Source organism: Microcoleus sp. D2_18a_B4, from assembly GCF_036702475.1.
Classification (GTDB): Bacteria; Cyanobacteriota; Cyanobacteriia; order Cyanobacteriales; family Microcoleaceae; genus Microcoleus.
The window spans coordinates 1-41,672 of sequence record NZ_JAUBTL010000057.1; the positions used below are offsets into that span (position 1 = coordinate 1).

A 41,672-nucleotide genomic window follows, 5' to 3' on the forward strand; every position below is an offset into this window, starting at 1 on the left:
GAATTTAACAGGCTTTTCAATTCACATATCATTTTCAGTTTGTTTTGTCAACTCCTAATACTGAACCGACGCCCTAGGTAAACTCGGACGCGGTTCTGAGGTAAGCTAAAGTTAGAGCTGTTGAGCAGAAAATAATCGAAGCTGTAACCTCGGCTTTTGATTTCGCCCTTAATAGTTTCGAGGGTTCTGCCGCCGTCGTGGCTGACAAGCCCCCGCACGTTCTCGAAAATAAATGCTTGAGGTTTAAAGGTATCAATTAACCTTGCAATCTCAAAAAATAGCGTGCCTCTGGTGTCTCCAAAGCCCTCTTTTTTGCCAGCATAGGAGAAAGACTGACAAGGAAATCCCGCTAGTAAAATTTCATGTTCAGGCAGTTTGTCAATTAATCGGATGTCGCCTAAAGGTGTGTCGGCAAAGTTTTTCTGGTAAACTAATTGAGCGTCGGAATTGATTTCGCTGCTTAATACGCATTCTGTTTCCAGATTCAAGGAACGAGCGGCGGATTCAAAGGCTAATCTCATGCCGCCTATTCCTGAGAATAAGTCAATAAAACGGATGGTTTTCATAGCCTTATTCTCGCTGGTTAAGATTGATATCTTGCACTATTGTTAACATGAGGCAGAGCGAAAATATCTGCGTTACCAAGTTCTACCTGGTAACGAAGGGAATCGCACAAACTGCTATTTCTTGCTACTAATCCATTCCTTAAGATCGTTAATCGTAAAAACTGTTTCAAAGTCCAATCCAACAGATTGATAAAACTGGGCACCACCTTGCTCCCTGTCAATCAGCGACAACACGCGATCGACTTTATAACCCGCACCGCGCAACCTTTCCACCGCCTGCATCGCCGACTTACCCGTCGTCACAACATCCTCCAAAACCGCCACATTCGTCCCCTCTGGCAACAGCGGCCCCTCAATGTACGCCATTGTCCCGTGTCCCTTCGTCTCCTTTCTGACAATTAGCGCCGGAATCGATCGACCTTCGAGAGCCGAAACCACGCTTACCGCAGTTACAATCGGGTCAGCACCCAAAGTCAAACCGCCCACAGCTTGCACATCCGACGACAGCATCGACAACAGCAAACGTCCCGTTGCCAAAGCACCTTCAGCGTGCAGCGTCACCGGTTTACAGTTAATGTAATAAGAACTTTTCTGCCCCGAAGACAGCACAAAATCGCCTTCGCGATAGGCAAACTCGCACAACAAATCTAGAAGTCGATCGCGCAACACCTTCAAATCCGCAGCATTCATAACTCACACCGTGTAAAAAACACAAATAATCCGCCGATAATCAGTTTATAGTGGAATCGGAATTAATTAAGGAGGCCCAAATATATGAGTCAAAAGTTAAAAAGCCTGAGCGGCGCGTTGATTCTCGCTGTCGCCTCTGCCGCGCTGGCATCCGTCAAACCAGCTCAAGCACAAACAGAGCGATTTCACCCGATTGCCGACGACTTCAACCGACAATACTTTGAAGCTTCAGGAGACTTTTACCACAACGTCAGCTTGCAAGGTTACTTGGGCGACTATTTAGGCATCGGTTCCCCCAGCGGCGTCGTTGCCTTTCCCGAAAAAGAAATTGAGCGGGATGCCAGCCGCGTCAACGGCCTCTACCGCCGAGTAATGCAGCGGCAGGTTTCCAGCGATCCGATTCTGCGCGTCCCAGATGCCGTCAATCCCTTCGATGCCTCAATCATGGCACTGCCTGCTGCTTGCCAGCTAGGATCTCAACCAAGCGGCTGTTTCCCCACTCCCGCCGGGCTCCAAGATCAGTCACTTCCAACACAGCAGCAAAATTTACAGCCAGATCAAGGGCCCGTTAGAGGACTTTATCAAGTAGCGCCCCCTGGCAACAATTAATCGATCGACAGTTGCGAGTTTTGAGCCGAGGCGGATTTACTAAATCTTGGATTTGTATTTTAGGAATGAGAATTAAATAACTTCCACAAGTTTGTGGGATGGGCGGGACGCCCATCCCACAATAACAATTAAAATTGTAAGTTATTTAATTCGCGAGCCTTAGAGAAAACCTCAACCCGCCCCAGAAGCTCATGTTTTGGCAATCGTTGCGGTAAACGCGCAACTAGCTTTTTTTTTAACTATCGCCCTTATTTTACAGGACTAAATATTATCCAATATTTATGGAACAATGCTGCCGTCAGGCATGATTGTTCCTTTCAAAATAGCTTCGCCCAGATTAGCTCCCGCCAAGTTCGCTCCCCGGAGATTTGCCCCGGTCAAATTAGCCCCTCTCAAATCAGCTTTGCCGAGGTTTGCCCACCGGAAATCTGCCGCGCTTAACTGTGCAAAACTGAGATTTGCCCGGAAAAGATATGCTCCAGTGAAGTGAGCTTCCCCGAGGTTAGCTTTAGAGAAATTAGCTGCATAGCAATGTGCGTCAATCAATTCGGCTTGAGTCAGATTGGCTTGACTGAGATTAGCAAAGTTGAGGTTCGCGCCCATTGCATTAACTCGAAACATCACCGCACCGATTAAATTCGCCTCTCCAAAATCGGTTTGTTGGAGATTTGCACCGCTAATATCCGCCCCAATTAAATTAGCACCGCTCAAATCAGATCCTCTGAAGTCAGCCGCTTGGAGGTTGGTTCCAGTTAAATTAGCTTTAATTAAATTAGTTTCGAGCAGTTGCGCTCCCGCAAGATTTGCTAAACTGATGTTGGATTCGGCGAGGTTTGCCGCAATTAATTTAGCCTTAAACAAATCGGTCTTAAAAAGGTTAGACCGCCAAAGATACGCACCTCTGAGATTTGCTTCGGCGAGGTTAGCTTCGCTGAGATCCGGTTCTATATTTGGGTTGAGACTTCTCCATTCAATCCAACTAACTGCACCTTTTTTTAACAGCGCTAAATGCTGTGTATTTGCCATAATTGCATCTCCTTTAACGGCTATTCCTTGCGACCAACAATTGCTGGATTTTCTCGACCCGTCACGTTTTCCACCGCCGCAATTGCTGCCTGGGAACCTGCTATAATATCTCGTTCTGCGCCGCCGAGGTAAAGCCGTCCGAAACTGCCTACAGCCTGAACCTCTAAGATGTTAATAGATGCGCCTTTTTCTGCTTCATTGGCCGCCAGCGCTGCATAGGCCGCCGGTTCTACTTCTAAGACATAAAGCGTTTGTCCCGCCAGCAGCAACTGTCCGCGGCGGGTGCGGTTGATTAATTGTGTTTGGTGGGGGTCAATGTTGCGAATAATTTGACTGGAAATCACTCGCGGTTTGATACCTTCTTCTCTGCGGACTCCCATGAATTCTAGAATTGCTTTGCCTGCGGCCCGCGTTTCCCCCTGCAGGCCCGAGTGTACTTCTAGAAGGCCGTACAAGCGTTCGACTATCTGCACTCCTGGGCGCACGGAGGCAGATTTGAGGGCGACATCGGTAATTCGGTTAATTTCGATACCGGGGGAGATTTCTATCCACAGCGACGCATCCCCCGGCAGCGGCAAGAATCCGGCGGCGATGGTGCCGATGTATGCTGCGTGCTGCGGCTGCAAGTTGTCTAGAAATACGTAGCTGCGTAGCTCTATACCCAAAAGTTTTTATCTCCGTCGATCGAGTTCCAACACTTGTATGTGCAATATCTGAGTTTACCGTTTTTTGTCAACCACACCTTGTCTATTGTCGGGACTGCCGCACTGCCTCACAACTGGGTGAGGTGCCAGACCCGCTATTTCTAGTGTCGGAGTGCCTCCGCGAGCAATCTTTAATTTTGTGCGCCTGCTAAAAATTTGATATCAATCTGTAGTTATACGTGGAACATAACCATCTTTACTGCTAGAGGTGGATTTAACTTTAAAAGCCAGCCGATATAGTTTTGATAGTTAAAGATTTTAGCCAACAGAGAGCATTTGAATTATGAAACGTTCTGATTTATCCAAAGCAATCGGTGCAGGTATTATAGCTGCTGGTTTAGCCTTAGCACCAGCTCATCTCCCTGCTTCAGCTCAGACAGATACAACTGGTGGCACTACTTCCGGTACTAACAGCACAACAACCACCACAACTCCTCGCTCCGATGTCTACAATGCTGAAACCGATCGCGATTTTGATTGGGGATGGTTGGGACTGCTAGGCTTGTCTGGTTTGTTGGGCTTGATTCCCCGCAAACGCGAAGAAAATGTCCGCTATACAACTACAACGAGCGATCGCGAACCCGCTGTGCGTAGTGACTACCGCTAAGAATTGAGTCTTAGTGCTGTCGGTCTAATGCAGGGACAGGATGTTTTAACCTGTCTGCAGATCGATATAGTTTTGATTGTTAAAGATTTTAGCCAACAGAGAGGAGCTCAATTATGAAACGTTCTGATTTATCCAAAGCAATCGGTGCAGGTATTATAGCTGCTGGTTTAGCCCTAGCACCTGCTCATCTCCCTGCTTCCGCTCAGACAGATACAACAGGCGGTACAACTTCCGGTACTAACAGCACAACAACCACCACCACTCCTCGCTCCGATGTCTACAATGCTGAAACCGATCGCGATTTTGATTGGGGATGGTTGGGATTGCTAGGCTTGTCTGGTTTGTTGGGTTTGATTCCCCGCAAACGCGAAGAAAATGTCCGCTATACAACTACAACGAGCGATCGCGAGCCTGCGGCGCGCAGTGACTACCGCTAAGAATTGAGTCTTAGTGTTGTGGGCATTATGCAGGGACAGGATGTTTTAACCTGTCTGACGATCGCCAATAATCATCAAAAAACCTCCATCCGTGAGGTTTTTTTGTTTGAGATGATGCGCGATCGAACCAGGATTAAATTGGTTACATCTGACCTATTGCACCATTTTCATGAACAGGCTTTCCGCCCGCTTCCACAAAGAGTGAATTTTCTTGCGCGCCGTTGCTCCTAGCCACTCAATAAAATCATTATGGAGAAGGGTGCAATATTTCCGATATAACCGGACTTGAAATTATTAACTTTTTCCTTTTTTCTTCCTTTATTCCTTCGCGTTCTTTGCGTCTTCGCGGTTCATTAAATAAAGACTTTTCAGACACAAAAAGACCTTAAAAAATGTTTTCGCCCGATCGATCGACTACCTCCCAAATCGCCTGCACCAACTTGTCGGGGTCTAAAGGCTTAGAAATGTGGCGCTGGAACCCCGCAGCCAGCGCCTGCTGATAGTCAATTTCTCCAGCATAAGCCGTGAGGGCGATCGCCGGAATCCGTCCCCCTTTGTCGGGCGCCAGAGCCCGCACCTGTCGCATCAACATATAACCGTCGGTATCCGGCATTCCAATATCGCTCAACAGCAAATCCGGCACAGACTGGGTTAAAACCGCCAAGGCATCGGCCGCGTTAGAAACTGCTGTCACACTTGCCCCACAATCCTCAAGCAGAAAAACCACTAAATCTAGCGCATCGGCCTCATCATCCACCGCTAACACCTTGATACCGCTCAAATTGAAGGATTGATCCGGCGCCGCAGTTCCCGCAGGACTTGTCTGAGATGGTACGGGCATCAGAGGTATCCTGACGGTCAAGGTTGCACCTTGTCCTTCGCCGGGACTGTCGGATTTCACCGTGCCGCCGTGGAGTTCGACGAGATGGCGGACGATCGCCAATCCTAAACCCAATCCACCAAACTTGCGCGTCATCGTACTGTCAGCTTGCCGGAAGTAGTCGAATACATAGGGCAGAAAATCAGGTTCGATACCTTTTCCCGTATCAGTTACAGTAATTTGGGCCAAGGTGTCCACCCGATCGAGAACGACTTCAATTTTGCCGGAGGGCGGGGTGAACTTGACGGCATTTGACAGCAAATTCCAGACTACCTGCTGAAGTCTGCCCGCATCGCCCAACACCGGGCCGAGATTCGGTGCAAATTGAGTGCTGATTGGAATCGACTTGACTTCCGCCGCCAGACGCACCGTTTCAATAGCAGCGCCGATGACCCCGGCTAAATCCACAGGTGCAATATTCAAGCTGACCTTGCCTTGCAGAATCCCCGACACGTCGAGCAAATCTTCGATAAGCTGGGTTTGCAGTTTGGCGTTGCGCTCGATCGTCTCTAAGGCGTAACGCTGCTTTTCCGGTGTCAGAAGATTCGCTCGCAGCAGCTTCGTCCAGCCCACAATCGGGTTTAAGGGAGTCCGCAATTCGTGGGACAAAACAGCCAAAAATTCGTCTTTGACGCGGTTAGCCTGTTCTGCTTCTTCCCGCGCTGCCTTTTCCCGTGCTAGAAGGCGTTCCCGTTCTGCTTCTGCAAGTTTTCGATCGGTAATATCGGTGTTGGTGCCACACCAGCGCAGCACTTGGCCTCGATCGTCGCGAATCGGCACGGCGCGGGAGAGAAACCAGCGGTACGATCCGTCTTTGCCGCGCAAAGGGAAAGTATCTTCCCAGAGTTCGCCTGTTTCAAGGCTGCGCCTAAATTTTTCGACAACGCGATCGAGGTGTTCCGGGTGGTGCACCCGTTGCCAGCCCCAGCCTTGCATTTCCTCTAGGGTGGTGCCGGTGTAGTCAAACCAGCGCTGATTATACCAGAAAATCCCCCCAGTAGCATCTGTGATCCAGGCCAACTGAGCGATGTTGTCAGCTAGAGCGCGGAACCGATCCTCGCTTTCGTGCAGCTCATGCAGAGCTCGCGCGTGCAGGATCACCGTCCAGAGGCGAGCCACCACTTCTTGCATCAGCCAAACTTCATCGGGTCGCCAGTGCCGAACCACCCTTGATGTCACCAGCAAAAGAGCCACCCAGCGCCCTTCCTCAAGGCAGGGAACATCGACCAAAGCACGAATCGACACGGCACCGTAGTTATCGACCAAATGCGCTGTATGCGGGTGATTAGCGATATCTGAGATGACAAGTGTTTGACCTGCTATAGAGAGAGCTTTCAGTTCTGGGGTCTTAAAGTCTGAGATTTGATAGATGCCGACGGTGCTGGCGAGGTCGGACTGGTGCCAGTCTTGCCGGACAATTGCCCGATCGGCTTCTACATCGATTTCGTGCCACACGCAGCGATCGACCTTTAAATATTCTCCCAGACTGTTCATCGCTTCCGACAACATTTCTGCGGGGTTGAAGCGCTGCCGCAAGCGGACTTCGAGCTCAGAGAGAAACTGCTCGTTGAGTTGGGCTTGTTTGCGATCGTGAATATCAGTATTTGTGCCGATCCACTCGACAATTTCGCCCCCTGCGTCGCGAATTGGCACGGCGCGGGACAAATGCCAGCGTTCCATGTGGTCTGCTGCCCGCCGCAGGCGCAGCTCAAGTTGATAAACTTCTCCGCTGGTTAGACATTCTTGCCAGCGGGCCCAAGATTCTGCCAAATCCGAGGGCGGGACTAGGGATTCCCAATTGTTTCTCGCTGCTTCCTCGTAAGACATTCCCAGATATTCCGACCATTTTTGTTGATTGGTAAAGCGAATTTCCCCGGCGGAGGTTACGTTCCAAATCAGGTGGGGCAGCGACTCAGCCAGGAAGCGGAAGCGGCGGTCGCTTTCTGCTAAACTTTCTTCGGCTCGTTTGCGATCGTCAATATCAATGCCGATACCAGCCCATTGCACCACCTTTCCCCCCCTGTCTTTGACGGGAACAAGTCGCGCTAGATGCCAGCGATAATTACCATCAAACCTGCGTACCCGACACTCGAATTCGTAGGCTTCCCCTGCTTCAATAGCCTTCGTGCGCGTGGCGACAACTGTTGGCAGATCATCAGGATGAAATAATTGCAGCACCGGCGCAGGCAGCGGCAATTGTGCTGGGCTCATGCCCGTATAGGTTTTCCAGTGTTGGTTGGCAAACTCTAACCTGCCGTCGGCGGTGTTGATCCACATTAATTCCGGGACGCCATCGGCGAGGGTGCGGTAGAGATTTTCGCTGTGCCGCAGTGCTTCTTCTATTTGCCGCCGCTCGGTTTTGTCCTGCATGATTTTCAGGAAACCTTGCACCTCGCCTGCTGCGTCGCGCAGGGGCCTCACCAGCCCGCTGCCCCAAAAGCGGCTGCCGTCTTTGCGGAGGTGCCAGCGCTCGTTTTCTGCCCTTCCCTGAGTCAGGGCGATGTGCCTTTCTGCTTCCGGCTTTCTAGCAGCAGAGTCTTCTGGGGTGAAGATGATGCGTCCGTCTTGCCCGACGATTTCAGCTTCGGAATAGCCCAGCAATCTCTGGGCCCCTGCGTTCCAACTGGTAATGTGTCCGTCGGTGTCGATGGTGAAGATGGCGTAATCTTTGGCGCTGTCGAGAATCAACTGCAGGTGGGTTTCACGATCGCGCAGTGCTGCTTCTGTTTTTTTGCGCTTGGTAATGTCGCTGGTGAAGCCGACAACTTTGGTCACTTCACCTTGCTGGTTGCGGATCAAACAGCCGCGTTCCCAAACATCGATCCAGCGCCCGTCTTCGTGCCGGACTCGGTACTCGATTTCATAGCGATCGGGAATATTCAAGATTGATTGCCCCCCGGCTTGGATGCGTGCCAAATCGACGGGATGGATGCGTTCTCTCCACCACTCTGGTGTTGCCGGTGCATCCTCTGGGCAGACACCGACGATCGAGCACAGTCCCTCGGAACGGTAAACTGAGTTTGCTGCCAAATCCCACTCAAACACCAGGCCGTCGATCGCCCTTGTAGCTAACTCAAAGCGGTTGTTGCTTTCTTGCAGCGCGAGTTCGGCTTTTTTGCGATCGGTAGCATCAAATAATACTCCGATAAACCGCACTGCTTCGCCTGCCGCGTCGTAGAGATAGCGCCCGAACGCGCTCAACCAGCGGATTTCTCGTGTGTCGGCCCGGATGATCCGGTATTCGGGGGAGTATAACGATCTGGTTTGCCGAGCTGTTTCTATTTCCTGTAGGACTTGCTTTAAGTCGTCTGGATGCACGCAGTTTTTCCACACAACCGCGCTTACTTCGCCGTCTGGTACTGGTTCGCAGCCCAAAATGCTGAAATGGGTCGCCGACCAAATTAGTCGATTTGTTCGCACGTCTAAATCCCAGGTTGCCATGCCTGAGCCTTCGATGGCGATGCTCAAACGTTCTTCGCTTTGTTTTAAGGCAATTTCAGTTTGTTTGCGATCGCTGATATCTGTGAGGGAACCCACGGCGCGCACGGGATTGCCTGACTCGTCCCAAATTGCTCGCCCTCTGGCTAAAACCCATTTGTAGCGCCCGTCCCCACAACGGATGCGGTACTCGCAGCAGTAATGTGAGGTTTCTCGATGCAAGTGCTGCTGCCAATTGCTTTGCATTATCTCCACATCATCGGGATGAATGTAGCTCAAATATTGGCTGAAGTTTTTGACTTCTTCGGGCCCACGTTCCAAAATCTCTAAAAAGCGATCGCTCACTACAGAGCAATTTGTTTGCAGGTTGTGATCCCAAATGCCGTCGTTGTTGCCGGCACAGGCTAGCTGCCAGCGTTCTTCGCGATCGAACAAAGCTTCTTTGGTTTGATTGGCGCGATCGATTTGTAGGGCGGCAACGGCAAAGTCTGCTAGGGCGATCGCGATCCGCAAGTCTTCGGCATCGAATTGGCGATCGTCCTCGTGAGATACAATCCATATTGCCCCCAGCAATTGATTTTCTGCTTGCAGTGGCACGACTAACGCTTCGGCGATCGGCTTTTCTAGCTGCTGTAAGTCGGTGAAGTATTTTTCTGGAGCGAAGTAAAGCTGGGGAGTTTGGCGATCGAAACCTGCTCCCGACAAACGCAATGTGCGGGGTGTGTTTGTGTGTGCTGCGGCTTCCCACGCGCCCGCCAAGGCCTCCCAGCGAAAGATTTGTTCGGAACTGCCATTTTCTTCTAGCAAGCAGACTCCGACGCTTCCTGCGCCGCACAAATCTTGAGCGATCGTCACCAGTGTTTTGAGCAGCGTGCGGGGGGAGGTTGCCAGTTGTCGGGCCAGCATTTGCAGCGCTCGGTTTTCTGCTTTGCAATCGTGCGATCGTGGGGTGCGGCGTGACAGTTCCTCGGCGATCGGAATGTCGGTTAAATTAGTTTCTGAGGTTTGCCAAGCTTCCATCAATTAGTCGTCTCTACGTCTTGCGGTCTGAGCTGGCGAGCGTATATTATCAGCGCCCTATTAAAGTATCTGCTATATTTCTATATTATCTACCCACATACAGAATATGTGAGCTATCTTGGAAATTACTTTTTAGTTTTCCGGCTAGTTGATTGGGAGCAGTCCAATTTGGTAAAAAGCGTTTTTTAGGAGTGCGAGCATCCCGATCGCTTTATATATTTTTAGCGATCGGGATGCTCGCACGAAGAGTGAAAGCTTGCACGCTTGATGATAGGAGGAGCTCTTGGGAAAGTAAAAAGCGTTGTTTAGGAGTGCTTGCGTGACCGCACAGCACAGTATATACATATAGCGAGCAAGGTGTGAAACCCGCGCCAGAGCTTGGTCTAAAATCTCGCTTTTTCCACAACAGGAATCGCGGGCTCGTATCCGTTTTTGGGCGGGGTCAAGGAATCAATTCGCCCCCACAAAGAGATAAAATAGTATTCAGAAAAGCCTTTAATTCTGGACAGACTGCGGCAGCCTCCATGAGATTTTGTCCCTCTAATATTCTTTTGGCATCCCGTGCTTTATCATAACTGCGACGTTTTCCCTGTTCAAATATTTCTTTAATCCGATAAGAAGGTGGATTATTGTGATTGACCAGTTCAGGAGAACCGCTAGGAACGGCTCTATTGCCTCCTGATATTTGCTGAATTTTTGACCAAAAAGGTAACAGCCAAGCTTCAAAGTCATGGGAAGCTGCATGGGGATAAAATTGAGGATTTTCCCCCACCCATTTTTTCATTTGAGCCTTAGCGTCTCCTGCATCTTTAAAATCTTTAGTTCCTGTATAAACATCTGTTAATGCAATTACAGCATCATAACCATCTTTTCCTAAAAAATTTTCAACTACACGCTTTAGCTTGTCTTCTTTAGGAATGCGACCGTGTTGAGGTTTAGTATCGAGTTTTGGCATTTGCTGCAAACGCGATTCCAAAAATTTTCGCAATATAGGCATAAAAGCTGTTTCTGTTTTTCCTTCTACTATGATGGCAATCTTCACGGTCTGCCTCCAATGATATTCATTGCCCAAAGCTGATCCAAGCTATAATCTTCTAACCAGTGTTCTAAGTCTATAGAGTCAGCCCAAGTTAGAGTTGTTAATCCATCTTCAGTATTGCAGACAAGCACCTCTTTAGGCTCTAAAAATCCGATCAGTCTATCTGAATGAGTTGCTACAATTAGTTGAGTTCTTTGAGAAGCTTCTCTCATAGCATGAGCTAGTTGTTGTAACAACTCTGGATGTAAACTAACTTCCGGCTCATCAATCAGCGTGACAGCGGTCAAATCTCGACTTTGCAGTAAGGTGATTAACCAGAGAAATCGCAGCGTTCCCTCGGATAGTTGGTGCATATAAAAAGGATGAGAAAAATTTCGATCCTTCCAAGTCATTGCTAAAGTTCCGGCTGCTACTGGCGGAAAACTCAACCTTTCAAAATCAGGAAAAGCTGCAGCCAGTGTATCTTGAATAATTTCAAATCGATTTGGATCTGTTTCTCGCAGATAATAAAGGCATGAAACTAAATCTTCTCCCTTGGTACCGGGCAAAGTTGCAGGACGCATAGATTGAGGTAAACGTATAGGACTTTGAGGGGAAAGATTCAACTCCCAAGCCTTATAAAAGCTACATGAAGCTAAGTGCTGCCTCAAGGTTTCTGGTTCCCGATACATCTTAGGAACCTGAGCGAGTGAGCTTTCCAAAGGATTGTACTGCCAGTTTGGACGTAGTAGCTTTTCATCGTCTGGACTGAAATATTTGACATCTAAACCGCGAGATTCAATATACTTAAAAGGTTGAGAAGCATTGGGATCGCGCTGTTGGATTAGAGTTTCTGAACCAATTTCATAGAATTGACCTTTGGTTGCAAGTTTCAGAGAATAGTTAAGGGGTTCCTGATTCTCTATAGGCATTGATAAGGAGATTGACACGCTATCAGCCCGGTCTAATGTTACCATCTGAGTTAGACCGCTCAACTCTGAAATTTTGGACTGTAACTGACCGTTCGCTGATGCTGCTAAAAGTGAGAATATTTCTAAGAAAGAACTTTTCCCAACACCGTTAGCACCAATCATCACTGTCAGATCTCGCATTTCCACCTCTGCCGAAAACAAACGGCGAAACCCCTCGATCTTTAGGCGCTCAAATGTGTTCATAACTTTTGCCCTTGAGCTTGTAGAATCGTAATATGCACAATTTTATTCCAGAATCGCGCTTTTTTCCATATCTGACTTGGACAGAAATTCAGTCTATGCCGGATAAAGAAAATACTGTGATAATTCAGCCGCTAGGTGCGATCGAACAACACGGCCCTCATTTGCCTTTAATTGTAGATGCGGCAATTAGCGCGGCGGTGACAGGCAAAGCGCTGGCAAAGTTAGACGCAAATATTCCCGCGTATGCTTTGCCGCCTTTATACTATGGCAAGTCGAACGAACACTGCCATTTTCCCGGTACAATTATGCTCAGTGCTCAGACACTTTTAGCAGTAATCAGTGAAATTGCGGAGAGTATTTATCAGGCTGGATTTCGTAAATTAGTGTTAATGAATGGTCACGGCGGACAGCCGCAGGTGATGGAAATTGCGGCGCGAGATATTCATCAAAAATATCAGAATTTTTCGGTTTTTCCGCTGTTTGTTTGGCGGGTTCCGAATGTGGCTGCTGAATTATTAACTGCGAAAGAGTTGGAGTTGGGAATTCACGCAGGTGATGCAGAAACGAGTTTGATGTTGTCAATTTTGCCCGATCAGGTGAAAATGGAACTGGCAGTTTGCGAGTACCCGCAGGGTTTACCAACAGACAGTTTGCTGAGTATGGAAGGGAATTTGCCTTTTGCTTGGCTGACGCGAGAGTTGACTGAAAGCGGTGTGTTGGGCGATGCGACGGTGGCGACGAAAGAAAAGGGCTCTCGTATTCTCGAATCTCTCTCTGACGGCTGGGCACAAGTTATCAAAGATGTTTACAAATTTCGACAGCCGGGAAGTAATTAAAAATTAAGAATTAAAAATCAAAAATTCTTCTAATTTGTGTCAAAATGAGTCTAAGAAATTTTTTGAGTTGGAAAACTAACGATGAGTGTAAATTCTAAATTGCAGCGCGCTTTTGAGCAAGGTCGCGCCCTGAAAATTATCAGCGGTTTAAATAATTTTGATGCCGCCAACGTTGCGGCTGTCGTCAAAGCAGCGGATCTCGGCGGTGCTTCCTTTGTCGATATTGCTGCAGATCGAGATTTGGTATTGATGGCAAAAGAGTTGACAAATTTGCCCATTTGTGTATCCGCTGTGGAACCGGAAAAGTTTGTGCCTGCAGTAGAAGCTGGCGCTGATTTGATTGAAATTGGCAACTTTGATGCTTTCTACGCAGTAGGCCGCCGCTTTGAAGCTGAGGAAGTTTTGCAGTTGACTCGCGAAACTCGATCGCTATTTCCGAACATCACTCTTTCGGTGACAGTTCCCCACATTTTAGCGCTCGACAAACAAGTGCAGTTAGCAATTGAATTAGTCAAAGCTGGCGCTAACATCATTCAAACAGAAGGTGGCACCAGCGCCCAACCAATTCACGCCGGCACCTTGGGATTAATTGAAAAAGCAGCGCCTACTTTGGCCGCAGCCTTTGAAATTTCCCGCGCCGTATCCGTCCCCGTACTCTGCGCTTCCGGTATCTCCAGCGTCACCGCACCCCTCGCTATTGGAGCCGGTGCTGCGGGTGTTGGTGTCGGTTCTGCTGTCAGCCAACTTAATAGCGAAGTGGCGATGATTGCGGCTGTTCGCAGTTTGGTTGAAGCTTTGGCTTTGGTTTCGCGATCGCACTTGTCGGCTTCCATTTAATTAAGAAGGAAGAAGGAAGAAGGAAGAAGGAAGAAGGAAGAAGGAAGTTCGGCAACGGATTCTGTAACGGATGTAACGGATGTAACGGATGTCAGGGAGAAGGAAGAAGGAAGTTCGGCAACGGATTCTGTAACGGATGTCAGGAAGAAGGAAGAAGGGAGAAGGAAGAAGGAAGAAGGAAGAAGGAAGAAGGAAGATTTTTTCCATACCCCACTCTCCCCTTCTCCCACTCTTCCCCTCTTCCCCTCTTCCCCTCTTCCCATCCCCCACTCTTCCACTTTTCCACTCTTCCTTAATAATTGAGAAACCACACGGCATAATCATCTAATAACTGATTGTTGCGGGAGGTTACATCAACTGATTCTAACTCAGACAAAGGCAACATAAACTTTTGGCGATCGCTGACGCGCTGCACTTCCACAAATATGCCTTCTTCCTGAACCACCAAATCCTCCAACCGATTAATTGTGAATCTATCAGTATAAGAAGGTTGAGTTTTTTTGAGCCGTGCATATTCTTTTTTGCTTCCCGAACCCATTGTATATTCTTCTTCCCATTCAAACTCTTCTATGCCGGTAACGTGGCAGGGAAGTTGAATATTTTGCTTGATGTACTCTAGATATTTGACGGAATTTTTTAGAGTACAATCAATATTTTTAGAACGCAAAATTTTGCTGATTTTATTTTCAAATTGCTGGGTATTAAATGGGATATTTTTATCGAGATGCGCTAACATTTCTGGATCGAACCCCGCTCTCAATTCGGATAATTCCTCCAGCAGGCTCTGAAAGTCGTTGACCGGTTTCGGTCTTCTGCCTGCTACAATGGTTTCATCAAGCTGAACTGGAGGAAGTTCGGATTGTGAAGAAAGGGATTGGCTTTGATCTGGGCGATCGTCCACTTTAGACTTGTTAACTTTAGACTTGTTAACTTTAGGCTGGTTAACTTTAGGCTTGTTAAATTTAGGCATCGCTCGGTCTCGCTGGATCGGTTTATCAATAAAGTATATCTTGGCAGAAGTACATTCGTGTCTGATAGGAGGAATCTGTAATGCAACTACTGAAATCACCTGATGAATCGCCAGTCTATCAAGGACAATTCGGCGAGTTTACGATTACTCAAAACGATCGCACGGGAGTGTTGATTTACCGCGCTGGATTGGGGGTGGCGGCGCTGTGTTTTGCGATCGGCGCTACTCTGGTGCTACAACAGGGCGACAACCCGATGGCAATCCAAGCTGTAACGCCTGTTTTTGCTTGTTTCTGGATAGCTTTAGGCGTCAGCTTGGCAACTATTCACATTTACATGATTGCGCTGCACCGCACACTACAGGCGTTTTGGGCGATCGGCGGCGCGGCAGCATTGTTTGTCGCCCTACAAAGCAGCCAACCTCTAGCTTTAGCAGTGTACGAACATCCCGCCACGTTGTGGGGAATTGGCTTTACTTTTGCAGCCTTAAATGGCATTTATTTTAAGGAAGCATTCTGCTTTAATCGCCTCGAAACTAAGTTTTTGACTCCGGGAGTTCCTCTCTTAATTTTAGGACATATTTTCGGGTTTTTGTCAGCCGAAAATGAACAATTTTTGCTGGCAGTTTGGGCGGCTTTGTTTATCATCTTTGCTGTACGCAAGTTTTTTCAACCGATGCCGCAGGATATCGGGGATAAAAGCGTTTTTGAGTATCTGAAACACCAATAATTTGGGAATGGGGCATTGGGAATGGGGCATTGGGCATTGGGAAATTCTATCACTTTCCCAGTATTTCCCTCTTCCCCAGTCTCGCCGAATCTGCCTCCATACCCGAAAACATCTAGATCGAGTTAAAATGAGAATTCGTCTAATCCGCCGCCGAGAAATGTGGGCAGTTACCAGGGAAGGTTGGGTAATTGCTCTGATGGGATTAATAATTGCAATGATCTTAATTCTCACAAATATCCATCCGTTTTTGGCGGTAAATGCGCCGCTTAAAGCAGATATATTGGTTGTCGAAGGCTGGTTGCCGGATTATGCGATCGAAAGTGCGATCGCCGAATTCAAAAAAGGCGAATACCGCCAATTAATTACCACAGGAGTTCCTTTAAGTAAAGGCTACTATCTCGCTGAATATAAAAATTATGCTGCACTAACTGCCGCGACTTGTATTGCGCTAGGATTTGATAAAAACAAAGTAGTAGCAGTACCAGCAGCGAGTGTTGTCAAACACCGCACTGCTGCTTCTGCGATCGCACTTCGGGATTGGCTGGCTGCTTCTGCCATAAAAGTTGACTCAATTAATCTTTATTCTTTTGGCCCTCACGCCCGCAGAAGTTGGATTGTTTTCAAAGAAGTGCTGAATCCTGAGATAAAAGTCGGGATTATAGCGGCGGAACCGCAAGATTACAATTCCCAAGAATGGTGGAAATCCAGCGAAGGTTTTCGGACTGTAATCGGAGAAATTATTGCTTATATTTACGCCCGTTTCGTAGATTGGAAAACCTAGCCAGTAATTGTCAATCTTTCTCTTAATTCCCTTCGCGTTCTTAGCGCCTTCGCGGTTCGTAAAAAAATATTTATATAACAGTTTTAAATCCGTGGAAATACAGAACACGGCAGTGCCGTTTCCCTACCCGGACATCTGTGAAAATACAGGACAGGGCAGTGCCATTTCCCTACCCAAGGAATACAGGAGACGGCAGTGCCGTTTCCCTACTATATTTAACCAAAAATGATAAAATTATTCTCAGATAAGTTGAGGGTAACTCGTTGCTAGAAGAACGCGCTTACTGGTTGGCATGGTCGCAGATTAACGGTATAGGGCCGATTTTGTTGCAGAGATTGCACCAAAATTTCAAGAGTTTGGCAGAAGCTTGGACGGCAAAATCAGTAGATTTAATGCGAATCGAAGGGTTTGGCAAGCAGATAATTGAAACCATTGTGCAAGAACGAACTAAACTTAATCCTGAAGAATTTATCGCCAAACATCTTATAAAAAATCCCTGTTTTTGGACGCCCGCAGATCCAGATTATCCCCGCTTATTATTGGAAATTCCCAATCCGCCACCAGTGTTGTACTATCGTGGTAATGTCGATCGCAAAGAGAATCAAGGAATTACGCCGACGGTGGCAATTGTTGGTACTCGCAGCCCTTCGGAATACGGCAGAAGGTGGACTCGGAAAATTAGTACGGCTTTGGCTAAAAGTGATTTTACTGTGGTTTCGGGATTGGCGGCGGGCATTGATACAGAGGCTCATACAGGCTGTTTGGAGGCGGGAGGAAGGACTTTCGCAGTAGTGGGGACGGGGGTAGATATTGTATATCCTAAACAAAATGAGAGGTTGTGCGATCGCATTTTGCAGCAGGGATTGGTAATTAGTGAATATCCGGCGGGCACTCAACCGAATAAAACTAATTTTCCCCGCCGAAATCGCATAATTGCTGGCTTAAGCCGCGCTACAATCGTGATAGAAGCTCCGCACAAATCGGGTGCTTTAATTACTGCTTATCAAGCTAATGATTTTTGCCGGGATGTATATGTTTTGACGGCAAGATTGGATGATGAGCGTTCGTTTGGGTGTTTGGAGTTGCTGAGTAAAGGTGCTCATCCGATTCTGCCTGGTCGCGATCGACTTTTAAGCGAAGACAGGTTGTTGGAAATGCTCGGAGCTATGCCAAAATTGGATAGAGCCGAGCAGTTGTCGCTATTTCCCCCAAATCCGACGGTTGAGAAGCAAGGGCCGCCGTTGGAGCCGGAATTGGCTAAGGTGTTAAGTGCGATCGTATCTGGGCCGATTTCTTTTGATGTAATTGTGGAAGCGTCTGGATTAGAAGCGGGAACAGTTTCTAGTATACTTTTGCAGTTGGAATTGTTGGGATTAGTTTCGCAGTTACCGGGAATGCGATATCAGCGGTGCTGATTTGGAATGTTAGGTTAAATCGGGTTTTATTCCCTTGATTATTCGGCGGTTGAAACCGCTTAATAGTCAAACTCTCATCCGCCGACGCGGAGTGAAAACACGAGTATTTAACCCGGATTTTGGGTCAGTTCGATGCTAGAGCACTTTATATCAAATCTGTTAGCATCGGAATTATTCCTATCTCTATTCTCGACCTCTGCGTGAATCAGCGTCAATCCATTGTTATCTGCGACCCGAGAAATTATCTTTTTAAAGCCGCAGATACAGGCAGATAAACACAGATTAACGCAGATGAATTATATGACTTCCGGTTGCACCGTCCGTGGTTGACAGTTGACTGGATTTTACGCCCGACGATGCTACCGGATTTGATATTAGCTATGAGACAGGGGTTAAAAACCCCTGTCGTACTATGAGACTCAGGATTTTCTCGGAATGCCGAAATCTGCGTAATCAACCCGAACTCGCTCTTAAATCAATCCGAAATTAACTGCACTAATACTGCTAGCAGAAACTCCGGTGAGAGAGGCTAAAATCTCCCCTGTTTGTGCAAACCGGATTAATGTTGCACCGCTATCTTCAGCAATTGTCAATTGCGAGAAACTCAGTCCGTTCCCCAATACTAACAAGTCTTTACCGACTTCAAAATCGGTAATCGTATCAGTACCGGAATTGGTAAAGAGTAGGAATTTATCGACTCCCATTCCTCCTGTCAAAGTATCCATTCCCAAACCGCCATTCAGCAAATCATCTCCCTTACCTCCGTAAAGAATATCATCACCATCACCCCCATTCAAAATGTCAGCACCGCTGCTGGCCAACAAGGTATCATCACTACTACTTCCGAGCAAAGGGTCGCTACCTTTTGGGTTGGAGACAGCAGTTACTGTCACCTGCTGCGGTGAATTCGAGTTAGCCGGAGTGAAAGTTAAACTATTAGCCGAAACTGTTCCCTCGGCAACATTTGTTGTAGTTAATCCGGAGATTGGGTTAACTGTCAAGCCAGCTTGGTCATCATTAGTAATAGTTGTGGTAGCGGTAGCAGTGGTAATTGTCGGTGTAGAATTTAATCCAGAGGGATTTGACAGCCTAACATTAATGGTTTCATTGGGTTCGATCGCGGTATCGCCTAAAACATCAAGAGTAATGGTTTTCGATGTCTCGCCCGCTGCAAAATTAATCGGACCACTCGCGCTATTGGCACCGGATGTGCCGCGGATGTTGTTGTAGTCCCTGACGTTGCTAGCAGTTCCGGCGATCGTATAATTGACGCTACTTCTCAACTCAGTGGAACCGGTGCGGGTAACAGTAAACGTGATCGCAGTTCTGCCAGTGTTGCCTTCAGTAACGGTTGCAGTACCAGGACTAATTGCGTAGTTGATCGGATTAAGCAGAATTGTCACCTTGCTAGCACCTGATCCGATGCGATCGCCACGCCCAGTCATCACCCTGTTAAATCCGGCGTAAATATCCGAATTGACAGGCCCACTAGCATCAGCTTGACCGTTGAGGGCGTAAAGATACGGCGGCGAATTCAAGCTACCTTGTAGTCCGCTTTTGTTATCCCACGCAATTTTTTCGTTGCTGACTTCTAACTCGAGGCGGGAACCGTTGGTGACCAAGTTAGGCACATTTCCTCCGGTAAGTTGTGCGCCAGGGGGTGTATTGTACTCATTCCCGAAAACTGCCATACCCCCGTTAACAATCTGCATCTCGGCATCGCGGCTTTGATTGCCTGAATCCCCTCCATAGCCGTCGTTTGACACAGAGTCGCCGATATTTACCGTCCATCCTGAGGGGATTTTGTCGTATTCAACGATAAATTTTGCTTTTTTGATGTTGCCGCTAAAATTGATTTTGGCTACCGCTTCTAACCAACTGTCTGCGTTTGAGTCGGTAGGGGTATTGACTAGAGAAATAAACTGGTTTGGCCCACCAGTAATTGTGCCTGTTTTGAGGTTGATTTGGTACGGACTCAGGCTTGAAGGTAGACTGTTGGCTGCAATAGTTAATGTTGTTTTTTTTGTTCTACCGACACCGGCAACGCCACCGGCGATTGTGCCCAAGTTGAGAATTGCGGTTTCGGCGTTTTCAGCGAGATTGTCAGGTTTGATAGTAACTGCAACATTCTGGGTGAGTGCGGTACCAGTTGCACCTGCGGGGAATGTAATCGAGGTAGGGGAAAGGGTGTAGTCTGAATTAGGGGTGGCTGTGCTGCTGGGGTCGATGACAATTGGCACTGTTACAGCAGCGTCAGGAGTGCGGCTGAGAGTGACGGGAATATTAACTACCGTGTCTGCGGTTCCTTCTGTGGCGCTGTAAGTTGCCGCACCGAAATTTACCACCGGAGATGTATTCAGCAGAATTGAGGTGTTTTGACCGCCAAAGTTCGCCGTAGCTACATCAGATAAGCCATCTTTGTTATAATCACCTACAACAATACCTTGGGGATTGCCTCCCACAACAAAATTAGTGGCAGTGCCAAAGCTGCCATTGCCACTTCCAAACAAGACGGAGACATTGTTCGATGAATTGTTGGCTGTGGCTAAATCGACTTTTCCATCGGCATTGAAGTCACCCCTAGCAATAGCAAGGGGTTGTGATCCAACGCTAAAGTTGGTAGCTGCACTAAAGCTTCCCGTGCCATTTCCTAACAGTATTGATACGTTGTTTGAGCCTTCATTGCTGGTTGCTAAGTCAGGATTTTTGTCTCCGTTAAAGTCTCCTAAAGCAATGTAATTAGGGCGATTTCCAACGGTAAAGTTAGTGGCGGGGGCGAAAGTGCCATTAGCATTCTGCAACAGGATGGATACGCTGTTAGAACCCGAGTTCGCTGTCGCTAAGTCTGACTTGCCATCTTTGTTAAAGTCGCCGACAACCACAAAATAGGGAGTTGACCCCACGCTCAAATTAGTAGCTGCGCCAAAAGTACCATTACCATTACCCCGCAAGATGGAGACGTTGTTAGAGGTTCTATTGGCTGTAGCTAAATCTGAATTGCCGTCCCCGTTGAAGTCTGCCACAGCGACGGTATAGGGGCTTGACCCCACACCAAAGTAGGTGGCTGCACCAAAAGTGCCATTACCATTCCCTAACAGGAGAGAAACGTTGTTAGTCGCATTATTAGCCGTAACCAAGTCAGAATTACCGTCTTTGTTAAAGTCGCCTACAGCGACAGACCACGTATTGAGCCCGGTCGGCGGGCTGGTGTTAAGATTAGTGGCAGCGCTAAATTGGCCAGTGCCATTTCCCAATGCGATCGAGACGTTGCGATTAACTCCAGTGCTGGCAAAGGCTAGGTCAAGGTTGCCGTCTTTGTTAAAATCGCCACTGGCAACTTTACGGAGACTGTATGTTATGGGAAAGTTAGTCGCAGCAGCAAAAGTAGACAGAACATACTCGTAACCTGCTAATACTTCGGCTTCAAATACCAGCGGCGTTTCTATTTCCCCAGTTCTGACTTCCAGTTCCCAGTCGCCGCCCTTTGCTACACTTCCGGTGAGGTTTTGGGAAGCCGCAACCGACGCGCCGGTTAACTCACTCAAGCGTTTGACAAATGCTTTACCTGTCTCGCCTGCTGCTACGGAACACCCGTACAGCAGGATATTCGGTCGATTTTTGCTCCTTGAGTCGGTTTGTGGCGAAAACCATTGCTGTAGAGAATCCCGATCGCACTCTATATCATCTAAACTCAAGCTACCGTCGCCCAATTGCAAGCTGCCGGGAGCACCGTGAGAAACAATGTGAATGCTGTCAATATTGGTACGAAGAGCTAAAATTTGAGTAATTTGGTCGATCGCATCCCGGTTCCCATCCAAAACGACTACTTCCGTACCCGGTTTTACCCCAGCGACTAAACTTTGGTAATTTTCTACTTGAGTGTCGATAAAGGCGATCGCACTTGGTGAAACTTGATTATTTAAATTTGGCATACTGCACCTACTAATAGCTAAAAAAAGACAAGGATTCCCCTGTTTCGCGACTTGCATCCGAAACACTTTCTGAAGGTTGTAGTAACCATAACTGTTTTTTAAGAAAATCTATATAAAGTTTTCTTTATAAACACCTTTTTATTTAAAGTTTTGATAAACTTGGGGGATTTTATTAAGTAATATTACGGATTAGCCAAGGCGAGGTGGAGGAAATAACACAAAAACAATTTAATAGCAAGTGTCATTATACTGAAATATTAAGAGCGGGATTTTTGATAGATATCTGCGCTCAAGTTGGGCCGTTCGTTTCAAGCCCTAGCGGACTTTCGCGCAAGGGTGGGGGCGGGTTTACGAAATAATTGGTTTTAGGCAATTATTTCTCGTAAAACCCGCCCCTAAAACTTATTCGTTACCATCTTTACAGGCGATTCCCTACGGGATAGCTTCGCACGCGCGGACTTACTTCAAACTCGCATCTATCCCCGCTAAAATCTCATCAGCTTGCCCGCACAAAGCAGCGTGACAGCAACCGTTACTCGCCAACAATCCCCCCCACTGACTCACATCTCCCCGGTTATATTGCAAAGCAGAACCGTCAAAACGAGTAAATTGACCGCCCGCTTCAGTCAAAATTAATTCCGGTGCCGCTAAATCCCAATCTTTCGGTGCAGACTTTCCCGAAAGCGCAATATAAACATCAGCCTTTTGTTCGACAATTGTCGCAATTTTACAGCCGATACTACCGACAGCTATTTGATTTTGACAAGGCAGCTTTTGTAACAATTGATTAAAGCGATCGCCCCGGTGACTGCGGCTGGTTACTATAGATAAATCTGCCACTATATTTCGCGCCGAAACCTGCAATTTGACCGTAGAACCGTCCCGACTTTCCATAAAAGCACCCGCATCGCGGATTGCGTAATAAATCTTTTGTTGTTGGGGCCAAGCCACAACTGCCAATACCGGTCTTCCCTCGAACGCTAAAGCAATGTGAACTGCAAATTCACCTGTCCTGTCAATAAAATCTCGCGTTCCATCCAAAGGGTCAATAATCCAAACCCAACTTTGAGGTAACGGAATTTGACCGTTTTTTTCTAAATAAGATTTGTAAGTTTCTTCGCTGAGATAGCCAAATTCTGCATTCCCTAAAGCCGACTGCAATTCGTCGAGAATGTAAGAGTTGACAGCGACATCGGCGGCGGTGACGGGGCCATCTTTTTTCTCTTGGATGTCGAGGTTAGGAGTGTTGGAATCCTGCCGATAATAGGATTGTAGGATATCTGATGCACTCCAGGCGATCGATCGGGCAATTTCACTGATTTCTTCGAGAGTTTTCATGAATTTCTTTTTTTTGAACCGCAGATAAACGCCGATTAACCCAGACTTCTGTAGGGGCGGTGCCCCCGTGCCCGCCCCTTACTCGTTACTCGTTCCCAGGCTCTGCCTGGGAATGCCTATTCGGAGGCTCTGCCTCCTTCTTCCTGTTGGCAAAATCAGGCGCAGAGCTTTCCTTTTCCTATTAGTAGAATCGGAGGCAGAGCCTCGCTTATATGCGTTATACCAATTTTATATGAGGCTGCATAGAATCTGATCCCCCCTAACCCCCCTTAATAAGGGGGGGACAAGAGCTTGGTCGTCAAAGTCCCCCTTATTAAGGGGGATTTAGGGGGATCGAAATATATGCAACTTCACATTAAATTGGTATTACCAGGCAGAGCCTAGTAACGAGAGATTACCAATTAATATGAGGATATTTCCATTCATAATAATTAGGAAACACAAAGTTAGTAAACGAAACCGAAATACTAACCTCCAATGATTTTACATGGTGCCACCAACCGACAGGAATAAAAATAGCTTCTCCCGGTTCCAAAATTACTTCAATAATTTTCGCATCTCTGTAAAGCGGGTATTTGTCATAATCTGGATTTTCGCCGTCCACCTTGCTGAAAACTCCTACGTGATTATAAAGCAGAGGTGTTTGCTGCGGAGAAATCAATTTAATTAGTTTGCGACCAGACACTTGAGCTAAAATTAAATTAACTGGGTCGTGGTGTAGCGGCGTAATCGTGCCTTTCGGCCCGAACCAAAAGAAAACTCGGCCTTTTGTATCCGTTGGATTGAGGTATTCTGGGAAAATTTCAATGTCGTTGAATAGGGGTTTAAATTCCTCTCTTTCCAGAGTTTGGTTGTTAGCAACCATGTAGTAATCGTTGCTAGGCCCGCCCTTGACCACCATGTCTACATATTTGCGGAACAAAACAATTTTTTTGTGATTTTCTATCTTGATTTCGTAATTCGGGTCGGAATTGCGGTTGGCTTGAATTTGTACCTCTGCATCGCCATATTTTTCTTGTAAATACTCCGGCGTCCACAACTGCAAGGCTTTCCAGTTGTGCATGATATTGGTAATAATTACTGGAGTATTTTTGGCGTAGTAATTTTCGAGAAAATACTCTCTGGAAAGGCTGCTTTTGCGTTCGATTGTGCCAAATTTGGAAGACAATGCAGCTAATTGATTGTTAATCCTGAGATGCGATTCTAATTTCTGCAATAACTGCACGTAATGGCTACCTGCTTGGAAGTAAGGATGAGAGGATATTTCCCTAACTTCTGCGGTGGCTGTTTCCGCATCTATGCCGGTATTTATTAGGGCTTGAATGATTTCGGCGTCGGGTTGATTTAATAATTTGTTGGCCGCCACCCACTGTTTCATATTGTCGGGGACTTCTTGTTTGCTTGGGGTGAGTAGATTTGGCAAGTTTTGTGTCAGCCATTCTAGGTTAACTTGCTGTTGTTCTGTTAGGGTAATCCGCAAAGGGGGAAGGGTGATAGTTAGGGGTTGGGTGTCAGACATGATTCGGGTATGTTGTTTTGGGACTGTTTGGTTTGATTTGAGGTTGTTTTACTAATATAGCAATTTTAACGAACCGCGAAGGCGCAAAGGGCGCGAAGGAAGAGAGGGAAGGAGTTGACAATTTTTGTCAAGGTTGTTATTAGGATTTTAACTTAACAGGTGTTGCCAGTTCAAGTTTTCTAGCTTTGAGCGGTTTTAACCGGAGAGTTGAGTTAATTTTTAATTAAAATTAACTCTTATTCATCCAGTCGCGGGTTCCGAAGTTTTTGCAGGAATGGGAAGCGATTTTAGCTGCGGCGGTGAGAGTATCTGTAAAGTTGTTATTTTGCAAAATGTAGTGACAGAAAGCGCCGTGAAAGATGTCGCCGGCGCCTAAAGTGTCTGTGGCTTGAATTGGAGGTATTTCTATACTGCCGTAACTGCCATTGCTGAGGTATAAAATTGATTTTTCGCCGCGAGTGATGGCAATATGGGAAATTCCTGCTGCTGACAGGTAAGCAAAGACTTGTTCGGAATTGTCGCAGTTGGGCGGATGAAAGTTATCCGAACATACAGCCCATTCAACGAAAGGCAATATTTCCTCTAATCCGGGTTTCCAACTGCCGCCGTCGAGGACAATGGGAATGTTTTTTGACTTGGCAAGTTGAGCAATTTCTGTGCTAGCTGCGATTTGATGTCCGTCAAGCAGTACAATATTAACTGATGTTAAAAGATCCGGGTTAATTGTTTGACTGTCAACTTGCGATTTCGTAGCATTGATGGAAATTACCGATCGATCGCCCGTTGCTTCAGTTACAATAATCGAGGAAACTGGCGGCGAGTGCGATCGCCCTGGTGCCAAATCAATTATCCTGACATTATACTCCGCTAAGTCTGCACGAATTAATTGGGCGATCGCGTGAGTGCCCAAAACCCCAGCCCATACCGCCGCATTCCCCAAATAGCTAAAAGTGACCGCAGCATTTGCCGCCGGCCCGCCCGCAGCAATGGTACAATCAGAAGCAACAACTTTCTGATTTTTACCCGGAGGCTTCCCGGCCAAATAAATTAAATCTAAAGTCGCCAATCCCAAAAACAATCCGGTTTTCATATCTTCTTAAATGTGTGGCATTGGCCTGTGGCATGGGCGTCCCGCCCGTGTCCTATCTGCGGTTAAAAACTTCAAAATATCAAAATGCAAGCAAATCCCAATACAGGAACACTTTACATCGTAGGAACCCCGATCGGCAACCTCGAAGACATGACATTTCGCGCCATCAAAATCTTGCAAACAGTAGACTTCATCGCCGCCGAAGATACCCGCCATACAGGCAAACTTTTGCACCATTTTCAAATCAAAACCCCCCAAATCAGCTATCACGAACATAACCAACACCAGCGACTCCCCGAACTCATCGACAAACTGCATTTAGGCAAAGATATCGCCCTCGTGACAGATGCCGGAATGCCGGGAATTTCTGACCCCGGATACGAGTTAGTCAAAGCCTGCACCGATGCTAATATTAACATTATTCCGATTCCCGGCCCAACCGCCTGCATTGTTGGCATAACTGCATCAGGATTACCCACAGAGAGATTTGTATTTGAAGGTTTCTTACCCGTGAAAGGTCAAGAACGCCAACAAAGTTTAGAAGCTTTGCAAATAGAATCCCGCACTATAATATTATACGAATCTCCCCACCGATTGCGGCAAACTTTACAAGATTTAGCAAATAGTTTGGGAAGCGACAGACAGATTGTGCTGGCGAGAGAATTAACTAAAATGCACGAAGAGTTTTGGCGTGGTAGTATAGAAAGTGCGATCGAGCTTTACACCAATCGCGAACCCCAGGGAGAATTTACCCTCGTAATAGCCGGCATCCAAACAGCCGCCCCAATATTTTCCGAAGACGCAATTAAAGCAGAATTGCAAACATTAATTGCAGAAGGCATAAGTCGTTCCCAAGCCAGCCGCCAGCTAGCGCAACAAACATCCCTCCCCCGCCGCCAAATCTACCAACTCGCCCTCACAATAGGCGACAATGAATCACTAGAACAACCCTTAGATGAATTGTGAATAACTCTCTTCTCTTCTTCTCTGCGCCCTCTGCGCCCTCTGCGGTTAAATAAAAAAAGCTAGATACTCAAACTCAGAATTATATGGTACGCGGAAACTACGATCGACAAAAACCATATTTACGCAACCCCCACATCAACAAACCCATCGCCGAAATTTATGCAGACTTAGACGCCTTTAGCTGGGAGATATTTGAAGACCAACCTCACCGCTTCGATACCGTCAGTTTCTACGTCTTGCTTCCCCCACTGTTTTACGAAGGGCGTTTCATCAAAGGAATTTACTTCAGCGAAGGAGTCGAACTAATAAACAAACTATTTCCCCAACTTTCCTCAGTATTTTTCTCCTTCACCTATTCCCCCGGAATCTCCTACTCCTGGGCCCCCATAGCTGACGCCTACTCCAGTTTATACAAAAACCCACAGCGAGAAAAGTGGTTTCGCGAAACTTATCCCGATCGCGCCCACAAACCAATCATACCACTGCAAGACACGGACTTTATCAACGAATACTTAATTTCCCCGCGCAACGTCCCCGCCAAAGACATCGACTTGCTAGCCGTCGCCAGAATTTCCGAAGAAAAAAATTTGCCAATCATAGCCAAAGCCTTAAAAGTTTACCGCAAAAAATATCCGCAAAAACCGATTAAATTAACAGTAGTCACCGGCCACGAATTTGATGCTAGCAACCTGAAAACTCTCGACGAGTACGCATTAAAAGAATGGCGACAAGTCGAGGAAATTTTAACCAATCCCTCCGACTACATTAACTTAGTGCCAAGAGTAGACTACTACAGCGAAATCCCCACATATTATTCGCGAGCACAAGCATTCGTCCTCGGTTCCCTCCTCGAAGGAAAAAACCGGGGCATTACCGAAGCAATGAGTTGTAACGTACCAGTAATTTGTTTTGAAGAATTCAACCAATACGCCAGAGGAAACTCGCCAGTTTTCCCCGAAGGTGCGGGTCTTTACGCCAAATTTGACCCGGAATCTCTCGCAGATACTATATATACAGTATTGGAGAATCAAACAGAATTCAAACCGCGATATCAGTATTTAAAGCATTGCGGGCGCAAGAACTTTTTTAATACTTGTATAGACAGTTTTCCTTACTACCAGCACAACATTCCCGACTACAAACCGGGAGATGCGATTAACAATTTGTGGTTGGATTTAGCAGTTCAGCAAAATTATCAAGTTAGTTTGAATAGCTTTTTGTACGGAGGTTCTCCCTTGTCTCATATTCGCGGGACAAATGCGATTGGGCAAAATCTCGGCGAGTTAACAAAATTCAAATAACATATCAAAATAGCCTGAGTCAATGCAGCCTAAGATTTTGCTGGTGCCAGAGATTTATTTTTTGCGTCAGACGTGAATTCCCATTCAGATCCTAGTAAATTTAACTGGAGTGGACATTCAGTTTCATTGGAATGCTTGCCAAAACTAGAAGTGTGATGTTTTTGATTATTTATTTTGGCAAAATGTTTTTTCTTTCCCTCAGCCGTGATTTCCCATTCAGAGCCTAATAAACTTAACTGAATCGGATATTCAGCTTGATTTTTAATTCTCCTCAAACCCGATTTTTGATATTCTTTAATATCTTCATGTATTTTGCTTGCTAGTACCCGCGCTAAATTAACAGGCACGGCATTTCCAACCATCTTGTAGCCATCAATAATATTTTGATACTTCAAAAGAAAGTCATCCGGGAACGTCTGTATTCTCGCACATTCTCTCACAGAAAGCCTGCGGTAAGGCACAGGCGAATTAGGGTCGAAAATGCGTTTGTCTTTGCCAACGACAATCATTTTGCTAGATTGAGGGTGAAGAGGTGCGTGTCTGCCACTAGCCTGGATTGTAAAAGAAGGTTCTAACCAACTCCTGACTCTATTTCGGGACATATACATACTAGAAAATCCCGTATCTAGATATTCATGGTTGGGAACTTTAAGGTGAGAGTCTTTTGATGTCTCCTTATATGTAATTTTTAAGGGTTCTATAGATGCCAAATCCTCGATAACATCCCTAAGACTTAAAATTTTACTTCTCGCTTCGGGAAACTCAAAAAAAGCATTCATTTTTTCATGGTAGCCAATGATGATTACTCTTTCACGATCTTGAGGAACTTCAAAGTCTTTAGCATTCAGTAATTTGTATGTAATTTGATATCCTATATCTTTAAACTGCGATAAGATATTAGCGAAAGCCTGTTTGTGCTTTGCTGCTAATATGCCACTCACATTTTCAGCAAGAAAAAACAAGGGTTGTTTTTCTTGTACAATTCTAATGTAGTCGTAGAATAGCTGACCCCGACTGTCATTAATACCTCTTTGAGCGCCTGCCTCACTCCAGCTTTGGCAAGGTGGTCCACCTATTATCCCTATGCAGTTGGGTATTTCCTCAGATTTAATGTTTCTAATATCTCTCTTGTCTAGTGGAGTGCCAGGATGGTTATATTCATAAGTATCCCAAATAGTGCGATCGTGTTCATTCGCCCAAACAATATTAAATCCTGCTTGTCGAAAACCCAAATCCAACCCGCCACAGCCTGCAAACAGAGATATGATATTCATAATGCTTTTACCTTTAGTGTTAGATATTGTAAGTAATAATTTTAGCAGGTATAAAGTCTACAGGATTATCGGGACATTTAATCTGCTGAGTATTAATATTAAATCCTGGACGTGATATGGATTCGATCATTGTTTTGCTGTCAGGTGGAAAAGAAGAATATTTATTTTCCTTCATTATGGCTATTATCGGAAAAGTTGTCTGGCGGTCGTATCCTGTATTTATATTATCAAAAACTTTCGCAGGATTATTTATGTGCCACATTCCTCTAATTCTTAAGTGAGTTATACCTAATGGGTCTACTTTCTTAACTTTCCCTAGTTCTGCTGTTGTGGTAAATTCGACATCGTGAATTGCCTTAATCCCAGTAGCTATTTGAACTCTAATCCGTTCATAATATTCTTTACTAGCAGCATAGCAGTCACCATAAATAAGCCACAGCCTTTTCAGAGTTTGTTTTGTCTTGCCGGCACTGGTGACTCCAATTGCATACACAATATCTTTCTCTATCCATGTTTCACAATTACGACACTTTGAGGAAATTTGTGGATCGTTAGAAAATAATTTTGATTTGGGGTAGGAACTATTTAAATTAATATCACCGCCGGAACTTTGTATTTTCTTGACTTCTATAGCATCGCCATTTCTGATCATAAAATCTGGAAAAGTATTCTGATTGCCACTCCAAGAAAATAGTTCCTTGTACTTTTTTTCTTTATTGCTGAGTTCCGGTTCATCTATAGTATTGGCAAAAGCATCCTTGACAAAATACTCGAGGGCATCACCCAGAGCATTAATTCTATTATTGCTTTGGCTTTTATAATAGCTGAGTAAGTCAGGTCTAGGATTATTAATAATTGTAGCGATCGCTTGCAGTATATTCGTCATCTGTTATAAAAATTAGAAGCCCTCATTTAACCCGGCCTAATCATAGCAGATATCCTTAATGAATGCAAGTTCCATCCTCCAATCCTACCAACACTTCGGCGTCCACCTCGGCCTAGAAAGAATCAAACAACTTCTCCAAAAACTAGACAACCCTCACAAACAAGTACCCATTATCCACGTTGCCGGCACAAATGGTAAAGGTTCCGTTTGCGCTTATCTATCTTCCGTACTAACAGAAGCAGGCTATCGAGTTGGACGCTACACATCTCCGCACCTAATCGATTGGACAGAAAGAATTTGCATCAACCAAAAACCGATTTCCCCAACAGAATTGCAACAGTGTCTAGAACGAGTTGTCGCCGCCACCGAAAACAACACCGAAACTCCCACTCAATTTGAAATAATCACCGCCGCAGCTTGGCTGTATTTCGCCGAACAAAAAACAGATATCGCAGTCATAGAAACTGGATTGGGCGGTAGATTAGACGCGACTAACGTTTGCGAAACACCTCTCGCTAGCGTCATTACTTCTATCAGTCTCGAACACTGGCAAATACTCGGCCCCACCGTGGCGGATATTGCTGGGGAAAAAGCGGGAATTCTTAAAGCAAAATGTCCGGCAGTTATCGGAGAATTGCCAGAATCAGCTAGAATAGTAGTAGAAAAACGCATTCAAGAATTAGACTGTCCGGCAACTTGGGTAAAACCAGCAATAGATTTAGGACAAGGATTCGCAGAATATCAGTTAAATCAAAATGCGGTTAAAATAAAATATCAATTGCCGCTGCTGGGAAAAATTCAACTAATGAATTCAGCAATTGCGATCGCAACTTTGCAAACTCTCCAAAACCAAGGATGGCAAATTTCCCCAACCGCCATCGAAAACGGTATCGCCAAAACCCAATGGCCCGGAAGACTCCAGCAGACAACTTGGAAAAACCGCAACATATTAATTGACGGCGCGCACAACCCCGCCGCCGCTATCGCCCTGCGTGAATATGTCGATCGCCTGAACAATCACCCGTCAGCGATTAACTGGGTAATCGGCATTCTTGCGACTAAAGACTGCGATGATATTTTGAAAGCATTACTCAAAAAGGGCGATCGACTTTACCTAGTACCCGTACCCGATCAAAACTCATCATCCCCCGCAGAATTAGCCACCCTAGCTCAAATTATCTGTCCCGAATTAACTCTCTGTCAAGCCTTCCCCGACTTAACAACGGCCTTAGACGCTGCTGTTACAGGCGACAACCTAACAATCCTTTGCGGTTCGCTTTATCTCGTCGGCTATTTTCTGCAACAACAACAATCCCAAGCTTAAACGCATCCTGCCTTAAGATGAATTATTCGGGTAAACTGGCAAGAGGTGCTTCATAGACACTGGGTTTCTTGTCGTAATATCATGTCCGTTAGCAGCGAATAGGAGAATAGAAATAGCTAATTATACAAACAGACTTCTCCCAGGGGAAGGCGCAGTTGGATGTTACGGAGACCTGCTTAAAGCTGGACGAAGAGGCGATAATCTGACACCACATCACATTCCTTCTAATGGATTCATGGCAGCAAAAGTTCTTGGTTACAGCAGAGAAATGGGTATTGCTATAATGATGGAACACCCTTTGCCCGGTAAAGGAGGTCGTCATCGCCAGACTATCTCTTACGGACAATCTCCGAATCTCAGCTTGTTACCAAGGGAAGCACTAGCTAGAGAAATTAGCGATGCGCGAGCAATTTATCGCCGTCAGGGACTTTACACGCCACAAATTAGGCGCAGCTTACAGCAAGTTATCCAGTCAAATAAGTTAGCTTGGTTGGGCGTTTTTGAAAAGGGAGTAAATAGCTGATGAAGGAAAATAGCTGGATTACCATTTTGGCCGCTAATAAATTAATGCGATCAACTGAAGAAGTAACAGCTTTTGAAAATGCTTTAGCGGAATTCGCGAAGCATCCTGAGAGTGAACATTTACCAGATTTACATCTGATTTTAGACGATCGCTGCCAACAGCCGGAGGTCATGTTTAGCCTAATTCATTTTTTAGAATCTTTTGAAATGGAACAGCAGTTACAAGCATTTATCCGTGTCATCCCACAATTAATTGTTGTTGCCTCTGATTGGACAAGAATACTCCACAGTCGCATTTTGAATGATGAGGTTGCCTGCCGCTTGTATAGAAATCTGTTACATTCAATTAACGCTCACAGCCCCCATTTTATTCGACAATTGCTGGAAGAAAGTGCTGCCTATCGATTGACTCATCAAGATTCACCGATTGAGCTAGCTGGACAAGTTCATTAGCGTTTATCTCCACCGCTGATGAATATTTGGAAGTGCGATCGCGATGAAGGAAAAGCTCGATAAGGAGAATGGGCGAGCGCTCTTTTTTCTTTAACCTTGTGTTTCTTCCTCAGTAAAGATAGGAGGCCACAATTCTGAAACGGGCAATTCCCAACCGGGAAAAAGTTCTGCTACTGTTAAGATATCGCCATTTCCTAAAACAGTCGGTTCACCTGTAGAGCGATAAATAGTCACTGTCTCTTCATCAGGATCGATCAGAATTCCGACGATCGCACCCAATTCTATAAACTTCAAAACCTTGGTTTCTATAAGCTTAATGCGATCGCTCTGAGATTTAATCTCAACCACCAAATCGGGGACAAGTTCTCCAAAATAACGCGGACTTTGGCGCAAGCGGGCGGCGCGCACAAAAGAAACATCCGGTGCTTTCACATTCGTATCCGGCATGATGAAACCGCCTGCGGAGTCAAAGACTCTCCCCAAGCGACGGGGATTTATCCAAGCGAAAAGAAAGGCGATGAGACGGCTACTGATTTCACTGGATACGATGTCTGATGGCCCCCTAACTGAAATTATCCCGTCTTCTAGTTCAATTTGGTAATCTAAACCCGCTTCGGAAAACAGGGTTTGAACTTGGTTTAAATCTTTGAGTGTCATTGCTGGCATAAGAATTTTATCCTATTCCGATCTGAGCTTTGATTTTAACACGAGTCAAATTTCTGAATATTTGAGGAATTCAGGCTATATTCCTACAAATCATCAATCAAGCTGAATTGAGAAAGGATCTCGCACGGGATAAAGAAACCCGGTTTCTGGAATGAGCGATCGTTCTTATAAAGAAACATTTACCTCTACAAGAGTCGATATTGACTTATCCAGAGTTCTCCTCCGACTCCGCGTTGTGAAGAGGCGGTAATTTCATCATTCGATAATAACTTAAAAGCTTATATATGCTTATATATATATGGCGGCACAGATTTCCATTCTTTAATAATACGTCAAGTGGCAAAAAAAAGCAAGAGGCGAGATCAAAAAAAATCCCGCCCCAGCTTCAATTAAAAACTACCTTTGATCCCAAGCCTTAGCCGCATCAGCAACAGCTTGGTCTACCGACTTTTCATCCAACATTGCCGCCTGCAAATTGTCATAAATCGCCTTTTGCAGCTTCTTAACATCCTTTAAAGGCGGAATCAATAGCTCGGCGGAACTCAACCCAGAAGCACTAACAACGCGAGCTCGATCGGCAGCAGGAGCATCAGCAGAAACTGTCTTAAAATAATCGTCCTGCAAAGCCTCAACCGTAGAAGGCAAAACATTAGCAGCCTTAGCAAAAGCCAACTGATTTTGAGAATTAGTCACGTACAAAGCAAACTTGACAGCATCATCAGGACGCTTGCTGTCGCGGGGCACAACCAAATTCATCACCGCCACAGTCTTCTTGCCTGTTTCCCCCGTAATTTGAGGCGCAGCAGCCGAAACAGCACCAATACTCGGCGCATTCTCAGCAATAGCCTTCAAAAACTGAGGCCCGGAAGCTAAAAAAGTAGTTTCCCCAGCTTGATAAAGCTCGATCGCCCTGCGATGTCCCTGCACCAAAACATCCTGTGGCAAAAGTCCGCCCTTGTACAAATCTACCCAATACTGAAAAACAGCTTTGCCCTTAGCAGTATTAAAAGCCGCCTTGCCTTTCGCATCAACCAAAGGCACACCCATCTGCACGAAAGATTGCAAAACTTCCGCCGAATCTTCCGGCACAAAAGTCACAAAAAAAGCAAACTTACCAGTCTTCTCCTTCACCTGCTTGGCAACCTGTGCCAACTCGGCATAAGTAGCAGGAGGCTTAGCAATTCCAGCCTTCTTCAACAACTCCGTATTGTAAATTGTCACCCCAGTCGTGAGATACCAAGGAATGCCAAAAGTCTTGCCGTCGAGTACACTAGCTTTCCAGATATTCGGGAGATAGATCTCACGAACTTGTTGCGGAATTCGAGAATCCAAATCCAGCCAAGCATTGCGCCCCGCCAACAGCGAAGCAAAATCGGGATTTAGGTTCACCACATCCGGCGCAGTTTTCGCCGAAACAGCCCCCAAAATCTTGCTTTCCATCGCCGACCAAGGAACGTCCACCCAACGCACCTTCACCCCCGGATTTTCGGCTTCAAAACCGGCGATCGTCTTGTTGAAATACTCAGTAAACTGAGGTTGAAGCTGCATAGTCCAGAACTCGATTTCCTGCGTATTATTTGCCTGGGAATTAACAGCCGGCTTGCTGCAACTCACCACCGCAGACAGCAGCAGCCCCACCAGCCCAAAAACAGCAAAAAGTTGCCAAGATTTACGTTTCATAGAATAAAATTTGAGAGTTATGGGAACCGTCAGACAAAAAAGCGCTCGCCCGAATCAAGCGCGATCGAGTCAGTAACAGAGTTTTGTACCTGGGTTCAGGAGCGAGATAGTCGGTTTTTGTGCAGAATCGGCAGGTTTTCGGTCGATCGAGCTGGAATTTATTGACATTCTCCGCAGAATAGCTATTGTCAAGTAAATTGGATAGCATAAAATCGGAACTAGCGATCGCGCAACACAGACTGAGCTGTGCAGCTACGGCGGGATACCGAGATTACAGCACTCTTGCGGCAGTTGGAAACCAACCCTCCAACACGCCTGCGCGCTGAATCAGGCTGGCCAACTACAAAAGAAAAAAATAGCAATTACCGGCGACCCAATCACATGGTTAACTTTTTCAAAGGTCTACTTTCCCAACGCCAGCCAGGAATCGGGATCGAAATAGCCCCAGACCGCATCAACATCATTCAGCTCGAAAAGAAAGGTCAGGCATTAAAATTAGGCATCCTAGCCTCAATAGAAGTTCCCGAAGACATAGTACAAGAAGGACAAATAGTCGATCCGCCAGGAATGGCAGAACTAATAAAAGCCGTCCTCGCCGAAAACAAAATCAAAGCCAAGCGAGTAGCCACAGCCATTCCCGGCCGCGAAGCCGTCATCCGCCTCATCCCAGTTCCCGCAGAGCTCAACGAAGAAGAACTGCGGGATTACATGAACGCAGAAGCAGGACTTTACTTGCCGTTTCCCAGAGAAGACGCCGACGTAGACTATCAAAAAATAGGCCTATTTGTAGATGACGACGGAGTAGAAAAAGTGCAAGTCGTGTTAGTAGCAACCCGCAGAGAAGTTACCGACACATACATCGAAACCTTCAAAGAAGCCGGACTGGTTATAGACGTACTAGAAGTAACCAGCTTTGCCCTAATCCGCACCCTCAAAGACCAACTGCAACAATTTTCCTCCCAAGAAGCAGCAGTTCTCACCGCCATAGAATTTGACAGCACCGAGTTAGCTATAGTAGTGGACGGCATACCTCAGTTCAACCGTACCATCCCGATCGGCACCTACCAAATCCAGACCGCCCTCAACCAAGCCATGAACCTGCCGCCAACCAGAGACACCAGCGAACTGCAAGGCATGACCCTGCCAGTCACAGATACAATGGGCGCATCGGGAGACGCCAATCCGGGAACAAATGCGATGATTAAAGTATTGGGAGAACTAGCAGACGAACTGCGCCGATCAGTAGACTTTTACCTCAATCAGAGCGAAGAACTCGAAGTAGCGCAACTGCTGTTAGCAGGCCCTGGAGCTGCGATCGGCAAACTAGACGAATTTTTTATGCAAAGATTAAGCTTGCCCGCATCTCAAGTCGATCCCATCGAAACCCTAGGACTCGAAATCAGCCAAGAAATTACCCCAGAACAGCGAGCAGGTTTAGGAGTCGCCCTAGGTTTAGGACTAAGGGAGGTTATGTGAACTAACAGTTTTAGATGAGAGAAAAACAGATTTGAGAATTTTAGGTAAAAACCCCTTCCAAAAGAAGAAGGCAGAAAGCAGAAGGTAGAATATTGGAGGTAGAAGGTAGAAGGTAGAAGGTAGAAGGTAGAAGGTAGAATATATCTGAGGTAGAAGCAGCCCCTTCCTTCAGTAGAAGGCAGAAAGTTGTTTCTTTCTTCCCTAAATAAATCCTTCACTTGTACCAGCAATCTTGGGTTCTGTCTAAAATCTAAAATTTCCAATTTAAATCTATAGCAACAGCCAAGACTGTTAGGACCTTCTTAATTGCTGAAACATAAGCGGTAGATCACTTTTTCCTTCTACCTTCTACCTTCTACCTACTACCTACTACCTACTACCTTGTGCCTTCTTCCTTCTTCCTTCTGCTATAAAATCGAGTGAAGCCATGTACAGCCTAGATATTAATTTTCTCAACGACCGTCCCGACTACAAACCCGTTGCAACCAAAAGCCCAGCTAAAAAAAGTTCCGGTGGAGCAAAAGACCAACTGCCCATATATGGGGCAGTGCTGTTTGCCTTTGGCATCAACGCCGCAGTCATGGGCGCCTGGTGGTTGGCGACTAACGAAAATACCAGCTTGACCAAAAAACAAGAAGCCATCGACCAAGAACTTGCCAAGCTAAACACTCAAGCCAACACCATCAAAGCCATCAACGCCGAAACCGACCAAGTTACCGCCGAATACAAAGCATTAGCCGGAGTATTCGACCAAATTAAACCTTGGTCGGCGATGCTGCAAGACCTGAGTGTCCGCACTCCCGCCGGAGTGCAAATTGCCAAAATCGAGCAAATCGACCCGCCTCCCTCCCCCGTTGCAGCAGCACCCCCACCCCCCGCAGCCACCCCCGCAGCCAGCCCGTCCCCAGGGGCGAGTCCGTCCCCAGCCAGCCCTACCCCGGCTGCCGCTCCCCCCCCGCCCGTCGTCCCGCAGCAGGCAGCAAAAGTACAAATTTCAGGGATAGCCAGTACCTTTGCTCAAGTTAACGACTTTATGTTGCTAGTCCAGCGCTCTCCTTTCTTCCTCAATACTGACACCAGACTGCTAGCAGCGACCTTAAAAGACAACCCGGCACAAGTACAATTGCGGAACCAAAGTGCAGCAGGAGTAACAGAACTTCCCAAACTGCGGAAAGTGGTGGAATATAAAATTGAAACGACGCTCAGCCCGACGGGGGCCTCCGAGTTGCTCCCCGAGCTGCGAAGCAAGCAAGCAGACGGCCTAGCAATACGGATAGAAACACTTCAAGAAAAAGGAGTGCTAGAACCACAAAAACCAGAGGTGAAAAAACAATGACAGCAAATCAGTTTATTCCCAGCGGCGCACAAGCAGAAGAGACAGGGGCTCAGGAAATATTCGGCATTAAGCTGACACCCCAAGTCCAAGCAATCGGCATCGCAGTTCTCGGACTCGTTATTGCCGGCGGCCTCGGCTACCAGTTCGTACTTCCCGAATTCCAAAAAAGCGACGCATTCAAGCAAAAACTTAGGGAAAGCGAGCAAACGCAACAGCAATTGCAAACTCAAATTCAAAAAAAGGCAGAAGCAGAAGCAAAGCAAGAAGAAGCAAAACAGCGCCGGGCCAACGTGACGGCAATGTTTGCCAGCGACGCCAGCGCCAACACGCTTTTGCTTGACATGACCCAACTCGTTAATAGAATCAACGCCGGCGTGCAAGGAGATGACCTCAAGGCTAAAATTACCAAATTTGAGCCGGATATGCCCCCAGCAGCAACCGCCGCGCCGGGAACTGTAGACCCTGATATTCTGGCAGATACCTCCTTCGGGCCGTCCCTGGCTGGCAAGCTCAGACGCAAAAAATTTAAGGTAGAGTTTGAAGGCACTTTCGCTCAAACCCGCAATTTTATGCGTAACTTGGAGTTGATGCAGTCGCTGTTGGTAGTGAAGAATTTGAGATCGGAATTGCTACCATCAACTGGGGCAATTCAAGTTGACTTTTTGAAAGGGAAAATAGTTCCTGTGGAGCAGCCGCCAACTCAAATTAAAACCGCTTTTGAATTGCACGCGCTGCTGCCGTTAAAGCAAGAAGAAAAACCGCCAACTCCGGCTCCGAGTCCTGGTGCTAAGTAGCGGTAGTTGGGCTGATAGATATTAGCTATTGTTCCCAACTCGCTCTTTCACAAGAAAGGCAGAAGGCAGAAGGTTGAAATGGGAAGATTGAAGGTAGAAGTAAAAAAAGTATGAATGCCACCAAATTATTTTTTATCTGGCACTCAACAATTTGCTCTAAAACCTAATTCCTTCTAATACCAGTTTCTCAAAGTAATGGAACTGTATAGCAATCCTTGTACGAGTCGTAAATTTTTTCCCCCACCCCAACCCTCCCCTTACAAAGGGGAGGGAGTAAGAAATCCACAAATGATGCGAGGATTGCTGTAGGATAGTTTCTAACCCTGATGTCATCAGTTATTCCCAATCGAAAATAGAAAATCGAAAAGGCCATAACTTCTTCCTTCAAAAAGGCTCGAACCCTTGAATATTTTAGTCAGTTTAGCAGCTAGCGACAAAAGACTGCGAACAACAAATACAAATTGTAGTTGAGGAGAGAACGTGAAACAGCATCTACGGTTAAGTGGAGGACTCTTATGCAGCGTTGCAGGAGTTCTGATCGCGCAAGCCCCCGTCTCGGCAGCGCCGACTCAAGTCACAGGAGTGCAAGTAAGTCAAGGTAATAATGGCGTAAATATTGTCCTGGCTACAGAAAAGGGCGATCGCCCGCAAGTTTTCGCCATCAATAACGGCAATACTTACCAAGCCACAATTATCAACACCCAGCTCCGCTTGCCACAAGGCAACAGCTTCCGTCAAGATAACCCCGCTCCGGGAATTTCTTCCGTAGAAATCACCCAGGTAGAGGCTAACAGCATCCGCGTTGTGGTAGCCGGCACCAACGGAGTTCCCAACGGACAAATTGTTCCGGGACAAGGCCAAAGCATCGTCCTTAGCGTTGCCGGACAGGGCGGTACAGTACAGTCTGCCCAAACTGCACCTCCGCCGCCTCCGGGACTGCCGCTGAGCCAAACAGCTCCCCCGCCGACTCCCCAAGTCCGCACCTCGCAGAACCCAGGCGTGCTGCTGCCAAATCCCGAAGTTACTGTTACCAGAAACGATCGCCCCCCCCTCCCCAGCGAAATACAATCCCAGACAAATCAGGCAGCGCCTTTCCAGCCGCGGGCCGTGGCGCCGCCCTTGGGAGATATCGCGGTGTCTAACATCGCCCCTGGCGTGGGAAATATTGAGCTGAGTTCGGGAGAACGCATCCCCCGCTTGGTGTTGCGGGATGCCCCAGTCCGGGACGTTTTGGCTCTACTGGCCCGCGCTGCTGGCTTGAACATTGCTTTCACAGGTGGCGCGGCCCCTGCTCAACCGGGTCAGCCCGCAGTGCCTGGTCAGCCAGGAGCCTCCGGCTCAGATGAAGGGCCGAAGATTTCTTTGGACATCGAAAATGAGTCGGTGCAAGATGTCTTTAATTACGTGCTGCGGCTCAGCGGGCTGCAAGCTAACCGCCAGGGGCGGACGATTTTTGTAGGGACTAGCTTGCCGATCGACTCGCGCAATATTATCATTCGGACTTTGCGGCTCAATCAAGTTCGCTCTACGGATGCGGCTAACTTTTTGAGCGCTCAAGGCGCGGAAACTCAACTGCCGATTACTCGGGTGACGATTCAAAGCGTGGGCCAGGGAAATGCGGCGCGGGATGTAGAAATTAGGGAACCCGACATTAAGGCGATCGGCGCTAGGGAAGGCACCGGCCCGCTCTTGCTGAGGGGACTGTCGGTGCTGGCGGATTCTAGGCTCAATTCCATCACTTTGGTGGGAGACCCGCGCAAAGTTGACATGGCTGTGGCTTTCTTGACACAGCTAGATTTGCGCCGCCGTCAAGTGGCTGTCAACGTCAAGGTGATCGATATCAACTTGACGGGAGAAAATAACAGTAGCAGCAGTTTCTCTTTCGGAATTAATAACAGTTTCTTTGTCAATGACGGCGGGGCGGCAAGTCTCAATTTTGGTGGCATCAATCCGCCCGCTAGGGATCTTGCTACCAGCGGCATAACTAATCGGCCGATCGTCGGGCTTCCGTTTGGAGACCAGGAGTCTTTCTTCGATCCGAACGGCCGGTTTATCGTACCGTTGACAGCGAACGGCCGCAAAGGTGTGTTCCTCCGGCCGATCTCCCCAATTACCACTGACCCCACGCGAGTTGGAATTAGCGATTACGACCCAGGAACGGCACCAACTGCGGGAGATGCAACTTTCGCCTTATTCCCCCTGTTCCAGTATCCCAGGAGGTTCCTGTCTACGTTGCAGGCAAGTATTACCAGCAACAATGGCAAAATCCTGACAGATCCGACTCTAGTGGTTCAAGAAGGGGAAACGGCGAATGTGAATATTACTGATGAGGTGATTACTAACATCACACAGCAAACGCAGAGCACCGGAAATACAAGTACCACAACAACGACGGCCGTCAAAGACAGGGCGGGTTTGCAGTTAGGGGTGGCGATCGACCGGATTGACGATAATGGCTTTGTCTCTCTGCGGGTGAACCCGATTATCAGGACACCCGGCAGCACTCAAGACCTTTCGACTGGCCAGAACATCAATCGTATCGTTTTGCTGGGCGAGCGATCGTTGCAATCGGGCCTAATTCGCCTGCGGGACGGTCAGACTTTGATTGTTTCGGGGATTATCCGCGACGAAGAACGGACTATAGCGAACAAGATTCCGATTTTGGGAGATTTGCCGATTATCGGTTCGCTGTTCAGGCGCACCGATAAGACCAACCAGCGGGCGGAGTTGATTGTATTGCTGACTCCGCAGATTTTGGATGATAGCGATCGATCGAACTTTGGCTACCAAAACAACATCAGTCCCGACGCGCGCCAAATGTTGCAGCGCAGTCAGCCCGTGCAGCCGAGACAGTAGGAACCAAGGAAAAATGCCTTGCTGTCAACTTTCCACGCTCTTTCCCCTGAGTCCGACAGTCCGACAGGGGTTGAAACCCCTGCCTCAAAGCGAAAGTCCTCTACAAGAGGACTAAAAATTAGTATTTGAGTCGGTTTTAACCGACTTCAGCTATGAGACAAGGACTTCAGTCCCTGGCGGTGGAAGAAGGCATTGCTGTCCACTTTCCACGCTCTTTCCCCTGAGTCCGACAGTCCGACAGGGGTTGAAACCCCTGCCTCAAAGCGAAAGTCCTCGCTCAAGAGGACTAAAGAACTCATTAGTCCTCTTGTATAGGACTATCAATCACTCTTTCAGTCGTCTTCAGACGACTTCAGCTATGAGACAGGGACTTCAGTCCCTGGCGGTGGAAGAAGACATTGCTGTCAACTTTCCACGCTCTTTCCCCTGAGTCCGACAGTCCGACAGTCCGACAGTCCGACAGGGGTTGAAACCCCTGCCTCAAAGCGAAAGTCCTCGCTCAAGAGGACTAAAGAACTCATT

Annotated in this window: 35 protein-coding genes; 17 read left to right on the forward strand and 18 right to left on the reverse strand. The window is 46.9% G+C overall.

Going from position 1 to position 41,672, the window contains the following annotated elements:
• Positions 1-47: 47 nt before the first annotated feature.
• Both dcm and pyrE read right to left on the reverse strand, forming a co-directional pair.
• The gene (gene dcm, locus QUB04_RS25745) at positions 48-566 is read right to left on the reverse strand and encodes a DNA (cytosine-5-)-methyltransferase (protein WP_333288781.1); all 519 of its coding nucleotides are present in this window, start codon (positions 564-566) and stop codon (positions 48-50) included.
• Between the two features lie 114 nt (positions 567-680).
• Positions 681-1,256 (reverse strand): orotate phosphoribosyltransferase, encoded by a 576-nt coding sequence (gene pyrE, locus QUB04_RS25750; protein ID WP_333288783.1) that lies wholly within the window; start codon positions 1,254-1,256, stop codon positions 681-683.
• A gap of 84 nt (positions 1,257-1,340) precedes the next feature.
• On the opposite strand from pyrE, the gene QUB04_RS25755 reads away from it, so the two are divergent.
• Positions 1,341-1,865 carry a hypothetical protein gene (locus tag QUB04_RS25755; RefSeq protein ID WP_333288785.1) on the forward strand — a complete coding sequence of 175 codons (525 nt, stop codon included), beginning with the start codon at positions 1,341-1,343 and terminating at the stop codon, positions 1,863-1,865.
• Positions 1,866-2,144: 279 nt separating this feature from the next.
• Here the strand turns inward: QUB04_RS25755 and QUB04_RS25760 are convergent, their stop codons facing one another.
• The gene (locus tag QUB04_RS25760) at positions 2,145-2,891 is read right to left on the reverse strand and encodes a pentapeptide repeat-containing protein (protein WP_333288787.1); all 747 of its coding nucleotides are present in this window, start codon (positions 2,889-2,891) and stop codon (positions 2,145-2,147) included.
• A 20-nt stretch (positions 2,892-2,911) separates the two neighbouring features.
• Positions 2,912-3,556, reverse strand: a complete 645-nt coding sequence (locus QUB04_RS25765) for a hypothetical protein (protein WP_333160944.1) — start codon at positions 3,554-3,556, stop codon at positions 2,912-2,914.
• A gap of 322 nt (positions 3,557-3,878) precedes the next feature.
• On the opposite strand from QUB04_RS25765, the gene QUB04_RS25770 reads away from it, so the two are divergent.
• Positions 3,879-4,202 carry a WGxxGxxG family protein gene (locus QUB04_RS25770; RefSeq protein ID WP_333213733.1) on the forward strand — a complete coding sequence of 108 codons (324 nt, stop codon included), beginning with the start codon at positions 3,879-3,881 and terminating at the stop codon, positions 4,200-4,202.
• 113 nt (positions 4,203-4,315) lie between these two features.
• Positions 4,316-4,639: a WGxxGxxG family protein gene (locus tag QUB04_RS25775; RefSeq protein ID WP_333288789.1), complete on the forward strand. Its 324-nt coding sequence runs from the start codon at positions 4,316-4,318 to the stop codon at positions 4,637-4,639.
• 385 nt (positions 4,640-5,024) lie between these two features.
• Here the strand turns inward: QUB04_RS25775 and QUB04_RS25780 are convergent, their stop codons facing one another.
• The 3 genes from QUB04_RS25780 to QUB04_RS25790 form a co-directional block, all read right to left on the reverse strand.
• A complete protein-coding gene (locus tag QUB04_RS25780; protein ID WP_333288791.1) occupies positions 5,025-9,977 on the reverse strand; it encodes a PAS domain-containing protein in 4,953 nt (1,650 codons plus the stop codon).
• A gap of 442 nt (positions 9,978-10,419) precedes the next feature.
• Positions 10,420-11,049 carry a DUF4276 family protein gene (locus QUB04_RS25785; RefSeq protein WP_333288793.1) on the reverse strand — a complete coding sequence of 210 codons (630 nt, stop codon included), beginning with the start codon at positions 11,047-11,049 and terminating at the stop codon, positions 10,420-10,422.
• On the reverse strand, positions 11,016-12,170 hold the full coding sequence (locus tag QUB04_RS25790; RefSeq protein ID WP_333288795.1) for an AAA family ATPase: 1,155 nt from the start codon (positions 12,168-12,170) through the stop codon (positions 11,016-11,018). Before QUB04_RS25790 ends, QUB04_RS25785 begins: the two co-directional genes overlap by 34 nt.
• Before the next feature lie 32 nt (positions 12,171-12,202).
• Here QUB04_RS25790 and QUB04_RS25795 point away from each other — a divergent pair, with 32 nt between their 5' ends.
• Entirely contained in the window at positions 12,203-13,006 is an 804-nt protein-coding gene (locus tag QUB04_RS25795; RefSeq protein WP_333288797.1) for a creatininase family protein, read from the forward strand.
• An 81-nt stretch (positions 13,007-13,087) separates the two neighbouring features.
• Complete coding sequence (locus tag QUB04_RS25800; RefSeq protein ID WP_333288799.1) at positions 13,088-13,843, forward strand: DUF561 domain-containing protein; 756 nt, start codon at positions 13,088-13,090, stop codon at positions 13,841-13,843.
• Here the strand turns inward: QUB04_RS25800 and QUB04_RS25805 are convergent.
• Both QUB04_RS25805 and QUB04_RS25810 read right to left on the reverse strand, forming a co-directional pair.
• Positions 13,840-14,121 carry a hypothetical protein gene (locus QUB04_RS25805; protein ID WP_333288801.1) on the reverse strand — a complete coding sequence of 94 codons (282 nt, stop codon included), beginning with the start codon at positions 14,119-14,121 and terminating at the stop codon, positions 13,840-13,842. The two genes, QUB04_RS25800 and QUB04_RS25805, sit on opposite strands and share 4 nt — an antisense overlap.
• Positions 14,122-14,135: 14 nt before the next feature.
• Positions 14,136-14,813 (reverse strand): calcium-binding protein, encoded by a 678-nt coding sequence (locus QUB04_RS25810; RefSeq protein WP_333288802.1) that lies wholly within the window; start codon positions 14,811-14,813, stop codon positions 14,136-14,138.
• An 80-nt stretch (positions 14,814-14,893) separates the two neighbouring features.
• Between QUB04_RS25810 and QUB04_RS25815 the strand changes: the two genes are divergently transcribed.
• The 3 genes from QUB04_RS25815 to dprA all read left to right on the forward strand — a co-directional run bounded on the left by QUB04_RS25815 (position 14,894) and on the right by dprA (position 17,737).
• Positions 14,894-15,541, forward strand: coding sequence for a DUF2301 domain-containing membrane protein (locus QUB04_RS25815; RefSeq protein WP_333288804.1), 648 nt, complete (start codon positions 14,894-14,896; stop codon positions 15,539-15,541).
• Positions 15,542-15,668: 127 nt separating this feature from the next.
• Positions 15,669-16,322, forward strand: a complete 654-nt coding sequence (locus tag QUB04_RS25820) for a YdcF family protein (RefSeq protein WP_333288806.1) — start codon at positions 15,669-15,671, stop codon at positions 16,320-16,322.
• Between the two features lie 263 nt (positions 16,323-16,585).
• Positions 16,586-17,737 carry a DNA-processing protein DprA gene (gene dprA / locus QUB04_RS25825; protein WP_333288808.1) on the forward strand — a complete coding sequence of 384 codons (1,152 nt, stop codon included), beginning with the start codon at positions 16,586-16,588 and terminating at the stop codon, positions 17,735-17,737.
• A gap of 470 nt (positions 17,738-18,207) precedes the next feature.
• On the opposite strand, the gene QUB04_RS25830 is transcribed toward dprA, so the two are convergent.
• From QUB04_RS25830 to QUB04_RS25845, 4 genes are all read right to left on the reverse strand, one after another.
• Entirely contained in the window at positions 18,208-21,669 is a 3,462-nt protein-coding gene (locus QUB04_RS25830; protein WP_333288810.1) for a DUF4347 domain-containing protein, read from the reverse strand.
• A gap of 459 nt (positions 21,670-22,128) precedes the next feature.
• Entirely contained in the window at positions 22,129-23,007 is an 879-nt protein-coding gene (locus QUB04_RS25835; protein WP_333288812.1) for an inositol monophosphatase family protein, read from the reverse strand.
• A 394-nt stretch (positions 23,008-23,401) separates the two neighbouring features.
• Entirely contained in the window at positions 23,402-24,526 is a 1,125-nt protein-coding gene (locus QUB04_RS25840; RefSeq protein WP_333288813.1) for a cupin-like domain-containing protein, read from the reverse strand.
• 229 nt (positions 24,527-24,755) lie between these two features.
• Positions 24,756-25,616 carry a PfkB family carbohydrate kinase gene (locus tag QUB04_RS25845; RefSeq protein ID WP_333288816.1) on the reverse strand — a complete coding sequence of 287 codons (861 nt, stop codon included), beginning with the start codon at positions 25,614-25,616 and terminating at the stop codon, positions 24,756-24,758.
• Between the two features lie 84 nt (positions 25,617-25,700).
• Between QUB04_RS25845 and rsmI the strand changes: the two genes are divergently transcribed.
• Positions 25,701-26,582, forward strand: coding sequence for a 16S rRNA (cytidine(1402)-2'-O)-methyltransferase (gene rsmI / locus QUB04_RS25850; RefSeq protein WP_333288818.1), 882 nt, complete (start codon positions 25,701-25,703; stop codon positions 26,580-26,582).
• An 83-nt stretch (positions 26,583-26,665) separates the two neighbouring features.
• Positions 26,666-27,883: a glycosyltransferase gene (locus QUB04_RS25855; RefSeq protein WP_333288820.1), complete on the forward strand. Its 1,218-nt coding sequence runs from the start codon at positions 26,666-26,668 to the stop codon at positions 27,881-27,883.
• A gap of 29 nt (positions 27,884-27,912) precedes the next feature.
• Here the strand turns inward: QUB04_RS25855 and QUB04_RS25860 are convergent, their stop codons facing one another.
• Positions 27,913-29,157, reverse strand: a complete 1,245-nt coding sequence (locus QUB04_RS25860) for a DNA cytosine methyltransferase (RefSeq protein WP_333288822.1) — start codon at positions 29,155-29,157, stop codon at positions 27,913-27,915.
• 19 nt (positions 29,158-29,176) lie between these two features.
• Positions 29,177-30,043, reverse strand: coding sequence for an NgoPII family restriction endonuclease (locus QUB04_RS25865; RefSeq protein WP_333288824.1), 867 nt, complete (start codon positions 30,041-30,043; stop codon positions 29,177-29,179).
• A 58-nt stretch (positions 30,044-30,101) separates the two neighbouring features.
• Between QUB04_RS25865 and QUB04_RS25870 the strand changes: the two genes are divergently transcribed.
• The 3 genes from QUB04_RS25870 to QUB04_RS25880 all read left to right on the forward strand — a co-directional run bounded on the left by QUB04_RS25870 (position 30,102) and on the right by QUB04_RS25880 (position 32,342).
• Complete coding sequence (locus QUB04_RS25870) at positions 30,102-31,367, forward strand: folylpolyglutamate synthase/dihydrofolate synthase family protein (protein ID WP_333288826.1); 1,266 nt, start codon at positions 30,102-30,104, stop codon at positions 31,365-31,367.
• A gap of 235 nt (positions 31,368-31,602) precedes the next feature.
• Positions 31,603-31,890, forward strand: a complete 288-nt coding sequence (locus tag QUB04_RS25875) for a hypothetical protein (protein WP_333288828.1) — start codon at positions 31,603-31,605, stop codon at positions 31,888-31,890.
• Positions 31,890-32,342 carry an Imm30 family immunity protein gene (locus tag QUB04_RS25880; RefSeq protein ID WP_333245895.1) on the forward strand — a complete coding sequence of 151 codons (453 nt, stop codon included), beginning with the start codon at positions 31,890-31,892 and terminating at the stop codon, positions 32,340-32,342. Before QUB04_RS25875 ends, QUB04_RS25880 begins: the two co-directional genes overlap by 1 nt.
• A 90-nt stretch (positions 32,343-32,432) precedes the next feature.
• Here QUB04_RS25880 and QUB04_RS25885 read toward each other — a convergent pair whose 3' ends face one another.
• The 3 genes from QUB04_RS25885 to QUB04_RS25895 form a co-directional block, all read right to left on the reverse strand.
• Positions 32,433-33,008, reverse strand: a complete 576-nt coding sequence (locus QUB04_RS25885; RefSeq protein WP_333288830.1) for a Uma2 family endonuclease — start codon at positions 33,006-33,008, stop codon at positions 32,433-32,435.
• Between the two features lie 396 nt (positions 33,009-33,404).
• On the reverse strand, positions 33,405-34,688 hold the full coding sequence (locus tag QUB04_RS25890) for a sugar ABC transporter substrate-binding protein (protein WP_333288832.1): 1,284 nt from the start codon (positions 34,686-34,688) through the stop codon (positions 33,405-33,407).
• Positions 34,678-34,896, reverse strand: coding sequence for a hypothetical protein (locus QUB04_RS25895; protein WP_333288834.1), 219 nt, complete (start codon positions 34,894-34,896; stop codon positions 34,678-34,680). The genes QUB04_RS25890 and QUB04_RS25895 overlap by 11 nt, the downstream gene beginning before the upstream one ends.
• 173 nt (positions 34,897-35,069) lie before the next feature.
• Between QUB04_RS25895 and pilM the strand changes: the two genes are divergently transcribed.
• The 4 genes from pilM to QUB04_RS25915 all read left to right on the forward strand — a co-directional run bounded on the left by pilM (position 35,070) and on the right by QUB04_RS25915 (position 41,150).
• Entirely contained in the window at positions 35,070-36,164 is a 1,095-nt protein-coding gene (gene pilM, locus QUB04_RS25900) for a type IV pilus assembly protein PilM (RefSeq protein ID WP_333288848.1), read from the forward strand.
• A gap of 427 nt (positions 36,165-36,591) precedes the next feature.
• Positions 36,592-37,500, forward strand: coding sequence for a PilN domain-containing protein (locus QUB04_RS25905; protein WP_333288836.1), 909 nt, complete (start codon positions 36,592-36,594; stop codon positions 37,498-37,500).
• Positions 37,497-38,294, forward strand: a complete 798-nt coding sequence (locus QUB04_RS25910) for a pilus assembly protein PilO (RefSeq protein WP_333288838.1) — start codon at positions 37,497-37,499, stop codon at positions 38,292-38,294. Before QUB04_RS25905 ends, QUB04_RS25910 begins: the two co-directional genes overlap by 4 nt.
• Positions 38,295-38,774: 480 nt before the next feature.
• Complete coding sequence (locus QUB04_RS25915; RefSeq protein WP_333288841.1) at positions 38,775-41,150, forward strand: AMIN domain-containing protein; 2,376 nt, start codon at positions 38,775-38,777, stop codon at positions 41,148-41,150.
• The last annotated feature ends 522 nt before the right edge of the window (positions 41,151-41,672 follow it).

What these genes read in the sequence shown, in the direction of transcription:
- QUB04_RS25880 (WP_333245895.1), top strand. Translation starts at nt 31,890, where the DNA reads ATGAAGGAAAATAGCTGGATTACCATTTTGGCCGCTAATAAATTAATG.
- QUB04_RS25780 (WP_333288791.1), bottom strand. Translation starts at nt 9,977, where the DNA reads ATGGAAGCTTGGCAAACCTCAGAAACTAATTTAACCGACATTCCGATC.
- QUB04_RS25755 (WP_333288785.1), top strand. Translation starts at nt 1,341, where the DNA reads ATGAGTCAAAAGTTAAAAAGCCTGAGCGGCGCGTTGATTCTCGCTGTC.
- QUB04_RS25795 (WP_333288797.1), top strand. Translation starts at nt 12,203, where the DNA reads ATGCACAATTTTATTCCAGAATCGCGCTTTTTTCCATATCTGACTTGG.
- pilM (WP_333288848.1), top strand. Translation starts at nt 35,070, where the DNA reads ATGGTTAACTTTTTCAAAGGTCTACTTTCCCAACGCCAGCCAGGAATC.
- QUB04_RS25865 (WP_333288824.1), bottom strand. Translation starts at nt 30,043, where the DNA reads ATGACGAATATACTGCAAGCGATCGCTACAATTATTAATAATCCTAGA.
- QUB04_RS25860 (WP_333288822.1), bottom strand. Translation starts at nt 29,157, where the DNA reads ATGAATATCATATCTCTGTTTGCAGGCTGTGGCGGGTTGGATTTGGGT.
- QUB04_RS25905 (WP_333288836.1), top strand. Translation starts at nt 36,592, where the DNA reads ATGTACAGCCTAGATATTAATTTTCTCAACGACCGTCCCGACTACAAA.
- QUB04_RS25845 (WP_333288816.1), bottom strand. Translation starts at nt 25,616, where the DNA reads ATGAAAACCGGATTGTTTTTGGGATTGGCGACTTTAGATTTAATTTAT.
- rsmI (WP_333288818.1), top strand. Translation starts at nt 25,701, where the DNA reads ATGCAAGCAAATCCCAATACAGGAACACTTTACATCGTAGGAACCCCG.
- QUB04_RS25875 (WP_333288828.1), top strand. Translation starts at nt 31,603, where the DNA reads ATGGCAGCAAAAGTTCTTGGTTACAGCAGAGAAATGGGTATTGCTATA.
- QUB04_RS25775 (WP_333288789.1), top strand. Translation starts at nt 4,316, where the DNA reads ATGAAACGTTCTGATTTATCCAAAGCAATCGGTGCAGGTATTATAGCT.
- QUB04_RS25790 (WP_333288795.1), bottom strand. Translation starts at nt 12,170, where the DNA reads ATGAACACATTTGAGCGCCTAAAGATCGAGGGGTTTCGCCGTTTGTTT.
- dcm (WP_333288781.1), bottom strand. Translation starts at nt 566, where the DNA reads ATGAAAACCATCCGTTTTATTGACTTATTCTCAGGAATAGGCGGCATG.
- QUB04_RS25810 (WP_333288802.1), bottom strand. Translation starts at nt 14,813, where the DNA reads ATGCCTAAATTTAACAAGCCTAAAGTTAACCAGCCTAAAGTTAACAAG.
- QUB04_RS25910 (WP_333288838.1), top strand. Translation starts at nt 37,497, where the DNA reads ATGACAGCAAATCAGTTTATTCCCAGCGGCGCACAAGCAGAAGAGACA.
- QUB04_RS25870 (WP_333288826.1), top strand. Translation starts at nt 30,102, where the DNA reads ATGAATGCAAGTTCCATCCTCCAATCCTACCAACACTTCGGCGTCCAC.
- QUB04_RS25855 (WP_333288820.1), top strand. Translation starts at nt 26,666, where the DNA reads ATGGTACGCGGAAACTACGATCGACAAAAACCATATTTACGCAACCCC.
- QUB04_RS25820 (WP_333288806.1), top strand. Translation starts at nt 15,669, where the DNA reads ATGAGAATTCGTCTAATCCGCCGCCGAGAAATGTGGGCAGTTACCAGG.
- QUB04_RS25830 (WP_333288810.1), bottom strand. Translation starts at nt 21,669, where the DNA reads ATGCCAAATTTAAATAATCAAGTTTCACCAAGTGCGATCGCCTTTATC.
- QUB04_RS25835 (WP_333288812.1), bottom strand. Translation starts at nt 23,007, where the DNA reads ATGAAAACTCTCGAAGAAATCAGTGAAATTGCCCGATCGATCGCCTGG.
- QUB04_RS25760 (WP_333288787.1), bottom strand. Translation starts at nt 2,891, where the DNA reads ATGGCAAATACACAGCATTTAGCGCTGTTAAAAAAAGGTGCAGTTAGT.
- QUB04_RS25840 (WP_333288813.1), bottom strand. Translation starts at nt 24,526, where the DNA reads ATGTCTGACACCCAACCCCTAACTATCACCCTTCCCCCTTTGCGGATT.
- QUB04_RS25800 (WP_333288799.1), top strand. Translation starts at nt 13,088, where the DNA reads ATGAGTGTAAATTCTAAATTGCAGCGCGCTTTTGAGCAAGGTCGCGCC.
- QUB04_RS25815 (WP_333288804.1), top strand. Translation starts at nt 14,894, where the DNA reads ATGCAACTACTGAAATCACCTGATGAATCGCCAGTCTATCAAGGACAA.
- QUB04_RS25890 (WP_333288832.1), bottom strand. Translation starts at nt 34,688, where the DNA reads ATGAAACGTAAATCTTGGCAACTTTTTGCTGTTTTTGGGCTGGTGGGG.
- QUB04_RS25770 (WP_333213733.1), top strand. Translation starts at nt 3,879, where the DNA reads ATGAAACGTTCTGATTTATCCAAAGCAATCGGTGCAGGTATTATAGCT.
- QUB04_RS25885 (WP_333288830.1), bottom strand. Translation starts at nt 33,008, where the DNA reads ATGCCAGCAATGACACTCAAAGATTTAAACCAAGTTCAAACCCTGTTT.
- pyrE (WP_333288783.1), bottom strand. Translation starts at nt 1,256, where the DNA reads ATGAATGCTGCGGATTTGAAGGTGTTGCGCGATCGACTTCTAGATTTG.
- QUB04_RS25895 (WP_333288834.1), bottom strand. Translation starts at nt 34,896, where the DNA reads ATGCTATCCAATTTACTTGACAATAGCTATTCTGCGGAGAATGTCAAT.